We start from the raw sequence: 57,671 nt of genomic DNA, 5'->3' as shown, positions 1-57,671 counted from the left end.
GGAGATGGACGGCCGGGCCCGGCTCGTCGAGGCAGAGGGACGCCCCCCGATGCCGGGACCAGAACACCTGCTCACCCGCATCGTGACGATGAACGGCGCGCTGGTCTTCCCCGGCCTCGCCGAACCGCACGGCTGGAACGACCCGGCGCTGCTCGGCATGGAGCTGCCCGGAGCGGGCGCCACGGCCTCGGCGAGCGGCCTCGCCGGGCTGTACGCGGCGGCCGTGACCGGCATCGAGGGCCGGGAGCGGCTGCTCACCCCGGACACCGTGACGGACGCGGTCCGCGAGGTCTCCTCCGGCAGGGGATGGCTCGGCTTCGACGCCGGAGCACGCTGGGGCTCGGGCTTCCTGCTCGACTCGCCCTTCCGGCCGATGCTGGGGAAGCGCAGCTTCGGCAACGACGGGGCGGGCGGGCAGTTCGCCTTCGGCGACGACGAGTTCGGGGTGGGTTTCGCGTACGTCGCCAACCGCATGATCGGCCACGGCGACGCCCGCGCCAACCACCTGATCACGGCCGTACGCGAGTGCCTGGTCGGCGGCTGAGCCGCGCGGGGCCTCGCGGGTGAGGCGGGGCTCCGGGCCCGGCACGGGCCGCCCGCTCTTCCGGCTGTGTCGAGCGGGCCGGAACGCCCGGCACACCCGATGAGAGCGACCGCCGAGTCAGAGTCAACCGGCGGGCCGGGCCCGGTCCTCCAGCAGGGCGGCGAAACCGTCGAGATGGCGGGCGAGGCTGTACTCGAACAGCCCGTCCACGTCCGGCACCTCCTCCCCGGCGAGCGTGGCCAGCAGCGGGAAGCGTCCGGAGTGGAGGAGTTCGTCGGCCCGCTCCCGCTGGGCCAGCCACCACCGGTCGAGCGTCACCCCGGTCTCCTGTTCGGCCTCGACCTCGTCCGCCATGGACAGCGCGACGGAGAGGACCAGGGCGGGCAGCGTGAGCGCCTCGCGGATCCGTGTCGCCATGGGCAGCCCGAGCCCGTCGAGCGCGCGCAGGGTCCACTCGGTGTGCGCCATCACGTTGGGCACCAGCGACGGGCGGACGAACGAGATGGCCCTGGGCAGCCAGAGGTGCCGTCGGCACAGCTCCCACTGCAGGCGGGAGACCAGTTCGAGCTTGGCCCGCCAGCCGTCCGGCCCCGGGACGGGAAGCTCGGGCTCGCCGAAGACCTCGCCGGTCATCTGCGTCACCAGGTCGTCCTTGCTCGAAACGTGCCGGTACAGCGACATCGGGCCTACACCCAGCTCGGCCGCGAGCCGCCGCATGGACAGGGCGTCAAGCCCCTCGGTGTCGGCGATCGCGATCGCGGTGCGCAGCGTCCGCTCGCGGTCCAGCCCCCGCCGGGGGGCTCCGGCCCGCCGTGGCCCGGGGGGAGCGGCGAGGGGAGGGGTCACGCCGACCGGTTGCCTCCGGCCCGCGAGGGTGCCGACCACCGTACCCGCGCCGACCCTCGTCTCGACCAGCCCTTCGTCGCGGAGGGTGGCCGTCACCCTGGTCGCGGTCGCGGCCGCGACCCCCCACCGCCGGGCGATCTCCCGGACGGACGGCACCCGCTCCCCGGGCCGCAGGTCACCGGCGAGGATCCGGGCGCGGATCTCCGCGACGATCCGCAGGTACGGCGGTTCCGGTCGCCGTGGTGACGACGGCATGAGGCCCCCGATCGTTCGTTGAGGTCGCTGTCCGTCAAGAGTGTACTAGTTCAATCCTTCAGCACTAGTTCACTTTGTCGCGCTATATCCCTTTAAAACAGCCGCTTTCGCTCTCGCTTCAATACGCTGTACCCATGACAGTCAATACACCGTACGCGTCCGTGCTGCGGGCGGACGGGACAGACCGGCAGGCGGTGCTGGACGTCCTGACCGAGGCGTTCACGGACGACCCCCTGGTCCGCTGGCTCTTCCCCGAGGCGGGCCCGCGAGGCCGTTCGCAGGAGCACCACTACCGCGCCCTTCTCACCCATCCCGCCGCCGAGACGTACCTGACCGGTCGTCGCGAGGGCGCCTCGATATGGCTGGCGCTGGCCGCGGGCCAGACTCCCCACGAGGACGACGCGGGCCGGGAAACGGCCTTCGGGTCCGGTGAGGACGGCGCGCGGCTGCTGGCCCTGGGCGAGGCGCTGGCCCCACGGCACCCCGACCGCGAACCGCACCTCTACCTCTCCTGCATGGGAGTTGTCGGCGAGCGGCGGGGCGCGGGACTCGGCTCGGCGATGTTGCGGCACCGGCTGGAGCGGGCGGACGCCGACGGCCTCGCCGCGTACCTGGAGGCGAGTTCGCCCGGGAGCCGCGCCCTCTACCTGCGGCACGGATTCGAGGATCTCGGCGAGCCGGTCCGCGTGGCGGACAGCCCGCTCCTGTGGCCGATGTGGCGCCCGCCGCACCGCTGACCACCACCCCACCCGTCCAACGAACAGAAGAGAGAATCTCGATGACGACGGAAACGACGACGAACCGTGGCGCCGACCGGCGACCGCCGACCCTGGTGTTCGTCCACGGCACCAACTCCTCGTCGGCCTGGGCCTCCGGGCTCACCACCGAACTCACCCTGCGCGGGCACCGATGCGTGGCCGTCGACCTCCCGGGACACGGCGGCGAGGCGTTCTATCCCCGTTCGTACCAGGCCCCGCAGGACCTCGAAGCGCTGGCGACCGAGCCGTCGCCGCTCGCCAAGATCACTATCGACGACTACGTCGAGCACGTCGTGGGGGTGGTGCGCCGCGCCCGCCGCCACGGGCCCGTGATCCTCGCCGGTATGAGCCAGGGCGGCGTCACCGTGAGCAGGGTCGGCAACGCCGTCCCCGAACTGCTCGACCGGGTCGTCTACGTCGCGGCGTACTGCTGCGTGGACCTGCCGAACATGACCGCCTATCTTGAGACGCCGGAGAACGGCGAGAGCCTGCTCCCCCTGGTGACCGCGGCCGTGGTCGCCGATCCCGCGGTCCTGGGGGTGACCCGGCTCAACTGGCGCTCGGCCGACCCGGCGGTGTTCCAGGGCGTCAAGGACGCCCTCGCCGGGGACTTCACCGACGATGGGGTACGGCGGCTGCTCGCCATGCTGGAGCCGGACGAGAGTGCCGGAATTCCGCTGGCCGAGGCCCGGGGCGAGGCGCACACCTGGGGCCGGATCCCCCGGACCTACGTGCGCCTCACCCTCGACCGGCTGATCCCGCCCGCGCTGCAGGACCGGTTCATCGCGGAGGCCGACCGCCTCACCCCGGACAACCCGACCGACGTACGGAGTGTCGCGGCACCCCACGTCGGCCCGTTCGACCGGCCGGAACTGGTGGAGATCTTCTCGGAGCTCGCCACCGGTCGCTAATCCGGCACGCTCCGGGAGAGATCGCGTACGGCCGAAACGGGGCCCGGGGATGGTCAGCGCAGGCGCCAGACGCGGACGGTGTCGTCGCCGCCTCCGGTGACCGCGACGGGGCTCCCGTCGAGCTCGGCCACCGCCGCGGCGAACACGTTGTGGTCGTGGGCCTTGAACGGCCGCCCCGCCCGTTTCCCGGTGTCGAGGTCGTGGACCTGCGCGGTGGCGTCGTTGCTGCCGGAGACGACGACGGTGAGCGACCCCACCCGGCCGACGGCCAGGGAGTAGACCCAGCCGCTGTGGTCCCGGATGGGCGGGCGGGCCTCACCGGCGCCCGCGGCGTCGTCGATGTGGATGTCCTGCGCGCCCCCGGCGGACAGCACCACGAGCCTGCCGTCCAGCTCGGCCGTGGTGACGGCGGTGACCTGGCCTCGCTGGGTGAGGATCGTCTCGCCGGGCCCGGAGCGGAGCGGCCAGCGGCGCACCGTACCGTCGCCGCCGCCGGTGAACACGACGGGCTCGCCGTCGAGCTCGGCGGTGGCCAGGCCGAACACGGCGCCGTCGGCGGCACGGCGGGCCTTGCCGATCGCGGCGCCCGTCCTCAGGTTCCACAGGCGCAGGCTCCCGTCGCGGCCTCCGGTCACCACGACGGGCTCGCCGTCGAGGGTGGCGAGTGCGAGGGAGAAGACGGGTACGGCGGCGTCGATGGCCTTGCCGACCTGCTTGCGGGCGGCGAGGTCCCAGCGGCGTACGGTGCCGTCGTCGCCGCCCGACACCGCGATCGTCCTGCCGTCCAGCTCGGTGACCGCGACGGAGCGCACCCAGTTGGTGTGCCCGGTGAGCGTGGCCAGCGGCTTGCGGGTGGCCAGGTCCCACAGGCGGACGGTGCGGTCGCTGGCACCGGAGACGATCACGGACCTGCCGCCGACCCGGGCGATCGCCACCGTCTGGAGGTCGTCGCGGTGGCCGCGCAGCGGGCCGCCGACCGGCGCGCTCTTCCAGTCCCCGGTGACGGAGGTGGGGGTGGGCGCGGGAGACGGCGGGGCGGTGGGCGGTACGGACGATTCGCCGGGCGAGGGGGATCCGCTGGGGGCCGGAGGGGACCCGGTCAGCGCGACGGGGGTGGGGTCCGCGGGCTCCTCCCCCGTACCCGCCAGCAGCGGCGGGAGCACGAAGACGCCCGCGGAGACCGCGACGGCGGAGACGGCGACGGCGGCCCCGATCCACCACGGGCGCGATCGTCCGGACCGGCCAGGCACGGTCGCGTCGGCGGATCCGTTTCGCGCGTCACCGGGGAAGGCCGGTTCCCCGGGATCCTCCGGACGCCACCGCCCCTGGGTGGCGCCGGGACCGACCGGCGACCGCCCGGCGGAGGACGGCCGCGGGGGCGCGGTGCTCCGCCCGGGTGGCGACGACGGCTGGGACAACTGGGACAACGGCTGGGATGGCGACTCGATCGTCGACGAAGGAGGCGGCTGCCCGGACTCGCCGTCCCATCCGGGGGGCGGCTGGGGCGGCGGCCACTCGGCTCGTGAGGGCTGCCGGGACGGCGGCGGCTGGTCCCGTACCGGGTTCCCGGCCTGCGGCGATGCCGGGAACGAGGCTGGCGCCGGGGACGGGGCCGGGTTCGGATTCGGATTCGGTACCGGGGACGGCGGTGGGGTGGCGCCCGCCGACGGCTGGCGGATCAGCCGGAACAGCAGGTCGGGGGCGGTCGGACGGTCGGCGGGCGCCTTGGCCAGGCAGGCGCGCAGCAGCGGCCGCAGCCCTTCGGGCACCCCCGACAGGTCGGGCTCGGCGGTGAGGATGCGATGGAGCACGGCCGGGATGGTGTCCCGGCCGAACGCGGGGCTGCCGGTGGCGGCGAACACCATCGTCACCGCCCAGCTGAACACGTCCGAGGGGGCGGCGGCGGGGTCGCCGTGGATCTGCTCGGGGGACATGTAGGTCGGGGTCCCGAAGGCGCCGCTGGTCTGGGCGAGCCCGGCGTCGAGCGCCTTGGAGATGCCGAAGTCGATCACGCGCGGGCCGTCGAAGCCGAGGAGCACGTTGGCCGGTTTGAAGTCGCGGTGCGCGATCCCCGCCTGGTGGATGGCGACGAGCGCGGTGGCCGTGCTGATCGCGATGCGCTGCAGGGCGGCGCCGTCGCGCGGCCCCTCGCTCTCGACGGCCTGCTGCAGCGACGGCCCGTCGATGAACTCGCTCACCACGTAGAGGTGGTCGCCGCTCTCCCCCGCGTCGAGCACCCGGGCGGTACAGAACTCGGCGATCTGCCGGGCGACGGCGATCTCCCGCTCGAAGCGCGCCCTCGCGACCCGGTCGGCGGCGAACCTCGGGTGCAGTACCTTGACCGCGACGCGCTCACCGGCCGGGTCACGGCCGAGGTAGACCGTGCCCTGCCCGCCCTCACCGAGCCTGGCCTCGATCGTGTACGGGCCAAGGCTCGCGGGGTCGCCGGGCCTCGGCGCCGTGACAGCCATCGTGCTCCTCCCGGGGACGGCCCCGTCCTGACCCGCTCCCCGCCGTACGAGGGGCGAGGCAGGCGCCGGACCGTGGGAGGCCGAGTCTCGGGAAAGAGCATGCCACCACCGACAAATTAGACCAAACGCCCCCATGAGCCCCCGCCGCTCCGATGGTCGGCGCCCGGGGACAGCCGTACGAAATGCCCGCGACCCGGCACCCCGGGACCGGCCGTACGGGATGCCCGAGAGCCGGCCCCCGCCAGGCTCGCGGCCTTCCCGGCGGCCGGTGCGACACCCGCGAGAAGCGGCACCGGCGTCATCGAAGCGACGACGAGGACGGATCCAGCCTTTTCCCGCCCGCCCTCCGTGGATCGGTCAGGGCGGGTCTTTCCGAACGTTAGGCAGGGACGTGGCGGAAAGCATGAGTATCCCCTACTCATCCCACCGGATCCGCGGGCGTCAGACGTGCCGTAGCCGACGCGCGGCCTCCGCCAGCTCCGCGAGGTCACCGGCCGCCGCGAACCCGAGGCGCAGGAAGGCCCCGGGCGGCTCGGCGGCGAAGTACCGGCGACCGGCGCTGACGGCGACCTCGTGCCGACGGGCGGCCCCGGCGACCACGGTGTCGTCGGTACCGGCAGGCAGGCGGACCCACAGGTGCAGCCCGCCCGCGGGGAGCCGGGTGACGGTCCAGTCCGGACGCTCGCGCGAGACGGCCGCCGCCAGCTCCGCGCGGCGTTCCCGCAGCGCCACGGCCAGGGTACGGACGTGCCGATCCCACGCGGGCGAACCGAGCAGCTCCAGGGCGGTCTCCTGCAACGGGCGGGTGACGAAGAAGTCGTCGACCAGCCGCACCGCCCTCATCCGCTCCATCACCGGCCCGCGGGCCACCAGCGCCCCGATGCGCAGGCTGGGCGCCGCGGGCTTGGTGAGCGAGGTCAGGTAGACGACCGTGCCGTCACGGTCGTCGGCCGCCAGCGGCCTCGGCACCTGCCCGCCGTGGCCGAGGTGCCGCGCGAAGTCGTCCTCGACGACGAAGGCGCCCGCGGCCCGCGCCACGTCGACGACGTGCCTGCGGCGCTCGGGCGCCAGCACGATGCCGGTCGGGTTGTGGTAGGTCGACTGGCAGTAGAACAGCCGTGCGCCGGTCATGGCGAACGCCTCGGCCAGCAGATCGGGCCTGACCCCGTCGTCGTCCATGGGGACGGGCACCGGGCGCAACCCGGCGGCCCGCGCGGCGGCCAGCGCGCCGGGGTAGGTGGGCGACTCCACCAGGATCGGGCTGCCCGGTCCGGCGATGGCCCGGAACGCCATGGACAGGGCGCTCTGCCCGCCACCGGTGACCAGCACGTCGTCGGGTGTCATCCCGCCCCCGGCCATCCCGGCGAACACGGTCCGCAGCGCCGCCAGGCCGTTCGCCGGAGCCCGGTCCCAGGCGTCGGGACGACGCGCCGCGCGTGCCAGCGCCGCGCTCAGCGGCCGGGTGGGCCGCAGCGACCGGTGCAGGTAGCCGCCGTCCAACATGATCGTCCCAGCGGGGGGCGGCCCGAGCGCGTCGGTGAGCGGGCCGGTGTCGACGGTGCGGTCGGTGAGCGCGACCGTCTGCCAGACCGTGTCGGCGACCCCGGCGGCGGGCCGGCCGCGCGCCGCCACGAAAGTGCCGCTGCCCGGCCGGGTGACCACGGCGCCCTCGGCGGTCAGCACGGCGATCGCGCGCGAGACGGTCCCCGGCCCGACCCGGTAGCGCTGGGTCAGCTCCCGGCTGCTCGGCAGGCGGTCACCGGGCGACAGCCCGGCCAGCAGCGCGCGCAGACTGGTCACCAACGCCGCAGAAGTGCTACCGTCTTGCATGAGAGATGACAGTAGCACTTCTGTGGTTCGCGGAGAATCACTACTGGACCTCGCCGCCCTCAGGGCCGACACCCCCGGCTGCGAGCAGGTCGTCCACTTCAACAACGCGGGCTGCGGGCTGCTCGCCGCCCCCGTGCTGGCCGCGATGCTCGACCACCTGAACCTGGAGGCGCGGATCGGCGGTTACGAGGCGTCGGCCGCCCGGGAGGCCGAGGTCCGCGGGTTCTACACGGAGATCGCCGCCCTGATCAACTGCGAGCCCGGCAACGTCGCCTTCGCCGGCAGCGCCACGCACGCCTTCTCCACCGCCCTGTCGGCGATCCCGTTCCAGGACGGCGACGTCATCCTCACCACCCGCAACGACTTCATCTCCAACCAGATCGCCTTCCTGTCGCTGCGCAAGCGGTTCGGCGTGCGGATCGTGCACGCGCCCGACACTCCGGAGGGGGGAGTGGACGTGGCGGCGATGGCCGCCCTGATGCGCGCGCACCGCCCCCGGCTGGTGACCGCCACCCACATCCCCACCAACTCCGGCCTGGTCCAGCCCGTCGCCGAGATCGGCCGGCACTGCCGCGAGCTGGACCTGCTGTACATGGTCGACGCCTGCCAGTCGGTCGGCCAGTACCCGGTCGACGTGGCCGAGATCGGCTGCGACATGCTCACCGCCACCTGCCGCAAGTTCCTGCGCGGCCCCCGTGGCTCGGGCTTCCTCTACGTGTCCGACCGGGTGCTGCGCGCCGGGTACGAACCGCTGTTCATCGACATGCACGGCGCCCGCTGGATCGAGCCGGGCCGTTACCGGCCCGTCGAGTCCGCGGCCCGGTTCGAGGAGTGGGAGTTCCCCTACGCGGCCGTGCTCGGCTGTGCCGCCGCGGCACGCTACGCCCGCCAGGTCGGCGTCGACGCCATCGCGGACCGCTCCCCCGCGCTCGCCGCCCGGCTGCGCGACGGACTCGACGCGATTTCCGGGGTACGAACGCTCGACCAGGGCCCGCGGCTGGGCGCCATCGTCACCTTCGCCATCGAGGGCTGGCAGCCCCGGCCGTTCAAGGCGGCGATGGACGCGCGGCGCGTCAACTCGGCGCTCAGCTTCCGCGAGTTCGCGCAGTTCGACTTCGGCGACAAGGGCGTCGACTGGTGCCTGCGGCTGTCGCCGCACTACTACAACACCGAGGAGGAGGTGGACCAGGTCATCGCCGCGGTCGCGGACCTGAGCGGCACCGCCTGAGCGGCACCGGCGGCCACGGCCACCACTCCCCGGACACGGGCGGGCACCGGCGGCCACGGACCGCTCGTCGCGCGTCGGGCGTCGGGCGGCTCGGGGGTCGGTCGCGGTCGCGGGCGTCGACGGGATCGGGATCCCGAAGCACCACCGGGCACCGGTCGCCGTGTCGTACCGAACAGCCGGTCCACCCCCGAGGGCACGGTCCCGCTCTCAGCGCACCACGACGTTGGCGTCCCGGCTCACCACGGCGAGCACCCCGTCGATCTCGGAGAGCGCCGTGGTGAGCTCCGTTATCGAACCGGCGCCGTGCACGGTGAGCCAGAGCGAGACGGTCGCCGGGCCCTGTCCCTCGGAGGGCTGGCCGACGGACAGCTCGTCCACGCCGAATCCCCGGCGCGTGCACTCGGCCAGCACCAGCCGCAGCACGCCCCGCCCGTCGAGATAGGTCAGGTTGAGCCGCGAGGGCGCGTACTTGGACCGGGGAAGCAGGTCGGCCAGCGGGGTGAGGACGAACACCGTCGCGAAGTACCCCACGGTCACGATGATCGCCAGCAGCCACAGCCCGGCTCCCGCCGCCATGCCCACCCCGGCGGTGAGCCAGACCGCCGCGGCGGTGGTGAGGCCGCGGACCGCGTCACCCCGGACGAATATCAGGCCCGCGCCGAGGAAGCCGATGCCGGACACGATCTGGGCGGCCACCCGGGACGGGTCGAGGGTGACGTGCTCCCCCAGGACATCGTAGAAGCCGTACTTCGACACCAGCATGATCAGGGCGGCGGCGAAGCCGACCAGGGTGTGGGTGCGCAGGCCCGCGTTCTTCTGCCGGACCTCCCGCTCAAGGCCGATCCCGGCCGAGAGCACGAAGGCGAGGAGCAGTGTCCCCACCTGCGCCCAGCCCTGTCCGGCGAGTTCACCGAGAGGTGCCATCACCGTCACCCCCGGTCCTGGCTCCACTTCCGATCCCGGTCCCGGCCCGGGTCTTGGCCTCGGTTTCGGGCCCGGACTCGGCCCAGGTTCCGGGCTCGGACTCGGTTCCGGGCTCGGCCTCGATTCCGGAGCCGGTTTCGGCCTCAGCCCAGGTTCCGGACCCGGTTCCGGGCTCAGCCTCAGCCTCGGTTCCGGACCCGGTTCCAGGCTCGGTTTCTGGCTCGGCCTCGGTTCCGCGCCCGGTTTCCGGCCCGCTTCCGGTCCGGGTGGGGGCGTACCCGGCTACGCCGCCTCGGCGGCCTCTCCGGCCTGCCGCAGAACGGGGAACCGCCGCTGGTCCGACAGGTAGTGGCCGAGTCCGACGACGAGCGCGACGGGCCATTCGATGACTCCCAACGCGCCCAGCACGCCCAGCACCCCGTAGAAGACCAGCCGGTCCGGCGGCGGCAGGGGCAGCGTGCCGATCACCGGCACGGTGATGTGCGACGGCCGGTCCTCGTTCGCCGGGACAGCCGGGACAGCCGGGACACGCGTCCTGCCGTTCGAAGCGGTGGTGGTGGTCCTGGCCATGGCAGCCTCCGTGAATCACGACACACCCCGCCAATCCCCGGCTTCGTACGACCCGTAACGCCGTTTGACCAGGACTTTGCCCCTCCGTCCAGCCTGCGGAGCCCACCCGTCCGGCCCACGAAGTCCCTCCGGCCGCCCGCGGAGCCCGTCCGGTCGGCTGGGCTCCGCGGGCCATCCGGAGACGAGGACGGCCCGTCCCGCGAGGAGTGCGGGACGGGCCGTCGGGGGATTCAGGCCGCTACGGGGTGGCCTTGTCGGGGCGCTCGGAGACGCGGATGCTGTTGAGCACGGTGTCGCCGACCCGCTTGGCGAACCGCACGTTGAGCTGGCCGTCGGTGACCTTCACCGTGTACTGCCGGGTGGTGGCGGTGTACGCGCCGGTCTCCAGGGCCAGGTCCAGCGCGGGGATCGCGAGCTGGCCCTCGACGATGACGTCGAAGACGCGCTGGCCCTCGCGCTTGCCCCGGGTCTCGGCGAAGCCCAGCTCGACGGCGTAGGTGCCGTTGGGCACCTGGTCGAACCGGTACTCCAGCATCCCCTCGCGGACGCTCCTGAACAGCGCCTGCTCGGTGGTGCCGACGATCGTCCTGCTCGCCGTGTTCGTCTTGGTGGAGGTGCCGACGTAGCCGTGGCCGCCGGTGCTGTGCTTGCGGTCCGCGGTCCAGCGGTCACCGGCGGCGTCGACGACGTCCTTGGTGCCGCCCACCTCGACGGCGACCTGGTGCTTGGGCACCACGACCGTCACGGTGATCTCGATCAGCGGGTTGCGGCCGCTCGCCGAGCGCACCAGCAGCTTGCCGGTGCGTACGGTGCCCGGCTGGACACCCGCGCTGGAGGCGGTGACCTTCAGCGTCACCGACGCGCCCTTGGCGAGCTCGCCCGCGGCGGGCGTCACGCTCAGCCAGCCCTGGGCGGGGTCGGTCGTCACGGTGTAGGCCGTTCCGACGCCCAGGTTGGACAGGGAGACGGTGCCCGTCCTGGTGGTCTCCGCCGGTTGCACCAGGGTCAGCTCGGCGACCGAGGCCGTCACCTGGCCGGTGGCAAGCGCGGTGTCGGCCCTGGTCACGGCCCCGGCGGTGATGGTGACCTCCTGGGTGAAGGTCCCGTAGTTCTCCTTGGAGACCTCGACCCGGTAGTCGCCCAGCAGGATCTGCCCGAGGAACCTGCCGTCGGCCCCGGTGGTGAAGGTCGCCACGTCACCGACCTTGACCGTCGCGCCCGCCAGCGGGCCACCGTCGTTGGCGTCGGTGACAATGCCGGTGAGCAGCCCGTGCCGGCTCGCGGTGAAGGTCAGGCTCTGGCCGTCGCCGATCGCGGCGCTGTTGAAGGAGTACTGCAGCGCGTCGGTGCCGTCCGCGTTCTCGACGCCCACCGTGGCACCGATCCCGGCGTCGCGCTCGCTGTCGATGCTGTCGTAGCGGTATCCGACCGAGCCGTTCTCGCCGAGCAGTGCCGAGAACGAGACGCGCTGGGTGGCGTCGGCGTAGAAGCGGGCGTTGCGCCACTCGACGACGAAGGTCCGGTTCGGCGCGGTCCCGACGGTGGCGGTGTAGATCCCGGACTGGTCGTCCAGCACGAGGTCGTCCCAGAGGGGGTAGAGCGCCGCGTTGGGCGCGGCGGTGGCGGGCAGGGCCCCGTTGCTCGCCAGGGCGGCACTGTCCTTGAAGGCCAGGAACCCGTTGGTGCTGAGCCAGGCGCCGGTGTAGCCGGTGCCGTAGAACGGGAAGGTGAACGGCAGCGTGATCTGCTGGACCGCGTCGTCGCCGGTGAGCGTGCTCTTGGCGGTGCCCGCGACGTACGCCAGGGTGCCGCTGTCGCAGGTGTAGCCGAAGGAGTCGGTGCGGCGCGGCAGGTCGACGTCCTTGGCCAGGTCGCCGTTCACCGTGATCGGCGCGGTGAGTTCTCCCGCGCACCGGGAGCCCGGGGTGACCTTCAGCTGGTAGTCGCCGTTGGGCAGCGTGAGCCGGTACCGGCCCGCCGCGTCGGCGACCGCGCTGACCGGGGTGCCCACCGCGGTCAGCGTGGCCCCGGGCTCGGGGGCGCCCGCCGCGGTGACCGTGCCCGAGACCACGCCCGAGGCCCGCTGCGTCAGGGACACGTCCTGGGTGACCGTCTCGTCGGCCAGGACGGTGACGGTCACGGCGGTGGCGTCGTCGTACCCGAACTTCTTCACCGTGAGCTGGTACTCGCCCGCCAGCAGGCGGGGCAGCGCGTACGTGCCGTTCTGCGCGGTGGTGACCGTGCGGTTCAGTGGCCCGGTGACGGTGACGGCCGCCGCGGCCAGCGGCGTGCCACCGGCGGTGACGGTGCCGGTCAGCCCGCCGAGCTCACCGGCGGGGGTGGCCTGGACCGCCGCGAACGCGTCGAGCCTGCCCTCTCCCCAGACGTTGTTGTCGGCGGCGGTGCCGCCGCAGCGCGTGTCGTTGACGTCGATCGCGGTCCGGTCGAGCAGTTCCCGCGTGGTGGCGATGTCGCCCAGCAGGGCGGGAGAGGCCGACCACATCAGCGCGATGGTGGCCGCCAGGTGCGGCGCGGCCATCGAGGTGCCGGAGTTGGACCCGTAGCCGTTGTTGGGCAGGGAGGAGCGCACGTCGACACCGGGGGCCGCGAGGTTGGGCTTGATCTCGCCGTTCTCACCGGCACCTCGGGTGGAGAAGGTCGCGATCGCGTTGTTGACGTCGAACGCGCCGGCGCTGTAGCTGGCGACGTACTGGCCGGGCGAGCCGCTGGAGTTGCAGCCCGCGTTCGTGACGTTGCCGTTGGCGAAGACGGGGAAGATGCCCGCCGCGACCCACGCGTCGACGGTCGTCTTGTACCAGGGGTTGAAGCCGCCGCCGCCCCAGGAGTTGTTGACGATGTGCGGCGCCAGGTCGGGACGCGGGTTGTCGCCGTTCAGGTCGGTGGGCGCGAGCACCCACTGCCCGGCGGCGAGCAGCGAGGCGTCGGAGCAGGTGCTGGACTCGCAGCCCTTGACGGCGATCCACTTCGCGCCGGGGGCGACGCCGATCGTGTTGGTGCCGCCGTCGTCGCCCACCATGGTGCCCATGGTGTGGGTGCCGTGGCCGTTGTTGTCGCACGGCGCGGCGCCGGAGCAGATCCCGGCCGGGTCGAACCAGTTGTAGTCGTGGTCGACGCCGTCGGCACTCTTGCCCCGGTACTTGGCGGCCAGCGCGGGGTGGTCGAACTGCACGCCGGTGTCGATGTTGGCCACGACGATGCCCTCGCCGCGGACGCCGAGCTCACCCCAGACCCGGGCGGCGTTGACGCGGTCGATGTTCCACTCGATCGCGCTGGTCTTGGCCACCTCCTTGCCGGGCAGCGGCTCGGGCACCTTGGTGACCCGGCTGGGCTCGATCCGGTCCACCTCGGGCCGCTTGGCGATCTCCTCGGCCAGCTTGGCGTTGCCGGTCACCTGGATGGCGTTGACGATCCAGAAGGGGGTGAAGTCGGCGCGCTCGGCGGTCAGGAGCGCGCGCAGTCCCGCCTGCGACGAGGTGGCGACCTCGGTCTTGGCCCGGAAGACCTGCGCGGCCTTCTCGGTCTTGGTCTTCGCCCTGCGGGCCGCGCCGAGGTCGGCGGCGCTGTCCAGGTGTACCCAGAAAGTGGCCTTGTCGTCCGTGGCCAGATCCGCCAGAACGGTCTTGTCGATCTTTTCGGGAGCGGGTGCGGGGGCGGCCTGGGCCACACCCTGGGGAAGGACGAGCACGAGAGCGGTGGTGATCCCGGTCAGGACCGAGCGCCAGCGTCGAGGGGTGTTTGACACGCATTCTCCTTCACTCCGGGCGAGAGTTTCCCGCCGGGCAGAGCGACGCGGGCTGTACACGATCTTTACAACCCACGTGGAGAATCCTGAATAGATCTTGTGTAGTTTTCAAGCTTTCAGGTTACTAAAACGCCATATGTCATCAGAATTAACATGAATGGGCGGGCCAAAATAGAGGTCCACGCCCGCGACGAGTTCCCGCGCCTCCCTCCTCCCCGGGGCCGTTACGGCATGTGGGCTTCACGCGGTCGTGCTCAACGCGGGAGGATTGGCGGCGTGAACCGCACCGCTGTACGTCTGGGAGTCCTCCTGCTGGCCGCCGTCGCGGTCGCGGCGGTGCTGCTCGCACTGACGCCACCGTCCTCGACCGGCACGTACGGCGGGGAGGACGCGCGAGCCTCCGCCGTCGCGGTGAAGAAGCTGGGCGAGCGCGACCACGAGCTCACCGTCACCTCCACCGCGCTCGGCCGCGAGGGCAGGGTCAGGGTCCTGCTGCCCGAGGGGTGGTCGCCGGACTCGGGTCCGTGGCCGGTGCTGTATCTGCTGAACGGCTGCTGCCAGTCCGGCTACGACACCTGGATCACCAAGGGCGGCGCCGCGGAGCTCACCTCGGGATACCGCGCGCTCGTGGTCATCCCCGAGAGCGGCCCCGTCGGCTTCTACTCCGACTGGCGCGAGGGCCCCGGCTGGGAGACCTTCCACCTCACCGAGGTCAGGACCGTCCTTGAGCGCGACTACGGCGCCGGGGAGCGGCGGGCGGTGGCGGGGCTGTCCATGGGTGGTTTCGGGGCGATGTCGTACGCGGCCCGCCACCCCGGCATGTTCCAGGCGGCGGCGTCCTTCTCCGGGGTGCTGCACACCCGCGACGGCAACGGCGGCGTCGACTGGCTGCTCGGGCAGTACGGCGAGGAGTCCGTGAGGCTCTGGGGCTCCCCCGGGGATCCGGAGTGGGCCGCCCACAACCCGGCCGACCTCACCGGCGCGCTGCGCGGGGTGCGGCTCTTCGTCTCCAGCGGCGACGGCTCTCCCGGCCCGCTGGACGACGCCTCCGCGGCGCGGGACGAGGGTGAGGCCGCCCTGCTCCTCCAGGCCGTGACCTTCGTCGAGCGGGCGAGGGCGAACGGCGCCGACGTGGCGGTCGACTTCTACGGCCCCGGCACGCACTCCTGGCCCTACTGGCGCCGAGGCCTCGAACGCTCGCTCCCCATGCTCATGGGCTCCATCGGCGCGGCCGTCTAAGGACCCACCCGTCACCCCGCGCAACGCTGATGGGCGCCATCGGCGCGGCCGTCTGAGGACCCAGAACGCTCATGGACTCCATCGACACAGCCGTCTGAGGACCCACCCGTCACCCCGCGCAACGCTCATGGACTCCATCGGCGCGACCGTCTGAGGACCCACCCGTTGACCGGACCGCCCCCATACCCCGCCCGGTATGGAGGGGTATGGAAGGCTACGTACACGCCGTCCGGTGCCGTACGCGACACGCCCAGGCTGGAACTCCCGGCGGCGCGGAAAGTTAAGACGGGCGACTCTGGACGTTCAACTCAGACACCCCTTTCCGGTCACCCTCGTGGCTAGGTTCCTATGACACCCCAGCTCAGGGGCGTTCGCCGTATGTCTGAGGAGCCACCTTGCGAGTCCTGGCCGTTGTCCCCGCCCGTGGAGGTTCGGTGGGGGTTCCCCTGAAGAACCTGGCCTCGGTGGGCGGCAGTCCCCTGGTCGCCCGTGCGGTACGGGCCTGCGTGCGCGCCGAGCTGGTCGACGAGGTCGTGGTCAGCACCGACCACGAGGGCATCGCCGAGGTGGCCCGCGCCGCGGGCGCGACCGTGATCGACCGGCCGGGAGAGCTGAGCGACGCGACCGCCTCCAGCGAGTCCGCCGTGCTGCACGCGCTCGACCAGGTGTCCGAGGTCCCCGAGGTGGTCATCCTGGTGCAGTGCACCAGCGCGTTCATCGACCCCGCGGACCTGGACAGCGCGATCTCCAAGGTCCTCGACGGCAGCGCCGACGTGGTGTTCTCCGGGCTGGAGACGCACGAGTTCCTGTGGAGCGCCAGCGGCGCGGGCGTCAACCACGACCCGTCCTACCGCCCCCGCCGCCAGGACCGCGAGCCGAACTTCCGCGAGACCGGCGCGTTCTACGTGATGCGCACCGAGGGCCTGCGCGAGCACGGCCACCGCTTCTTCGGCACCGTCGCCGTGCAGCAGGTGCCCTCGCGCCACGCCATCGAGGTCGACACCCCCGAGGACCTGGAGATCGTCCGGGCGCTGGCGCCCTTCGTCGACGAGCCCGAGCCGATCGACGTGGACGCGGTGATCACCGACTTCGACGGCGTGCACACCGACGACCGCGCCTACGTCGACCAGGACGGCCGTGAGACGGTCGCGGTGAGCCGCTCCGACGGCATGGGCATCTCGCTGCTGCGCCGCGCCGGCGTCAAGCTGATGATCATGTCCACCGAGCACAACCCGGTGGTCGCGGCCCGCGCCCGCAAGCTCGGCGTGCCCGTCCTCCAGGGCCTGACCGACAAGCAGACCGTGCTGCGCGACTGGCTGGCCATCGAGGGCATCGACCCGGCCCGCGTCGCCTACGTCGGCAACGACGTCAACGACCTGGGCCCGATGAGCGACGTCGGCTGGCCCGTCACGGTCCCCGACGCCCACCCCAAGGTCCGCGCCGCCGCCAGGACCGTGCTGACCAGGGCCGGAGGCGCCGGAGCCGTACGGGAGCTGTGTGACCGCGTCCTCGCGGCCCGCCCGGCGGGCGAGGTCGCCGTCACCCCCGCGCCCCGCGCCGAGCTGCGGCTCACCCCGGTCGCCAAGCCCGTCCAGATCGGTGACGCGCTCGTCGGCGCCGGGCAGCCGGTCTACGTGATCGGCGAGATCGGCATCAACCACAACGGCGACCTCGACATCGCGCGCAAGCTCATCGACGTGGCGGCCGAGGCGGGCTGCCAGGCGGTCAAGTTCCAGAAGCGCACCCCGGAGATCTGCGTGCCGCTGGAGCAGCGCGACCAGATCCGGCAGACGCCCTGGGGCGAGATGACCTACATGGAGTACAAGATCAGGACCGAGTTCGGCCTGGACGAGTACACCCAGATCGCCAAGTACTGCGAGGAGCGCGGCCTGCACTGGTTCGCCTCGCCGTGGGACGTGCCGTCGGTGGAGTTCCTCGAGGCCATGAACGTGGTCACCCACAAGGTCGCCTCGGCGAGCGTGACCGACCTGGAGCTGCTCCGCGCGCTCGCCGCGACCGGCAAGCCGATCATCCTGTCCACCGGCATGTCCACGCTGGAGGAGATCGACCGGGCGGTGGAGCTCATCGGCACCTCCAAGCTGGTGCTGATGCACGCCACCTCCACCTACCCCCTGCCTCCCGAGGAGGCCAACCTCCGCACGATCGTCACCCTCCAGGAGCGGTACGGCGTGCCGGTCGGCTACTCGGGCCACGAGCGCGGCCTGCAGATCTCGCTCGCGGCGGTTACCCTGGGCGCGGTGACCGTGGAGCGGCACATCACGCTCGACCGCACCATGTGGGGCTCCGACCACGCCGCCTCGCTGGAGCCGGCCGGCCTGGAGCACCTGGTCCGCGACATCCGGATCATCGAGACCGCCCTGGGCGACGGTGTCAAGCGCGTCTTCCCCGGCGAGGAGGCTCCCAAGTCGCGCCTGCGCCGCGCCACCGTATGACCCTCTGACACGGGAATGGGAACAACAACTTGATCAAGCTGTCCGTCGTCGTCCCGGTGCGGGACGCGGAGGCCTACATCGGTGACGCGCTGACCTCGCTGGTCAGGAACGCGCGCCGAGACTTCGAGTTCATCGTGGTGGACGACGGATCGGCAGACCAGACCGGGCAGATCGTCGAGGACTTCCGCGACGACCTGCCCGGTCTGGTCGTGCTGCACAACGACGCACCGGTCGGGCTCGCCGACGCGCGCAACCTCGGGGTCTCCCTGGCCTCCGGCCGCTACCTGACCTTCATGGACGGCGACGACTGGCTCGCGCCCGGATACCTGGAGAACCTGGTCGGGGCGATCGAGCGGCTCGGCTGCGACTTCGTCCGGGTCGACCACGTCCAGGTGGAGGGCAGGAAGCGGGTGATCCACCGCGCGCCGCTCGCCACCCGGGGGGTCGTGCTGAAGCCGCGCGACCACATCCTGCCCGCCCGGTCGAAGACCATGGTCGACTACCCGTACGCGTGGGCGGGGGTCTACCGCCGCGACCTCGGCGAGCTGCTGACCTTCCCCGGGCACCTGCACACCGCCGAGGACAGGCCGTGGATCTGGCGGCTGCACCGTGGTGCGGGCTCGTTCGCGGTGGTGTCGCTGGCCGGGCTGTTCTACCGGCGGATGGTGTCGGGCTCGCTGACGCAGATCGGCGACGCCAGGCAGCTGCACTTCTTCGACGCCTTCGACCTGGTCTTCGAGGGCCTGGAGGAGGAGTTCATGCCGAAGGCGGTCCGCATGTTCCGCGCGCTCCTCGCCCACCACCTGGAGATGGGCGAGCGGTTCTCCCCCGAGCTTCGCGCCCGCTTCGAGGAGCGCGGCGCCGCGACCCTGAGGCGGTTCCCCACGGACCTGCTCGCCGAGACCCGTCTGGATCCGGAACGCGACCAGATCCTGCAGAGACTCCTGGAGGGCTGATGACGCAGCTGTTCTACGCCTCGACGCTGTTCGGCGCGATGACGCTGGCGGCGGCGATCGACGACGGCCGCTTCGGCCCGCGCGAGGGACGCCGGATCCTGCTGGTGTCCAACAACGCGGCGATCCCGGAGATCACCCCGTCCCTGGACGAGACCCCGGGCTTCGCCGCGCTGCGCCCGCGCTTCGACGAGCTCCACTCGTGGAACGAGATCGTGGCCCCGCTGCACCCCTCGGACTGGAAGGCGCGCGTCATCGAGGTGCCGATGCTGAGCCGCCTGGTCGGCTCGCACCTGTCCCTGGGCGACGGGCCCGCCGAGCTGATCCTGGAGTCCATCGCGGTCCCCCCGGGCAGGACCCTGGGCGGGCTGGTCAAGGACTGCCCGATCTCTGTCTACTCCGACGGCCTGATGAGCTACGGCCCGACGCGCGACCCGCTGCCGCTGGAGATCTCCGGCCGGATCACCCGCCTGCTCCACCTCGACCTGGTCCCGGGCCTGACGCCGCTGCTGCTGTCGGAGTACGGGGTTCCCGCCGAGACCCTCCCCGACCGGGCCTTCCTCGACGTGATCGGGAAGGTCGGCGGGGGGTCCGGGAACGCGCCCTCGGGCCGGGCGATGATCCTCGGGCAGTACCTGTCCGCCCTCGACATCGTCACCCCCGAGGAGGAGGCGGGGCTGCACGCCGACATGCTGCGCGGCCTCGTCGCCAGGGGGTTTCGCGGCGTGCTGTTCAAGCCCCACCCGGCGGCCGGGCGCAGGCACGCCCAGCAACTGCGCGAGACGGCCGCCGAGCTGGGCGTCGAGCTGGAGGTCGTGGCCGAGACCGTACCCGCCGAGTCGTGCTTCGCCGCGTTGCGGCCCGAGCTCGTGGTCGGCTGCTTCTCCACCGCCCTGATCACCGCGAGCCGCTACTTCGGGCTCCCGGTGGCGACGGTGGGCGGCGACCTGGTCCTGGAGCGGCTCGCCCCGTACGAGAACAGCAACCGGATCCCGGCCACCGTCACCGACGCCCTGCTGCCGCGCCTGTCGGCGGACGGCTCCCTGGAGGAACCGCCGCCGGTGGATCTTCCCGCCCTGGTGAGCGCGGTCGGCTACTGCATGCAGGCCGAGGTGTATCCGGAGCTGCGCGAGGGCGCCGCCGCCTACCTGGAGACGCACGGCCCGGCCCGCTACTTCAAGCGCCAGCGCCTCGGCGCCCTGGACCTGATCACCCCCCAGGCCGCCGCCCGGGAGCGGAGCCCCCTGGGCAGGCTCCGCAACCGCCTGTCGAGGGCGTTCCCCTAAAAAAACCCTCGCCGGGTCCCGCCCCGGCGTCCGCCGCGACCGCGCGGGGCCGCCTCTCCTTGAAGGAGACCGGCGGCGCCCGCGAGGATCGCTCCGGGGGTCCTAGCCGAGCGCCTTGAGGTAGCGGCGCATCCGGCGCTTGGCGCGGTAGCCGACGCGCAGCACGTTCGGCGGCACCTCCACGCGCATGCGGGCACGGCGGCGGGCGGCGGCGTACTCGGGACCTTCGAGCAGGGAGTTCGCCGGGACGAGGCGTCCGGAGCGGGCCTGCCCGACCAGGGAGACCATCCGCGACACCCAGTCGCTCTCGCCGCCGGGGTGGAAGTAGTTGACCTTGCACCAGCCGTCGTCGGGGTCCAGGAAGCGCCCGGCCGTGAGGTCGTCGAGGGTGCCGAGCAGGCCGCTGTCCTCGAAGACCAGGTTGATCATCTCGGCGCCCACCCCGAAGTCCGACAGCACCAGCAGCGGCACCTCCTGGGCGATCGCCTCCAGGGCCGCGGTCGAGCTGACGGTGACGAACCCGGCCGCGTGGGTCAGGTGCTCGTCCATGGGACCCACCGCGAAGCGCACGGCCTCGGCGCGCACCTGACCCGCCTCGACGAGCGACTGCCACAGGCGCTGGTAGTGGTAGCGCTCGTTGTGGGTCTGGCGCTCGGTGTCCAGGGCGCGGAGCTTGACGACGACGTCCAGGTCCGGGCGGCGTCCGGCCAGCTCGGCCAGGGAGAGCAGGACGCGCTCGCGCTCCTCCCTGCGCTTGGGCACCTTGGCCTGGGTGGCGAACACCACCCGGTCGCGCGGCCCGGTGGTGGAGATCTCCGCGTCACCGCGCAGGAACGGCAGCCGGGCCAGCCCGATCTGGCCGCCCCCGCCCAGCCGGGTGCCGATCTCCGAGAACTCCTCGACCTCCCGGCCGCTGTGCAGCACGAACAGGTCGCACCCGCTGCGGAACAGCCACGCCTTCTCGGTGGCGGGGACGGAGATGCCCGGCAGCCCCGAGACGAACACCGGCCGGGGCCGCAGCCCGGCCAGCACGTCACCGGTCAGCACGTCCACCACAGGTCCCGTACAGGCGACGAGCACCACGTCGGGCCTGAAACGCTCCGCGGACCGGCGCAGCGCGCGGGCCGACAGCACGGGCGGATCGGCCGCCGAACCCACGACGGCGGCGTGGATCTGCGCCGGCGACGGGGTGATGGGGGTACGGACGACCGCAAGCTCCGTCTCACAGCCCGAGGGCAGGTCCCTCAGCAGGCAGGCCGCCCACTTCAGGTAGGAGTCGGAGTCGGCCACGGCCAGGACCTTCAAAGAGAACCTCCGGCGGGGAATCCCCCGGTTTCGTGTGTGGAGAGGATTCGTGTGTGGGAAAGCGACACGGCGCGCGTCCCGCGGGCGGCGAGCCCGGCGGGTCCCGGCCGTGGGGTCATGGCCCTGCGACTCCCGTGTCGTGATGGGCGAACCTCGACAGGTGGGAGCGGAGGGACGGCGCGGCCTCGGCCGTCCACCACTCGTCGGGGACGTCCACCGTCTCCACGGCGACGCCCCGGGCCGAGAGCAGGACCCGCAGGGAGGTGACCGCGGTGGACGGCAGGCTCAGCACCCGCTGTTCGGCGGCCAGGCCGCGCAGGGTCATCTCGGCGGGGATCCCGCCGTCGTAGACGGTGATGCCAGGCTGCTCCCCGACCCGGGCGAGATCACCGGGATCCTCGCGGCGGTGCGGGAAGTAGGCCACCGGCTCGGCCGAGCCGAGCCCGGCCAGCCAGGTGAAGTAGCGGTCGCGGTGGATCAGGCCGTTGCGGACCAGCGAGGTGCCGAGGACGACGGTGCGCTCCTCGGGGCGGGGCCTGCGCAGCGGCTGGGACCGCAGCCAGGCGAAGTCGTGGGTGACCAGCTCGGCTCCCCTGGCGCGTACGGCCTTCGCCAGGTCGGGGGGGACGGGCAGCGCGGTGAAGATCGACAGACGGCCCGAGCGGGCGGCGGCGCGCAGCCTGAGCCCGGCCGCCGCGCCGAGGGCGGTCCTGAGCCTTCCCACCTTCGCCCTCGCCCTCAGCAGGGGCGTTCCGACCCTGTCGGTGAGCAGCTCCAGGAGCCTGATGGTGGCGAGCCCGTCGTCGACGATCACGATCCGGCCGGGGAGCGCGGTGAGCCAGCGGAACTGGACCTTGCCGGAGAAGGCGTCGCCCACCACCCAGGTCTCACCCCGGCGCGGCCGGGGCATGTCGGGCCGGGCCTCGGTGAGCTCCAGCCCCTCGGGCAGGGTGAGACGGCCGAGTTCGCGACCTGTCACGGCCAGCGGGCGGAGCTTCGCCCTGGGCACGAGATGACTGCGGGCGCCGAGCAGCCCGGCATGGTGGGCCTCCACCGCACAGAGCATCTGCAACGGGGATTCCACCCAGGCAACGGCCGAACCCTGCTCCCGCGCGTGGTCTCGACCGTCCTCCACGCCGGGCGATGACCCGTTCACGACTGCCACAACCTAACCCGGCGGCCTTAAGCGCTCGGGAACTGCGGGTGAACAGCCGACCACGTGCGCTTGCAGATGATCTTTTCTGTCTTTACCTTGGTGTACGGAACCGTTTCGTACACCTTATGATCCATCGTAGATCCGTCCGTCAATCCGGCACGAGGAGCGAGCGATGTGGACAGCTGACGAGATCCCCGACCTGACCGGCTCCGTCGCGGTGGTCACCGGTGCGAGCGGCGGCATCGGGGTGCCGACGGCGCTCGAACTGGCCAGGCACGGCGCCCGGGTCGTGCTGACCGCGCGCGACGCGGACAGGGGCCGGGCCGCGCTCGACGCGATCAGGGCGGCGGTGCCGGGGGCGGCGGCCGAGGTGCGGGCGCTCGACCTGGCCGACCTCGCGTCGGTGCGCGCGTTCGCCGAGACGGTCGACGGACCGCTCGACCTGCTGGTCAACAACGCCGGGGTGGGCCCGATGCCCCGTCAGACCACCGCCGACGGCTTCGAGACCCAGTTCGGCGTCAACCACCTGGGGCACTTCGCCCTGACCGGGCTGCTCCTGCCGCGCCTGCTGGCCGCCCCCGCCGCGCGGGTGGTCACGGTCTCCAGCGACGCCCACTCCGTCGGCGCGATCGACTTCGCCGACCTGGGGCTCGAACGCCGGTACGGCAGGTTCTCCGCCTACGGCCGTTCCAAGCTGGCCAACCTGCTGTTCACCCTGGAGCTGCAGCGCCGCGCCTCCGGGACGGCTTTGCTCAGCCTGGCGACCCACCCGGGCATGACGGCCACCGGCATCATGAAGCTGGGCGCCCTCACCCGCCCGGTCAACGCCCTGCTGCGCCTGGCCCTGCAGCCGCCCGCCAAGGGCGCCCTGCCCTCCCTGTACGCGGCGACTTCCCCCGGCGCGAGGGGCGGGCAGTACGTCGGGCCGGGGCCGAAGCCACTGCGCCCCTCGCCGAAGGCGCTGGACCCGGCCGTGGCGGCGAAGCTCTGGGAGAGGTCGGAGGAGCTGACGGGCGTACGATTCGGGGAGATCAAGCAGCACTCGTGAACCACCGGAGGCACCTTGCGTCTCGATCCCGCACGGGAACGGGCGATCCTCGACGCGACTCTGGACCTGCTGTCCGAGGTCGGATACGACCGGATGTCCGTCGACCAGATCGCCAGGCGGGCCAGCGCCAGCAAGGCCACGATCTACCGTCGCTGGCCGGGCAAGGAGGCGCTGGTCGTGGACCTGATCTGCAACCACCTCGGGATCGAGGTCGAGCCGCCGCCGGACACCGGGTCGATGCGCGGGGACCTGATCGAGGTCGTGGACGGGTTCTGCCGGATCCTGGAGCGGAAACACGCGATGATCTTCGGCCTGTTCCCCGCGCTCCTCACCTCACCCGACCTGGCCGCCGCCCTGCGCGACAACGTGCCCCGCGCCGACATCACGGGCACCACCCCGCTGCTCGACCGCGCCGGGGAGCGCGGCGAGCTGCCGGGGCCGGTGGACCCCGCGGAGCTGAGGAAGGTCACCGAGGCGCTGGTGTGGTACCGGCTGTTCTTCACCGGGAAGCCACTGGACCGGGAGTTCGTCGAGGAGACGGTCGACCGGTTCCTGCTCCCACTGTTCCGCGCGTGGTCCGGCGCGAACAGCTGAGGCCGTGAAGCCGGGCCCGTACCCCCAGGGCCGCGAAGCCGGGGCCTTGAGGCCAGGATCGCGAAGCCGGTGTCGTGTAACCCCGGGCCCGTAACCCCGGGCCCGTGAGGCCAACGCCACGAAACCGGAGCCGTGAAGCCGGGACCGCGAAGCCGAAGCCATTGAAACCGGGGCCATGAAACCAGCGCCGCGAAGCCAGCCCCGTAACCCCAAAGCCGTGAAACCCGGAGGCCGCCACCCCGTGCGCTTTTACCTCCATGAGCGGCGGGGCCTTTGGGAAAGCGTCTTCCTTTACCTCGCGCCTTTACCTCCGCGACCGCCGAGCCCCTCCGAGGGCGCGTTTCTTTACCCTCCGGGCGACAAGGCCCGCCAACGGGCCGATCGCACCTTCGCCTCATCGCTCTGAGCTGCGGAAACCCCTTCGGGCACGGGTCGCGAGCCGCCGGGTCCCGCGTGCCGTCTCCGGGTCTTCCATGGGAAAACCACTACCATCCGCATACTTTTTACTATCGAATACCTGTTCGAGAGTTCGAGGGCGCACCGCCTCCCACCAGGGGCTTCGTCCGCGCGTAATACCATCTCTCCGCGGACACCTCGCGGGCGGGTCCCGGAAAGCGGGATCGCCGTGGACACAGAGGATCCCGGACACCCTCCCACTCGACGGGAAGAGGCGCGACCGGGCGCGGCCCACCCCTCTCCCCGGGCCGGGCGACACCCCGCCGCACCCCCTCCGCTCGGACGTATTACCAAGTCAGAGCAATGTGTCCCACTTGTAATCGTCTGTCCTCTTGTCGTACGTTCGTCCTGTTCATGGCAATTGTCTAGGTCTATCCAGATCTGAGCATTGCCGTCACATTGCCCGACCGTGTTCCACCCGGTGGATCCCTCCGCCACGGTGAGCACGGCCGCCGAATCCGCGAGGTCTGCGGAACCGGGGAACCACGTTCCTGGGGTGAATCAGCGCACTGTGCGCCGTAGGGCACTTCCCAGCCCGAACCCGTCAGCTAACCCGGTAGGCGGAATGGAAGCGAAGCAAGGAGTCGAACCCCCGTATGGCCAAGCATCGCCTCATCTCCACCCCCCGTACAGCGTGCGCCGTCCTGGGCGCGTGTGTCGCCCTGGCGACCGGCGCCACCGGCACCGCCCTGGCCGACGGTCACGGTGTCGTGAACGCGCCGCCCGTTGACGCCAGGGCCCAGGATTCCAAGACCGCGAAGACCCCGCTCCAGATCGTGGCCGAGAGGCTCCCCAAGGTCTCCGCGGCGAAGGTCCTGGACCTCGCCTCCAAGCAGATCGGCGTCCGCGAGAACGCCCAGGGCGGCGGGACCAAGTTCCACTCCTGGTACATGTCCACCCCCCGCGCCAAGGAGACCCTCGCCCGCGACGGCGGCAACAGCGTGTACGACTACGCCAACGCCCCCTGGTGCGCGATGTTCGTCTCCTGGGTCGGCGAGATGGCCGGTATCCGCCCCACGATGGGCTGGGACGCCTACACCGTCGCCCACGCCAAGTGGTTCAGGAACAACGGGCACTGGGGCACCATCCCCACCCCCGGCGCCGTCGTCTATTTCGACTGGGCCGGTGGCAAGACCATCGACGGCATCGACCACGTCGGCTTCGTGAAGAAGGACAACGGAGACGGCACGATCACCACGATCGAGGGCAACACCGGCAACGGCGACGTCGAGCAGCGCGTCCGGCCGGTCTCCCAGGTCGTCGGCTACGGTTACCCCGTCTACTCCAACTGACACCCGCACCCGCCGCCCGTACCGCCATCCCTCATGGCGCGAACGGCGCGAACCGCGCGAATAGTGCGAACGGCGCGGGCACCCCGGCACCCCCGCCGGTGAGCGCGGGCCGGTCCACGACTCCCAGGGGCGCCGCTCGAACGAGCGGCGCCCCTGACGGCGTTCTCCGGCGTTCCCCGGCACCTCCCCGCTCGGCCCCCTCCCGCCAACGCCCCTCCTGCCGACGCCCAACTCCGGCCGACGCCCCCGATGACGGCCGCCCGCGCACCCCGCGCGGACACGAAATGCCCCGACTGTATGTCCATGAGATGGGAGCGCTCCCAATCACCCTTATGGGTGATATATCCCCACTTCATACCGAAAGTCCTACCTAAAACGGCCGGATGTAACGGTTGAGTTTCGGCATATTGACGTCCCGGTTGCCCATCGTCCACTCTTCGTGGGAGCGCTCCCAAAGCACATTGAGGAACGACCTCGTCGCGAGGACCGCGTTTGTCGGGGACCGGTCCGCGATGTCGCCTCCCAATGATTCGGGCGACCACCTGAGAGGGGTCCGGAATGTTGAACAACAAGCGGCACGGCAGGCTCGCCGCCGTCGCGGTCATGGCGGCCACCGCCCTGGCCATCACGTCGTGCAGTTCCAGCGAGCCCGCCGCGCCCGCCGCGGGCGGCAGCTCCGCCGCGGCGGCCGAGCCGGTGACCATCACCGTGCACACCTTCGGCGGCGGCGAGAACTTCGGCTACGACAAGGCCGTGGAGACGTGGAACGCGGCGCACCCGAACATCCAGGTCAAGTACCAGAACCTGACCGACCGTTTCGAGGACGTCTACCTCCCGCAGCTGCTCCAGCGCCTGCAGGCCAACAGCGGCGCGGCCGACATCATCGCCCTGGACGAGGGCGCGATGGGCCTAATGAAGGCCCGCCCGCAGTTCTTCACCGACCTGGCCGAGTACGGGCTGGACAGCCGCAAGGCCGACTTCCCCGCGGCGAAGTGGGAGAACGGCATCAACGCCGACAGCAAGCTCTTCGCCCTGGGCACCGACATCGGCGGCATGACCATGTGCTACCGCAAGGACCTGTTCGAGAAGGCGGGCCTGCCCACCGAGCGCGAGGAGGTCGGCAAGCTCTGGCCGGACTGGAACGCCTTCAAGGCGATCGGCGAGAAGTTCAAGGCCGCCAACCCCGGCAAGACCGATCCCAAGTTCCTCGACGGCCCCAACACGCTCTACAACGTGATCCTGTCGCAGGAGGCGCCGAAGAACGGCAACGTCAACTACTTCGACAAGAACAACCAGCTCATCATCGAGACCAACCCGGCCGTCAAGACCTCCTTCGACACGGTGAAGAGCTTCAGTGAGGCGGGCCTGACCGCCAAGCTCGCCTCGTTCAGCCCGCCGTGGAACGCCGCGATCAAGAAGGGTGCCTTCGCGACCCTGGGCTGCCCGGCCTGGATGCTCGGCGTGGTCTCCGGCGCGGCCGGTGACGACAACAAGGGCAAGTGGGACGTCGCGTCCGTGCCCGGCGGCGCGGGCAACTGGGGCGGCTCCTACCTCGCGATTCCCAAGCAGAGCAAGCACCCCAAGGAGGCCGCCGAGGTCCTGAACTACCTCACCGGCAAGGAGGGCCACATCATGGCCTTCCAGGAGGCCGCGGCCTTCCCGAGCTCGCTCGTCGCGCAGCAGGACCCGGCGGTCGCCGACCTGAAGAACCCGTTCTTCAACGACGCGCCGACCGGCCAGATCTTCGGCGCCTCGGTCAAGGACCTGCTGCCCGTCTTCCTCGGCGAGAAGCACGCCCAGGTCAAGGCCTCGGTGGAGAAGGTCCTTGAGGGCATGGACCAGGGCTCGGTCCCCTACGACCAGGCCTGGACCAGGTTCCTCGCGGCCGGCGTCAAGGCAGCGGGCTGATCCCCGTACCGACCCGCATCGGCCCGGCTGCGGTGATCCCGCGGCCGGGCCGGTCGCCTGCCCCCGCTGAAAGGCTCTGACCGATGACACTGCACGTCGACTCCCCGGCCGCCCCGCCGCGGCCCGGCCCCCGCCGGTCGCCGCGGCGCCGCGGACCGGAGCGGGGCAGTGGGTGGGCCCGGTTCGACCTCCGGGCGACCCCCTACTTCCTCGTCTCCCCGTACTTCCTGCTCTTCGCGATCTTCGGCGTCTTCCCGCTCGGCTACACCCTCTGGGTGTCGCTGCACGACTGGGAGCTCGCCGGGGACAAGACCCTCGTCGGCCTCGACAACTACATCGAGCTGATCACCGACGAGACCTTCTGGAACGCGGTGGTCAACACCCTCGGCATGTTCGTCATGTCGACGATCCCGCAGCTCATCCTGGCCCTCCTGCTGGCCAACGCGCTCAACAAGCGCATCCGGGGACGGCTCTTCTTCCGCCTCGGCGTGCTGCTGCCGCTGATCACCTCCGTCGTCGCCGTCGCGGTGGTCTTCACCCAGCTGTACGGGCGCGACTACGGCATGATCAACTGGTTCCTGAGCTTCTTCGGGGTCGACGCGATCAACTGGCAGAACGAGAAGTGGTCCTCGTGGATCGCGATCTCCACGATGATCGACTGGCGCTGGACCGGCTACAACGCGATCATCCTGCTCGCCGCCATGCAGACCATTCCCAAGGACCTCTACGAGGCCGCCGCCATCGACGGCGCCTCGCCCAGGCGGCAGTTCTGGCAGATCACCATCCCGATGCTCCGCCCGACGATCATCTTCACGGTGTTCATCTCCACCATCGGCGGCCTGACGCTGTTCACCGAGCCGGTCATGTTCGACGGCAACCCGACGATGAGCGGCGGCGCCACCGGCCAGTACCAGACCGTGGCGATGTTCATCGTCAAGGAGGCGTTCCGTGACTTCGACTTCGGCTACGCCGCGGCCGCGGCCTGGCTGCTGTTCGCGCTGATCCTCGTCGGGACGCTCGTCAACTACTCCTTCACCCGCCGTATCGGGGGTTCCAAGTGACGGTCACCCAGCTCCGGCGGCCCCCCGCGCAGCACTCCCGGCGGTCCTCCGGCCCGTCGGCCGCGCGGAACCGCATCTGGGACGCGGGCCCGATGACGAAGGTCGTGCTGGCCTTCGCCCTCGTGCTGTCGGCGTTCCCCATCTACTACATGTTCATCATGGCCACCCGGACCAACGAGGAGGCCATCGACGTACCCCCGCCGATGCTCCCCGGCGGCCACCTCGGGGAGAACGTCGCGCGGCTGCTGTCCACCGAGGACGCCTACTTCCTGACCGGCCTGACCAACTCGGCCATCGTCTCGGTCACCGTGACCGTCTCGGTCGTGCTGATCTCCACCCTGGCCGGTTTCGCCTTCTCCAAGCTGCGCTTCCGGGGCAGCAAGATCCTGCTGGGCATGATCCTGCTGACGATGATGGTCCCGCTCCAGCAGATGGGCGTCGTGCCGCTGTACGAGCTCATGGTCACCCTCGGCTGGACCGGCCAGCTGAAGGCGGTGATCCTGCCCTTCCTGGTCAACGGCTTCGGGGTCTTCATGATGACCCAGTACGCCACCCAGGCGGTGCCGGACGAGCTGGTCGAGGCGGCCCGCGTCGACGGCGCCTCGACCATGCGCATCTACACGAGCGTCATCCTCCCGGCGCTCCGGCCGGGAATGGCGGTGCTCGCCCTCCTGGTCTTCATGCAGACCTGGAACGAGTTCATGTGGCCGCTGATCGTGCTGAACCCCGACAACCCGGTGGTCCAGACGTCGATCGCGGCGCTCAACCAGGCCCACGGAACCGACTACGTGATGCTGTTCACCGGCACCGCGGCGTCGGTCCTGCCCCTGTTCATCGTTTTCATCGCGTTCGGCCGCCAGATCGTCGGCGGACTCATGGAAGGTGCGGTCAAGGCGTGACCACGCAAGAGACGCGGATTCAGACCCCGGATCTGGTGTTCCCGACGGACTTCGTCTGGGGCGCGGCCACCTCCGCATACCAGATCGAGGGCGCGGTCTCGGAGGACGGCCGAGGCCACTCCATCTGGGACACCTTCGTCAAGCAGCCGGGACGGGTGGTGAACGGCGAGCACGCCGACACCGCCATCGACCACTACAACCGCTACCGGGACGACGTGCGGATGATGGCCGAGCTCGGCCTCGGCGCGTACCGGTTCTCCATCTCCTGGCCCCGGATCCAGCCCGAGGGGCGCGGCGCCGTCAATCCCGGGGGCATCGGCTTCTACAGCCGCCTGGTCGACGAGCTCCTCTCCCGGGGCGTCGACCCGTGGGTGACGCTCTACCACTGGGACCTGCCCCAGCCGCTGGAAGACGCGGGCGGCTGGCCGTCGCGGGACACGTCGAAGCGCTTCGCCGACTACGCGGCGGCCGTGCACGACGCGCTGAGCGACCGGGTCCGCAACTGGAGCACGGTCAACGAGCCCTGGTGCTCGGCGTTCCTCGGGTACGCCTCGGGCGAGCACGCCCCCGGACGGCGCGAGCCCGACAGGGCCGTGCACGCCGCCCACCACCTCCTGCTCGCGCACGGCCTGGCCGCGCAGGCGATCCGGGCCCAGCGGCCGGAGACCCTCATCGGCGGCTGCGTCAACCTGTACGCGATCTCGCCCCAGACCTCCTCCGAGGCCGACCAGGACGCCGCCCGCCGCATCGACGGGCTGCAGAACCGCTTCTTCCTGGACGCCCTGCTCAAGGGCGAGTACCCGGACGACGTCATGGAGGACCTCGGCCGTCCGGCGGGGCTCGTCCACGACGGGGACCTGGAGCTCATCTCGGCGCCGCTGGACAAGCTGCTGATCAACTACTACAGCCGCTTCACCGTCTCCGGCACCCCCGGCGGCGCCGCGTCGGCCGCGGCGGCGCCCACCGACACCGGGTCGCCCTGGGTCGGCAGCGAGCACGTGTCGTTCGTCGGGGGCGGGCGGCCCGTGACGGCGATGGGCTGGGAGATCGACCACTCGGGGCTGCTGGAGGTCCTGCACCGGCTGGCCGCCGAGTACCCGCGCCTGCCGCTGGTCATCTCCGAGAACGGCGCGGCCTTCGACGACGTCGTGGGCCCCGACGGCGTCGTCCACGACCGCGACCGGGTGGGCTACCTCGACGCCCACCTGCGTACCTGCCACGCCGCGATCGAGGCCGGGATCCCGCTGGAGGGCTACTTCGCCTGGTCGCTGATGGACAACTTCGAGTGGGCGTGGGGGTACGGCAAGCGGTTCGGGCTGGTCCACGTCGACTACGAGACCCAGGTCAGAGTTCCCAAAGAAAGCGCTCTCTGGTATGCCGGGACCATCAGGCGTGGAGGCCTGAGCGGTCCGGCAGAATAGGGGCCGGGAAATTCACCACTGGGGGCGCAAACACATGAACGGCGACCGTCGTCCGACGCTTGAGGCGGTCGCGGCCCTGGCCGGTGTCGGCCGGGGCACGGTGTCGCGGGTCATCAACGGCTCTCCGAAGGTGAGCGAGAAGGCCCGCGACGCCGTGCTGCGGGCGATCCAGGAGCTGGGCTATGTGCCCAACAGGGCGGCTCGCGCGCTGGTCACCCGGCGTACCGACACCGTGGCTCTGGTCGTCTCCGAGTCGGAGCTGAGGGTCTTCGACGAGCCGTACTTCGCCGGGACCATCCGCGGCATCGGCTCGGCCCTGTCCGAGACCGGCCTGCAGCTGATCCTCGCGATGGCGCAGTCGGAGCAGGAGCACGAGCGGCTGGAGCACTACCTGACCGGGCAGCACGTCGACGGGGTGCTGCTGATCTCCCTGCACGGCGCCGACCCGCTGCCGGGGCGGCTGGAGGCGATGGGCGTGCCGACCGTCATCGGCGGCCGCCCGGTCGGCCTCACCCCCTACAGCTACGTCGACGTCGACAACCGGGCCGGGGCCAGGCAGGCGGTCAAGTACCTCCTGGGCAGGGGCCGCCGCCGGATCGCCACCATCGCGGGCCCCCAGGACATGGGCGTGGGCGTCGACCGGCTCGCGGGCTACCGCGACGCGCTGCTCGCGACCGGCGTGAGCGAGATCGTGGCGTACGGCGACTTCAGCGAGGAGAGCGGCATGGCGGGGATGCGCAAGCTCCTCACCGAGAACGACGACCTGGACGCCGTCTTCACCGCCTCCGACCCGATGGCGCTGGGCGCGATGCGGGTGCTGCGCGAGGAGGGCAGGTCGATCCCCGGCGACGTCGCGGTGATCGGCTTCGACGACTCCCCCGCCGGGGCGCACTCCTCCCCCGCCCTGACCAGCGTGCACCAGCCCACCGAGTCGATGGGACGGCAGATGGCCCACCTGCTCGTCGCGCGCATCAACGGCGAGCATCTGGAGCAGCCGGTGGTGATACTGGACACCCACCTGATCGAGCGCGCCTCCGCCTGACTTTCCCCCCGGCAGCACCAAGGCAGGACAAGGCAGGACAGGGCAGGAAATGGACAGCAGGACGAAACGCCCGCTCGCGCCCGCCGAGCTCGACGCGCTGGCGCGGCGGGCCCTGGGCGTCGGCCTCTCCTCCGCCACCGAGCTGACCGACGGCTTCGCCAACGCCGTGTGGCGGCTCGCCCTGCTGGACGGGCGGGAGGTGGTCCTGAAGCTGTCGCCGCCGCCCGAGCTGGAGCAGCTGCGCTACGAACGCGACCTGCTGCGCACCGAGGCCATGGTCTACGGCCTGGCGGGGCCGGCGGGGGTGCCGGTGCCCGAGATGCTGCGCGCCGGGTTCGACGATCCGGTGCTGGGTGGCGACTACCTGGTGCTGTCCGCCCTCGACGGGGTGCCGTGGAACCAGGCGAGACCGGCGGAGGCGGACCGGCTGGCCCTGCGCCGGGAGCTCGGCGGTCACCTGGCCCGGCTGAACGCGATCACCGGCGACGTCTACGGCTACCCGTACGCGGACCTGACCGGCGGCACCTGGCGGGAGGCGTTCCTGGCGATGACCGGCGCGGTGCTGGCCGACGCGGGCCGCTACGCCACGCCGCTGCCGAGGCCGGTGCCCGAGATCGCGGCGGCGATCGAGGCGGGCGCGGGCGCGCTGGACGAGGTCGCGACCCCCCGCCTGGTCCACTTCGACGTGTGGCCGGGCAACGTCTTCCTGACCCGCGACGAGAGACCGCGCATCCAGGCGGTCATCGACCACGAGCGGGCCTTCTGGGGCGACCCGCTGGCCGACTTCGTCACCCCGACGATCTTCGGTGAGCTGGAGGAGTCGGACCCGATCGTCGCCGGATACCGCGACGCGGGCGGCGTCGTGGAGTTCACCGGGTCCGCCCGCGCCCGGATGGCCCTCTACCGCCTCTATCTCTCCCTGATCCTCCTGGTCGAGAACGGCCCCCGCCAGTATCCGGAGAAGGAGTACGCCCCCCTTCGCGACCGTGCCGTCGTCGCCCTGCTCAGGGCCCTCGACGTGCTCTCGGCGACACCGTGACCGGGCACGCGTTCCCCGGCCTGCCGTCATGACCTGCCGAGCCGTTCGGTGAGGAAGTCGGACACGGCCCGGCGGACCTGGACGGCCTCCGGCAGGTCGGGTTCCCAGTGGAAGCCGTGCCCCAGCCCTTCCGAGACGAGAAGCTCGGCGTCGACCCCGGCGGCGTCGAGCCTCCAGTACTGGCGGACCGCGTTGCTGAGGAGGAGGTCCCGCGTACCGCTGACCAGGGTGGTCGGCGGGAAGTTCGCGGAGTATCCGGCGTAGACGGGCGACAGGTCCGGTGAACGGAGGTCCGCGCCCGGGGCGTAGTGGCTTCTGGCGATGCTCATCGCCGTGTTCCCCACGAGGCCGTCCCTGCCGTTGTTGGAGACCCCGCTGTCCCCGGCCCCGCTGATGTCGGTGGCGGGGGTGAAGAGTCCCAGCCCCGCGATCATGGGAAGTCCCTGTCTCTCCGCCTGGAGCAGCATGGCCAGCATGAGGTTGCCGCCCGCGGAACTGCCGAAGCCGACGATCCTGCGAGGGTCGAACCGCCCGACGAGGTCCCGGTAGACCCGGAGGCTCTCGTTGATCGCGACCGGGTAGGCCGCCTGGGGAGCGAGGGTGTAGTCGATCGAGTAGACCTTGATGCCCAGGTCGTGGGCCATGAGAAGTCCCACGCGGTCGCGCGCCGTGCCGTACACGAACCCCCCGCCGTGGATGTTGATCGCTATGGCGTCCTCGTTCCCCGGCCGGACGGCGGGCGGGGTCACGATCGTCACCGGCACCCCGGCGATCGTCGTGTTCTCCAGGCGGAGCCCGTAGCGCCGGATGATCGCGTCCTCGACCGGCCTCTCCGCCTCGGCGAACCGCCGCTGCCCGTCGAGGACGGCCCGCCTACCGGTGATCATCCCCGCGACGAGGTCCGGCACGATCAACGCCTCCCGGGAGGCGACGTACTCACCGGCCTGCTCGCTCATGGCCGCGCGCTGGGTCTCCCCCAGGCCGAGCGGCTGGAAGCCGTAGACCGACGTCCCGTACGCGACGAGCGCCAGCGGCAGCGCGACGGCCACGCCGACCCTCCACGGCCGTCTACGACGCCCGGCGCGCTCCGGCCGCTTCACGGCCTCTTCCGGCTCGGCCGGTACGTGAACATTTGTCATCGTGATTTTTCCTGCTTTCTAGCCATATGTCCCTCTTCGCGGAGGACTCGGGGGCCGGTGTCGTCGAAGTATCCAACCGGTTGGTTACTTCACCATAGAACGAGCCTGATTGCCCGTCAACCAACCGGTTGGATACGCTGGCGCATCATGTCTCGCAACTCAGAGGACACGCGCAGGCGAATACTGGAGGCCGGTACGGCCGAGTTCGCCGCCCACGGCATCGCCGGGGCCCGCGTCGCCCGGATCGCCGCCGCCGCCGGGTGCAACAAACAGCTGATCTACGCCTACTTCACCAACAAGGAGGGGCTCTACGACGCCGTCTACGACGCGATGGTGACGCGCACGGTCGAGAGCGTCCCGATGGACCCGTTCGACCTGCCCGGGTACGCCGGACTGCTGTTCGACCACCATCAACGCCACCCCGAGATCGCGAGACTGACGCTGTGGTCCCAGCTCGAACGCGACCCGCTCGCGGGGCCGACCCCGGCGGGCCTGCGATCGGTGGGCGCGAAGCTGGAGGCGATCCGCGGCGCGCAGGACGCCGGGGCCGTGAGCACGCGCTACGCGCCCGAGGAGCTCCTGCTCATGATCCTCAGACTCTCCTCGATGGCCGGCCCCGGATCCGGGGAGGCCGCCTACCCCGGCAGCTCCCCCGAGGACTTCCGGCGGCTCCTGGTCCGGGCGGTGAGCCGTCTCGCCGGTGAGTGAGCGGGACACCCCCCGAAGCCGTGACCAGGGCGTACCGGATCAGGTCGCGGGAAGGTCGGCGATCATGATGGGGGTCGTGGTGGGCTGGTCGGAGCCCCCGGCGGGCTCGACGGTCAGGCCGACCCGCTCGTCACCGCGCAGGGGGGTGGCCAGGACCGGGACAACGCCACCGTCCGCGGCCCGTTCCAGCAGCCCCGCCGGGCGGGCGCCGTCGTCGCCCATCATCCACAGCTCGTAGACCCGGGAGTCGGGCAGCGGCGGCAGGTCGCTGGCGGTGAAGAGCATCTTGCCCCGGGAGGGCGCCATCACGACGACGCCGGTGCCCCCGGAGGAGACCCGCTGCCTGACGGTCCGCGCGTCGGGGGCCGCGATCACGGCCACGACCTGCCGGAGCTCGTCGCGCTCCCTGGCGGCGTCGACCGCGGCGACGCCGACGACCACCGCCGCCGCGGTCGACACCGCGGCCAGACCGGCCAGGATCCGCCCGCGCCACGGGGAACGCGGGCGCAGCGGCACCACACCGCCCCGTTCGGACTTCCCGGACTTCCCGGGCGGCGCCGACTGCGCTGCCTGCGTGGGCGGCGCGGTCCGGCGGTCCAGGACCGGCGGCTCCTGCCGTACCTCGGCGATCCGCGTCATGACCCGGGCCCTCATCGCCGCGGGGGGAGGCTCGGCCGCGCCCATGGCGAGCCGGGCGGCGGTCTCGGACAGGCCGCGCACCTCGACGGCGCAGGACTCGCACCGGGACATGTGCGCCTCGAAGAGCGCCACGTCCTGTTCTGGCAGCGCGTGCAGCGCGTACGCGCCGGAGAGGGTGTGGAGGTCGTCGTTCACTTTTCCACCCCCATGCAGTCGCGGAGCCGCACCAGGCCGTCGCGCATCCTCGTTTTGATCGTACCCAGCGGCACCCTGAGCAGCCCGGCCACCTCCGGATAGCTGTAGCCGCCGTAGTAGGCCAGGGTGACGGCCTGTTTCTGCAGGTCCGTCAGGCCGCCGAGGCAGCGGCGCACCCGCTCCCCCTCCAGCCGGGTGGTCACCGTCTCGGAGACCTGGTCGTAGGGGATCTCCCCGGACATCCGGAAGACCCGTTCCTCCCTGTTGGTGGAGGCCTGGGCGGAACGGACCCGGTCGACGGCGCGACGGTGGGCCATCGTCATCACCCACGCCAGGGCGCTGCCACGGGCCCGGTCGTACCGGGAGGCGGTACGCCAGACCTCGACCAGGACCTCCTGTGCCACCTCCTCGGCCTGCGCGCGGTCGCGCACGACGCGCCGCGCGAGTCCGAAGATCGGGCCGGCCAGCAGGTCGTAGAGCCGCTCGAAGGCCGGTTCCTGCCCGAGGGCGACCTGGGCGAGCAGGTCCTCCAGGCCGGGGGGACCGTCGGGATCCGGCACTCCCGCGGGGTCGCGTTCTGTCCTCACAACCCGCAATTCGACACTGGATGGGGGGTGGATTGCCAGCGAACCTGTTTTCTTCCGCCGGATCCTGTGTCAGAATTTCACTAGGTGATGAATTATGAGACGAAACACATGCGTGATCGCCGGGGGTGGCCCGGCGGGGGTGATGCTCGCACTGCTGCTGGCCAGGGCCGGCGTCGAGGTGACGCTCCTGGAGAAGCACAACGACTTCCTGCGGGACTTCAGGGGCGACACCATCCATCCCTCGACCCTCCAGATCCTCGACGAGCTGGGGCTGGCCGAGGAGTTCCATCGGCTCCCGCACCGCAAGGCGTACGGGATGGAGATCCACACCGACGACGCCACGGTGCCGGTCGCCGACCTGAGGGGACTTAAAGGCAAATATCAGTACATTGCCTTCGTTCCGCAGTGGGAGTTCCTCGACCTGCTGACCACCGCCGCCAAGCGGTACCCGAACTTCCGCCTCGTCATGGAGGCCGAGGTGCACGGGGTGATCCGCGAGGGCGACGCGGTGCGCGGGGTGCGCTACCGGGACCCCTCGGGCGAGCACGAGCTGCGCGCGACGCTCACCGTGGCCGCCGACGGCCGCCACTCCGACGTACGCCGGGCCGCCGGGCTCGTCCCCGTGGAGCACAGCGCCCCGATGGACGTGCTCTGGTTCCGGCTGCCGCGCGAGCCCGCCGACCCCGGCGTGACGTTCCTGCGGGTGTCCAACGGCCACATGATGGTGGCGATCAACCGCGAGACCTACTGGCAGCTCGCCTACCTGATCCCCAAGGGCGGCTTCGAGGCCCTGCGCTCCCGGGGGATCGAGGCGGTCCGCGAGCCGGTCGCCAGGCTCCTGCCCTTCCTCGAAGGCCGGGTCGGGCAGCTGCGGGACTTCGGGGCGGTCAGCGTGCTGTCGGTCGCGCTCAACCGGCTGCGCCGCTGGCACCGCCCCGGCCTGCTGGTCATCGGCGACGCGGCGCACGCCATGTCACCGATCTTCGGCGTCGGCATCAACCTGGCCGTACAGGACGCGGTCGCCGCCGCGAACCTGCTGGCCGGGCCGCTCGCCGCCGGGGCCGAGATCCCCGAGTCGCTGCTGGCGAGGATCCAGCGGCGGCGCACCCCGCCCACCGTGATCACCCAGTTCGCCCAGCGGGTCGTCCAGAACCGGCTGATCCGGCCGGCACTGACCGAGCGCTCCCAGCCGGTGCGGCTGCCGCGCGACATCTCCCGTCTTCCGCTGATCGGCTCCCTGACCAGGCGTTTCGTAGGCTTCGGCATCCTTCCGGAGCATATTTCCAACCCGGTGGAATCTCACCAGGTATAAAGACCTTCTCACTCCGTGGACAATCGGGTCTGTTCGAACAGCCCCTTGCAATAGCCTGGTATGTCGTGAGCATCAACCTCGATTCCTGGCGGCAGCTGCCTGCGGCGCAGCAGCCCGAGTGGCCCGACCGCGGCGAGCTGGACAAGGTCGTCACCGAGCTGAAAGGACTCCCGCCCCTCGTCTTCGCGGGCGAGTGCGACAACCTCAAGGCCGATCTCGCGGCGGTGGCGCGGGGCGAGGCCTTCGTCCTCCAGGGCGGAGACTGCGCCGAGACCTTCGGCGGCGCCACCGCCGACGACGTGCGCAACAAGCTCAAGACGCTGCTCCAGATGGCCATCGTGCTGACCTACGCCGCGAAGGTCCCCGTGGTGAAGATCGGCCGGATGGCCGGGCAGTTCGCCAAGCCGCGCTCGAAGAACTCCGAGAGCCGCGACGGCGTCGAGCTGCCCGCCTACCGGGGCGACATGGTCAACGGCTTCGACTTCACCCCCGAGTCCCGCGTTCCCGACCCCTGGCGGCTGCTGCGGGCCTACCACTCCTCGGCGGTGACGCTCAACCTGGTCCGCGCCTTCACCAAGGGCGGCTACGCCGACCTGCGCCAGGTGCACGCCTGGAACCAGGACTTCGTGATCGAGTCCCCGGCCGGGAAGCGCTATGAGCAGCTCGCCCGCGAGATCGACCAGGCGCTGGCCTTCATGCGCGCCTGCGGGGCGGAGCCCGAGGAGTTCCACACCGTCGAGTTCTACTCCTCGCACGAGGCGCTGATCCTCGACTACGACCAGGCGCTCACCCGGATCGACTCGCGGACCGGCCGCCCGTACGACGTCTCGGCGCACATGGTCTGGATCGGCGAGCGCACCCGCCAGCTCGACGGCGCCCACGTGGAGTTCTTCGCCAGCATCCGCAACCCGATCGGCGTCAAGCTCGGCCCGACGACCAGCGCCGAGGACGCCCTCGCGCTGGTCGAGAAGCTCAACCCCGACAACGAGGCCGGGCGCCTGACCTTCATCACCCGGATGGGCGCGTCGAAGATCCGCGAGCACCTCCCCGAGCTGGTGGAGAAGGTGACCGCGAGCGGCGCCCAGGTGGCGTGGATCTGCGACCCCATGCACGGCAACACCTTCGAGGCGCCCAGCGGCCACAAGACCCGCCGTCTGGACGACGTCCTGAACGAGGTGGCGGGCTTCTTCGAGGTGCACCGCGCGCTGGGCACCCACCCGGGCGGCGTCCACATCGAGTTCACCGGCGACGACGTCACCGAGTGCGTGGGCGGCGGCGCCGAGATCGTCGAGGACGACCTGTCCAGGCGCTACGAGACGGCCTGCGACCCGCGCCTCAACCGAGGCCAGTCGCTTGACCTGGCCTTCCGGGTGGCCGAGCTCTACCGCTCGGTCTGACCGGCCCTGCGGGCCCGCGCTGACGGGCCCCGGGGGTTTCGGGGTCTCCGGGCATGCGAAAGCCCCGTGCCGCCGGTTTGTCTCCCTCCGGTGGCGCGGGGCTCTCGCGATCCGGGCATCAGCCCTTCTGGGCACCCAGCTCGTTGGCGAGCTCGGCGCGGATCGCGTCCATGTCGAGCGCGCGGACCTGGCCGATGAGGTCCTCGAGGGCGGGCGCGGGCAGCGCGCCCGGCTGGGCGAAGACGACGATGCCGTCGCGGATGGCCATGATCGTCGGAATCGAGGTGATCTCGAATCCCTGCGCGAGCGCCTGCTCGGCCTCAGTGTCGATCTTGCCGAACTTGATGTCGGCGTGCTTCGCCGACGACTTCTCGAAAATCGGCCCGAAGGTGCGGCACGGTCCGCACCAGGCCGCCCAGAAGTCCAGCAGGACGATCCCCTCGTCGGCGATGTCGTTGAAGTTCTTCTCGGTTACCTCGATGGTGGCCACCGGTGGCTCCTCCTGTCGTTCACGTCTGTATGGCTGGCATAACCATTTCCCCTCTCCGAGCATTCCATCCCGCCATCCCGCCGATCACGGGGGCCCGCCTGTCCCGGGGTGAGACGGATGGGGCTCATGGGGCCCGGCGTAGGGTCAGCCCTCCGCGAGGGCGAGCAGCCTGGTGACCGTGTTCCAGTTACGCATCGTGGCGGGCACCTTCGACCGCTTCTCCAGCAGGGGCGGCAGCTTGGGACGTCCCAGGCCGTCGGGGAAGTGGACGTACAGCTCGCGCCTGCCGACACGCATCTCCTCGGGCGCGTAGGCCGCCGGGTCGATGCCTTCGAGCGCCTCCCTGTCCGGAGCCTCCGCCAGGAAGACCACCGCGAACTTGGCCGGGTCGCGCACCTCCAGCGGGTTCTCCCGCACCACGTCGCGCATCTCCCCTGCCGTTCGCAGGATGACCGCCACCGACAGGCCCAGCTCGTCCGCGATCCGCCGTTCGATGGCCTCGGCCCGCGGCTCCTCCTCGGCGGTGAACAGGGCGTTCCCGCTCCGCAGGTGCGTCCGCACATCGGTGTGACCGAGCCCGGTCAGCAGCGCCCGCAGGTCGGACATCGCCAGCTGGCTGCGCGGATTGACATTGATACCGCGCAACAGCGCCACGTATCGCATCGGACGTGTCCTCTCACCGGTCGTCGAGAGCCGACCCTACGTCCCCCACCTGTCGTTTCCTGTCAGGTATATGCGGGTTCAGCCGTGAGGTCCGGGGGCTTTCGAAGCTGCGCTTGAAGTCGGGGCACGCCACGAGCGGTTCGTGCGTGCACGTCGAGGCGTGGCGGAGACCGTTGCGCATCCGGGTGAGCCGGGCGATGTCCTCCTCCAGCTCCCGCGCCTTGTCCGCCATCCGCGTACGCAACTCGGTGTCGTCGGGCGTGGCCCGCAGCAGCCTGGCGATCTCGGCGATCGTGAACCCGGCGCCACGGGCGCAGGCGATGAGGGCGAGGCGCTCGAGCACGTCGGGCCGGTAGGTGCGGCGCAGGCCGTTGCGGCCCGACGAGACGATGAGGCCCCTGTTCTCGTAGAACCGCAGCGCCGAGGGCGCCAGCCGGGAACGCTCGGCCACCTCGGCGATGTCCAGCGACGTCTCCACCACCACACCCCTTGACTTGAAGCACGCTTCAAGTCACATGCTATCCGCATGAACATCCACCACCTCAACTGCGGGTCCGTACGGCGGATCGAGGCCACCTACGACGGCCCGCCTCCCGCGCACGCCGTCAACCACTGCCTGCTGGTCGAGACCGACTCCGACGGGCTGGTCCTCGTCGAGACCGGCCTGGGCCTCGGCGACGTCCGCGATCCGGGCGGCACCCTCGACGCCGACTGGGTGGAGATGGTCCAGCCCGTACTGGCCGAGGAGGAGACCGCCGTGCGCCAGATCGCCCTGCTGGGACACTCGCCCGGCGACGTGCGCCACGTCATCGTGACCCACCTCGACGTCGACCACTGCGGTGGCCTGCCCGACTTCCCCGACGCCCAGGTCCATGTCCTCGCCGCCGAGCTCGAAGCCGCGACCGCCGGGACGGCCGGCTCCCGCTACCGCCCGGCCCACTGGGCACACGGCCCGAAGTGGGTTCCCTACACCCCCGAACCCGGCGAGGAGTGGTTCGGGTTCACCTCCGTCCAGCCGAAGGGCCTGCCGCCGGAGATCCGGCTGGTCCCGCTCGGCGGTCACACCGCCGGTCACACCGGAGTCGCCGTACGCGAGGGCGATCGCTGGCTCCTGCACTGCGGTGACGCCTACTACTACCACCGGGAACTGGAGGACGATCCGCACCCGCACCCCCTGCTCGACATCGTGCAGACCCGTTCGGAGGTCCACCGCGACCTGCGGCTCGGCACCCAGGCCCGGCTACGCGAGCTCGTCCGCGACCACGGCGACACGGTTTCGGTCTTCAGCGCCCACGACCCGTGGGAGCTGGAGCGCTACCGCTGACCAAGGACTGGCCGCCCTGGACCCGGCGGAGGACCGGGCCGGTGGAGGACCGGGCGGCCCCCACCGGCTGGACCCTGCCCGGCTCGCAGATGACGGTCACGTGGATCAGGCCGGTGGAGGGGTGGGGGTGGGTGATCGCCGCGTAGGTGCTCGCGTATTGCAGAACACTCACATATACGCAGACAGCGGGTGAAATCGTAAATGCTGACACTTCGCGGCTATTCGCCCCGGCCAGATATGGCTTTCCTTGACCTGGAAGTCGCTTGCCCCGCCGTCTGCGGGTATCACTGGAATATGAGAACTCTGGACGTGGGTTGGGTCACCTGCGCCGCCTCCCCGGAGTGTGCCGGATCCGCGCGGCACCCGTACGGACGATGCCTGGCCCATCTGGACACCGCCGAGCTCGACGAGGTCGTCCACGGCCTTTCTCCCGGTTCCGCCGTCGACCTGCGGGCCACCGTCGTCGACAGGAACCTGCTGGAGCGGATCCTCACCGCCACCCGGGGACGCCTGGGCCGGGCCCGGTTCGACTGGGCGACCTTCCCGGAGAGCGTCCGGTTCGGCGACATCACCTTCGGCGGGGACGTCTCGTTCGACCACGCGCGTTTCCGGCACCTCGCCTCGTTCTTCAACGCCCGTTTCGCACGCAACGCCTCTTTCAGGGAGGCCAAGTTCGACCGGGGGCTGTCCCTGCACGGTGTCGCCATCGCCGGGCACGCGGCCTTCGACCGGGTCTCCATCGACGGTGACGCCCTGTTCGGGGGGGCGCTCTTCGACCGGACCGCCTCCTTCGAGTGCGCTGACTTCCATGGCTTCGTCACCTTCGACGGCACCGGCTTCGCGGGCGACGCGACCCTGAGAGGGTGCAGGTTCCGCCGTACGGTGTCCTTCCGCAAGACGAGCTTCGGCGGGCTGGCCGGGTTCGACGGGGCGCGTTTCTCCTCGGGCGGCTACCTCGCCCCCATCTCGGTCGGCCGCCACCTCACCCTCGCCGGGGCGTGGGCGGGCAAGGGCCTCGACGTGACCACCGGCGGGTGCTCGGTGGACCTGCGGCGCCTGGAGGTGGGCGGGCGGCTCACCGTCCGGCTCGACGACGCCGAGGCCGACCTGGAGGGGGCGACCCTGCACGGCCCCGCCACGGTACGGGGCCGGGACGGCGCCCGGGTGACCTCGCTGCACGAGGTGGACGCCGAGGAGCTGGAGCTCGCCGACCTGGACCTCAGCACCTGCCTCTTCACCGGCATCCGCCATCCCGAGGGGATCCGGATGAGCGGCTGCGCGCTCGCCGTCGTCCCGCGCGGGACGCGCCTGGGGTCGCGCTGGTGGTCCCTGTGGCGCACCCCCGACCACGGGTGAGACCGTTCGGGGAGCCGCGTACGGCTTCAGGGGGTGCCGCACGCCGCGGGGCAGAACGTGACCTCGGGGTGGCGTGACGACGGCCCCTCCAGCAGGGGTTGCCGTCGCGACCTCAGGTGCCGGTCGAGGAAGGCCGCCACGTAGGCGCGGGTGAGCTCGGCGCCACGGGCCGCGGGCAGGACACCGGGAGCGGGCCTGATGCCGAGGGCGCCCGCCAGCAGCGGCAGGTCGGTGAAGGACTGGTGTTCGGCGTCCGACAGCACGAGCCAGCGCTTCCACCCGGCCAGCAGCTTCCAGTCGCGGTCCCACGAATGGTCGCGGCCCCCGGGGACGTGCTGCGGCGAACCGATGAACATGAACGGCCGGGCGAGGCCGCCCCGGGGAATCCTGGCGTAGGTGGTGCCGTCCATGTCGATCCCGGCGCGTACGCGGGAGTCCTTCACCATGGCCGCCACGGCTCCGGCCCCGCCGATCGACTGGCCCGCCATCGCGATCCTCTCGCGGTCGATCAGGTCGGCGTGCTTCCACCTGGAGGTCAGCTCGTCCAGGACGAAGGAGACGTCGGCGGCCCGGCCCTGGACCACTCTCGGGCCGAAGCCCGGGTCGGTGTCGCTGTCGCAGGCGAGGCACTCGGCGACCCTCCCGTCGGACAGGGTGGTGGCGTGGCTCTCGTAGGTGTGGTCGATCCCGGCCACGACATACCCCCGGCTGGCCAGGTCCTCGGCCAGGGACGTGAGGGTGCTCACCGGTTTGGTGAAGCCGGGAGAGAGCACCACCAGCGGAAGCCCGCGCCCGGTGGGGTCGGCGTCCTCGACGGCGTTGGTGCGCGTCGTGCTCAGCGTGTCGTACGGCGCGCTCGCGATCCCGGAGCCTTTCAGGAGCAGCTCCGACTCCTTCGGTGTCATGTACGGCGCCCGCCGCCCGTCGCGCCGCCCGGCCGGGTACCACAGGGTGACCTTGAGCTCCCTGGCCTCGACGTCGGGGTCCCAGGGGTCGGGGCGGGAGGTGTCGGTCAGGTGCAGAGTGGTGGTGCCGACCGGGTGGGGGCCGGTGGGGGCGGGCAGCGTGGCGGGGCCGGACGGCGTGACCGGCGGGGCCTCGGCCCTGGGCGGGATGGGGGCGGAGCAGGCGGACGCGGCCAGGACGACCAGTCCCGCGGCCACCGCCAGGATCTGTCTCACGGGGAGTCCGTTCACTTGCGCAGCAGGGCCAGGGCCTTGGCCAGGGCGGGGTCGCGTCCGGCGGCCGCGTCCCGGGGGGTCAGGGGCACGTGGTGGTCGGGCGGCACGCCGATCCGGTCGATCACCTCCCGGCCGGGCCCCAGGTGGTGCCTGTCGGGGAAGCTCAGGAGGGTGTTGTCGCTCAGCAGGTACGACTGCGCCGGGCCGGAGACCAGCCCGGCGGTCCTGGTGCCGACCAGCTGTCCGGCGCGCAGGTCCTTGACCGCGGCGCTGACGTGCTCGCACGCCGAGGCGCAGCCCCGGTCGGTGAGCACCACCAGCGGCAGGCCGAGCAGCTCGACGGTGTTGTCGGTCGACGACGCCTCGCACCTGGCGTCCACGGTGCACTGGTAGGCGGTGACCTCGCCGTGGACGAAGGCGCTCAGCAGCCGGATCGCCTCCACGGGGCTGCCGCCGCCGTTGCCGCGCAGGTCCAGCACGACACCGGACAGCGTCCGGCCGGTACGCAGCCTGGAGACGGCCCTGAAGAACCGGTTCGCGGAGTCGGGGGCGAACCCGGCCAGCCGCACGTAGGCGATGTCGTCGTCCAGCAGCTCCGACCGCACCACCTGCAAGGTGGCCGGATCCCGCTGGTAGAGGCCGGGCTTGAGCGTGACGCTCCAGCGGCGGCCGGTGGCCTGCCGCAGCAGCCGCAGCCGCACCGGCCGCGCGTCGGGGTACTGCGGGTAGAGGGCGGCGATCGCGGGGGTCGCCCTGCCGTCGACGAAGGGCGCCGAGTCGTTGACCGCCTCGATGATGTCCCCCGGGCGCAGGCGGGCGGCCTGTGCGGCGCCGCCCTGCACGGCGGTGACGAACAGCGGCGGGAGGGCGACCGCGAGGTTGGCGTCCGCCTGCGGGCCGGTGACGTTCGCGGTCAGGCCCAGGCCGTAGCCGTCGCCGTCGTAGTAGTCGGGCGGTCGCCTGACGTCGTGCGCCCAGCGGGCGTGGTTGTCGCCGAGGGCGGCCACGAGGGCCTCGAGGGTGACGACGGCCAGCCGCTCGCGCAGGTCGGGGACCCGGTCGGTGATCTTGCGGTGGGCGGCCTCGAAGGCGGCCCAGTCGGCTTCGCGGTCACCGGTCAGCGCGGGCATGGTCGCCTCGGGCACGTCGTGCCCGAGGCGGTTGAGCTCCTGGGTCAGGGCGACGAACCCGGCCAGCAGCAGCGAGCGGGCGTCCAGCGTGGCACCGCTGTAGTAGTTGCCCAGGACGCAGAAGTACGCCTGCTCGACGACGTCGATCGTGGTGGCCGTCTCCACCCCGGGCGGTCCCTGGGGTCGCGCGCAGACCGTACCGGCCGCCGTTGTGCCCGCCTGGACGCGCGGCGGCACCGGCGCGCCGCAGGCCGCCGCCAGCAGCAGGGCGAGCCCGGCGGCCACGGCCCTGACGGCGGTCACGACAGGCGCCTTCGGACCCACCAGAAGCAGAACCCGGTGAGACCGGCGGTGAGCAGGGCGTAGATCCCGGTCTCGATCCACTGGAAGGGCCAGAAGCGCTCCAGGGGCTGGTAGGTCGCCTGCTGCCGGTAACCGAGCCGGTTGAACTCGGCCACGCACCCGTCCATGCCCTGTCCCGCTCCCGCCCCCGGCGGTGCGCAGGGCCCCGACGTGGTGGAGGTCTTGATGGCGCCTTCCGTTCCGCTGCCGGCGATCATGCGCCCGGACGGATCGACGAGGTCGCTGGACAGGACCCAGGCTCCGGCGTGACCGGGAACGGCCGCCTCCAGCACGACGTGCACGACCTGGGTTTCGTCACGGTCTATACCGATGCCGTCCACGTTCGTCTTGCCGAGTTCGAAGGTCGCGGTGACCGGGGGTATCAGGTGGGGCCGGACCAGCAGCGGCACGGCGATCTGGATCACGGCGAAGACGGCCAGGGTGAGGGCCATCGCGGCCGGCGTGCGGCGGACGAGCATGCCCACGGCCACGCCCAGGACGAAGGCGAAGGCCGCGTACCCCATCGGGGCGATGCCGCGGGCGCCGAACACCAGGGGGGCCATCAGGGCCAGCTCCGGGACGGCCGATCTGTCCAGGGGGTCGGACCACCAGGTCACCGCGAGGCCGCACAGCCCGGCGACGGCGACGGCGACCAGGCCGACGAGGCAGAGCTTGACCGCCAGCCAGCGGCCTCGGGTGATGGTCTGGTTCCAGACCATCAGGTGCGTGCCCGCCTCCAACTCCCGGGTGATCAGCGGTGCTCCCCAGAAGAGCCCGATGAGGGCGGGCAGGAGCAGCACGACGAGGCTGACGGCCATGAAGGGCAGCTGGTACTCGTCGAAGAAGCGGTCGAAGAAACGGTCGCAGGAGCTGTCCCGCGTACAGGCGGCGATCCCGGTGGAGTAGCGGGAGGCCAGGTCCGGGCCGGTCAGGGCGAGGGTGGCGACAAGTGTGACGAGCAGGGCGGCCATCATCGCGGCCGAGCCGCGGAACTGGCGCCAGGTCAGCCAGATCATCGCCGCACCTCCAGGGCGGCTCGCCGGTTCTCGGCGACGCGCTTCTCCATGTAGGCCAGGACGAGGTCCTCCAGGCCGAGCCGGGTGACCGTCCAGGCGGGGTCGAGGATCGGGGCGTCGGTACGGACCACGTAGGTGCTCTGCCGGTCGGTGTGGCGGGCGGAGACCACGTACTGGTCGGCGGGCAGGCGGTCGGGGTCGCGGCGCGGGCCGGTGAGCCGGTGGTGGGTGGCCAGCAACCTGTCGGTCTCCCCGGCGACCTGGACGCGGGAGTCGACCAGCACGATCAGGAAGTCGCAGATCCTCTCCAGGTCGGAGACCAGGTGGGAGGAGAGCACCACGCTGAACTCGTGCTCGACGGTGGCCTCCATCAGTCCCTGGAGGAACTCGCGGCGGGCCAGCGGGTCCAGCGAGGCGACCGGCTCGTCCAGGATCAGCAGCTCGGGCCGTTTGGCCAGGCCCAGGGTGAGGGCGAGCTGGGCGCGCTGGCCGCCGGAGAGCCTGCCCGCCCGCTGGGCGGGGGCGAGACCGAGCCGCGCGACACGCTCACGGGCCATGGCGTCGTCCCAGCGGGGGTTGAGCCGCGCCCCGAGCCGCAGGTGTTCGGCGACGGTCAGCCCCGCGTAGACGGGGGTGTCCTGGGCGACGAAACCGACCCTGGCCAGCTGCGCGGGCGTGCCCGCCGGACGGCCGCCCAGCACCGCGATGCCGCCCGACGACGGTTCGAGCAGGCCGCTGGCCAGCTTCAGCAACGTGGTCTTACCCGCCCCGTTGGGGCCCACCAGCCCGACGACGTGGCCCGCCGGGATGTCGATGGTGCACTCGCGCAGCGCCCAGCGCCTGCCGTACTTCTTCCCCAGTGCCTGGGCTTCCAGGACAGCGGTCACGCTATCTCCTCCTGAGCGGTGGTCCGAAAGGTGGTCGTGAAGAGGGCCTCGATGCTCTCGTCGTCGAGGCCGGCCCGGCGGGCCTTGGCCAGCCAGCGCCGCAGCTCCAGCCGCAGCGGGCCGTGCGCGGCCAGCGAGGTGTCGGTGAGGGTCGCCGTCACGAACGTCCCCACCCCCGGCCTGGGGGCGACCAGGCCCTCGTGTTCGAGTTCCCGGTAGGCCTTGAGGACGGTGTTGGGGTTGATCGCCAACCGCGCCACGACCTCCTTGACGGTCGGCAGCTGGTCACCCTGGTGCAGCAGGCCGAGCCGCAGCGCGTGCCGCACCTGCTGGACCAGCTGCATGTACGGCGAGACACCGGACTTCGCATCCAGATGGAACTCGATCACGGTTCCTCCATTTATCTACTGTCCTAGTACTTTAGATTAATACATGTATGGAACTTGTTAGAAAAGTATCGGACGGGGAGCTCGGCCCGGTCATCGGCCGGAGGGTGCGGGAGGGACGGCACCGTCTTCGGCGCGCGCTCGGCCCGTCCCGGGGGGCACAACCTGGCCGAGGGGTGTTCCGGCGGGACTCAGGCTGTGGCGAGGTCAGGCGGTGACGGGGTCAGGCTGTGGCAGGGTCAGGCGGTGGCGAAGTCAGGCGGTGACGGGCTCAGGCCGTTACGGAACCAGGCCGTGGCGGGGCCAGGCCGTGGCAGGGTCGCGGTCATCCGTTTCGGCGAACCTGCCCGCTGTCATCGCGTCCCTGATGCTCCGGCCCCGCCGGACCGGGTTGCCGGACGGTCGGACGGGCTTCAGGAGATCTTGCGGGTGATCTCTTCCGGGCCGATCTCCGCCAGGAAGGCCGCGACGTCCGCGGCGAACCGCCCGCTGCGGAAGGTCCCCAGGTGACCGAGGCCGGGATAGGTGATCAGGCGGCCGTCACGGACCCCCTCGGCGGTCTCCCTGAAGAGCTCGACCGGGTAGTCCAGGTCCTTCTCGCCGCCGACGACCAGGGTGGGGGCGACGACGTCGGCGAGGCGGCCGGTCAGGTCGAACCCGTCCTCGGCGCGGGCGAAGGAGAGCATGTCGCGGGGGTCGTCGGGACGCGCCAGCGGATCCAGCAGCCACAGCAGCGCCCCGGCCAGGGCCCGCCCGGCGGGCGAGGCGGCGGCCGTGACCGCCTGGTGCTGCAGGCCGCGCCGCCCGGTGGCGACCGCCTCGGTGTAGCGGCGCTGGAGCCGCCTGACGTTCGGCGTGAGCCTGCACGCCGCCCCCGCGACGACCAGCGCGCGGACCACGTCGGGATGGTCGGCCGCCACCTGCAGCGCCACCGAGCCTCCCGACGACAGGCCCATCACGTCGACGGGCCCGCCGAACTCCGTACGGAGGGCCTCGGCGTGATGGGCGGCGATGTCGGCCATGGTGGTTCCGGGGACCATGCCGGGAGCGCGGCCGACGGCGTACAACCGGAAGCGACGGGCCAGCGGGGCCAGCACCCGCAGTTCCATGCCGCGCGCCAGCCCGGCCGGGTTGGCGTGGACGGGGGTGAACCAGCGCAGCACGACGAGCGGCGCGCCGTCGCCGAAGGCGTAGTACGGCAGGCCGTTGGCCAGCGCGCCCTCCCGCACCTCAAGATCCCTGATCCCCACGACAGAACCCTCCCCGCCGGTGTCGCTGGGTTCGAGCGTATTCGCAGGTGGGCGCAGGTCGACTCGGGGTGTTCTCAGGGTGGTCCCCGATGCGCGGGTCCCGGCCGGGAGACCAGGATGGGAAACGCATACCCTGGACGGGAATCGGGCGACTGGAGAGCACATGGCAGGCACCGGGGTCATCGAGGAATACGTGACCGGGCTCAGCCGTACTCTCCGGGGTCCTCGGAGACCGAAACTCGACCTGATCACCGAGGCGCGCGACAGCCTGCTCGACACCGCCGAGGCGCTGGAGGGCGACGGCCTGGGGCGCGACGAGGCCGAGCGGGCCGCGGTCGAGGAGTTCGGGACGATCCGCGAGATCGCGCCCGGCTACCAGGAGGAGCTGTCCAAATCGGCGGGCCGGAGGCTCGCCGCCCTGCTGTTCGTCACCGTGCCGCTCACCGCGATCATGTGGAACGTCATCTGGAAGATCTTTCCCAGCGCCCCGACGGTGGCCGAGACCACGCCGGACTGGTTCGTCCCGGTCGCCCGTGGTGTGGACATGCTCCAGATGTTCATCGGCCTGGTCGGCGGGCTCACGTTGCTCGCGCTGGGCCGTGGCCTGCGCAGGATCAGGCGGCCCCGGCTCGTCACCCGGGCCCTGGGCGTGTTCGTCTGGGCCATGCTGCCGGTCATGCTCGTGTTGTGCGGGGCACTGATGCTCGGCTCGCGGGATTACGCCGATTTCAGCGACTTCACGCCGGGAACCGTCGCGTCGCTGGTGAGCTACGCGGTCTGGCTCGTGCAGTTGTACGGCGCCTTCCGCTGCCTGAGGATCACCCGGCGCGAGCCCGTCCCGGCCTGAACCCGTCCCCGTCCCCGTCCGGGCCGTGACGTCCGACCCGTGACCGTCTGGCTCGTGACCGCTTGAAGTTTCGCCACGCGCGTGCTCCTCGGCGGCCGGGGTGTCAGCGGGTGGGGCGCGGTTCCAGGACGCTGCCGATGGCTCCGGCGAACTCCCGCCAGGCGGAGCGCTCGCGGGCGAGGGCCGTGCGTCCCGAGGGGGTCAGCCGGTAGGTGCGCCGCCTGCGCCCGCCCACCGTGGCCCACTCGCTGGCCAGGTATCCCGCCTGCTCCAGCCTGCGCAGCGCCGGGTAGACCGTGCCCGTCGGCACGCTCAGCGCGCCGCCGCTGCGCGCCTGGAGCGCCTCGATGATCGCGTAGCCGTGCAGCGGCTCGTGCTCCAGCACGGAGAGCAGCAGGGCGTCCATGTGACCGCGGAGCGCGTCGGTGTTCATCCGGTCACTCCCGCCCGCCGGTCGGATCCCGTGTCACCGCACCCGGCGGCCCGTTCACTTCGCTCGCTCACGTCGTCAGCCTACCTCTCGTATAGGCATGCTACATGTAGGCGTACTACATGTAGAGTGCCTATAGGTAGACAGACATAACAACGGAGGTGAGACCGTGGACGTGCTCGACCTGGCCCGGACGCAGTTCGCCGTGACAGGAAGCCTCCACTTCCTGTTCGTCGTGCTGACCCTGGGCCTGGCCCCCCTGATCGCGATCATGCACACCCGCTACGCCGTCACCGGCAGGCCGGTCCACGAACGGGTGACCCGCTTCTGGGGCCAGATCTACGTGATCAACTACGCGCTCGGCATCCTCACCGGGCTGGTGATGGAGTTCCAGTTCGGTATGAACTGGAGCGGCCTCTCGCACTACGCCGGGGACATCTTCGGCGCGCCGCTCGCGATCGAGACACTCGGCGCGTTCTTCCTGGAGTCCACCTTCCTGGGGCTGTGGATCTTCGGCTGGCACCGGCTGCCCAAGTGGCTCCACGTGGCGTGCATCTGGGTGGTGGCGCTGACCGCCTACGCCTCCGCCTTCTGGATCATGGCGGCCAACTCGTTCCTGCAGAACCCGGCCGGAGCCGTGGAGCGGGACGGCCACCTGGTCCTGACCGACTTCGGCGCGCTGCTCACCAACCCGGCACTGTCCATGGCACTGCCGCACGTCATCGGCGCGGGCCTGTGGACCGGCGGTTTCGTGGTGATGGGGGCCAGCGCGTACCAGCTGTTCCGGCGCACCGACGAGCGGGAGTTCTTCACGAGCTCGCTCCGCACGGGAGTGATCACCTCGCTGGTCGGCTCGCTGATCACGGTCGGCTTCGGCTACGCCCAGTTCGGCGTGATCGGCCAGTTCCAGCCGGGCAAGTTCGACGGCGGCGGCCTCCCCGGGCTGGGACTCGGCTTCATGATCCTGATCGGCCAGCCGCTCCAGTTCCTCATCCTGCTCGTGCTGGCGCCGACCGTGTACTGGCTGCCGCGCTGGCGCTGGACGCATCCCGTGCTGATGGCGATCACCCCGCTGCCGTTCGTGGCGGCGATCCTCGGCTGGCTGGCCAGGGAGTCCGGCCGGCAACCCTGGCTGATCAACGGAAAACTGACCGTCGCCGACGCCATGTCCCCCGGCCTCACCTCCGGGATGGTCACCGTCTCGCTCATCGCCTTCGGCGGCGTGCTCGCCCTGCTCGCGGTGATCGACTACGTGCTGATCGCCCGCACCGTACGGCGCGGACCCGCCGCCGTCACCCTCGGCGCGGACGCACCGGCCGACCCCAACGAGCGCGCGCACGCGCTCAGCTACTAGAGCTTCCAGGGAGAGACCGTGGACATCCTCTGGCTAGGCGTGTTCGCACTCCTGCTGATCGGCTACTTCGCCCTGGAGGGCTTCGACATCGGCCTGGGCATGCTGCTGCCCGTACTCGGCAGGACACAGAGGGATCGGGACGGGATCGTCGCCGCCATGGCGCCGTTCGTCCTGGCCAACGAGGTGTGGCTGGTGGCCGTGGCGGGCGTGCTGTTCGGCGTCTTCCCCTCGATCGAGGGGGACGTGCTGTTCGGCCTCTACCCGCTGGTGGTCTCCCTGCTGGTGTCGTGGATCGTGCGCGACGCCGGGCTCTGGTTCCGCCGCCGCGCCGACGGGAGCGCGTGGCGGGCGACCTGGGACTGGGCGATCACCATCGGCTCGTACGGCCTGGCGCTGAGCTGGGGCATGGCCCTGGTCGCGGTGGCGGGCGGCCTGACGGGGTCCGCGATCAGCCTCCCGGGGCTGCTGGGCGGGCTGGTGGTGGCCGCGCTGCTCGCCTTCCACGGCTGGACGTTCGCCTCGTGGCGGCTGCCGGGGCGGGTGACCGGCGCGCGCCGCACCGGGTGGGCGTTCCTGCTCTCCGCGTGCGCCGCCGCCGCGCCCGTCGCGGTGCTGCTCGCCGTGCTCGCCCCCTGGCTGCTCGACCGTACGGCGCCCGCCGGGACGCTAAGTGTGCTGAGTGTCATGATTCTGCCCTTCGCGCCGGTCATGGTGGGTGGGCAAGTATGGGTATGGCGGACGTTCGGTCCCGGACGCGCCGCCTCCGACCGGGTTCCGTCGTTCTTCTGAGCTCTCTAGGGTGGGCATGCACAAGGATCTTGTACGGCTGGCACTGGGCGAGCGGGCCGTCCGCCGCCACCTGGCCGTGTGCCTGGCCGCCGCCGTCCTGACCGGGCTGCTCGTCCTCGTCCAGGCGGAGCTGCTCGCCGGGGTGCTGTCCGGGCGGTTCGCGGCCCCGGCCCTGATCCTGCTGGCGCTGGTCGTCGGCGTCCGGGCGCTGCTCACCCTGGCGCAGGGGACCGCCGCCGGGCGGATGACCACCGGGGTGAAGTCCGCCCTGCGGCACCGCCTGCTGACGCGGCTGCGGGACCTGGGCCCCGTCAGACCGGCCTCCCAGCGCTCGGGCGAGCTGGTGACCCTGACCGGCCGGGGCCTGGACGCCCTCGACCCCTACCTGTCGGGCTACCTGCCCGCGGTGGCGGTCGCGGGCGTCGTGCCGATCGCGGTGCTCGTCCGGCTGTTCGCCGCCGACCTGGCCAGCGCGGTGATCGTGCTGGTCACGCTGCCGCTCATCCCGATCTTCGGGGCGCTGGTCGGCATGCACACCAAGGCCGTGACCGAACGCCAGTGGAAGGCCCTGTCCCGCCTCGGCGGGCACTTCCTGGACGTGGTCAGGGGCCTTCCCACGCTGCGCGCCTTCGGCAGGGCCCGCTACCAGGCCGAGGTGATCGGGCGGGTGGCCGACGCCCACCGGGCCGCGACGATGCGCACGCTGCGGGTGGCGTTCCTGTCCTCGCTGGTACTGGAGCTGGCCGCGTCCCTGTCGCTGGCCCTGGTCGCCGTCCCGGTGGGCCTGCGGCTGCTGTCCGGCTCCCTGGACCTGTCGACCGCGCTGCTGGTCCTGCTCCTGGCACCGGAGGCGTACCTGCCGCTACGCAACATGGGCGGCAGGTTCCACGCGGCGATGGAGGGCGTCGCCGCCGCCGACGAGGCGTTCGCCGTACTCGACGGCGAGCCGGGGGCGGGGAAGGTGACAAATGCCCCGGAGCCCTCGGCGTCTTTGGAGTCCACGGAGCGCGACGGGCACCCGGGCGCGCGTACCGCGACGGAAATTCCGCGAAAACCGGGACACGGACCGGAGGCGGGATCCGGGTCGGGGCGGGCGCCGGAGATACGGCTGGAGCACGTCACGGTGCGCTACCCGGACCGGGAGGAGGCCGCGCTGGAGGACGTGTCGCTGGTGATCGCGCCCGGTGAGCGGGTGGCGCTGGTCGGCGAGAGCGGGGCGGGCAAGAGCACCCTGCTCCACCTGCTGCTCGGCTTCGTCACCCCCTCGGAGGGCAGGGTGCTGGTCGACGGCGCCGAGATCGGCGACCACGACTCCTGGCGCGCGCGGCTGGCGTTCGTACCGCAGCGCCCGCACCTCTTCGCCACCTCGGTGGCCGACAACATCGGGCTCGGCGCCCCCGGGGCGACGATCGGCGAGATCAGGGCCGCGGCGCGGGCCGCGCAGGCGGACGAGTTCGTCACGGCACTGCCGGAGGGGTACGACACCGTGCTCGGCGAGCGGGGGACGAACCTGTCGGCCGGGCAGCGGCAGCGGGTCGCGCTGGCCCGCGCGTTCTGTCGGCCGGACGCCGGGCTGCTCCTGCTGGACGAGCCGACCGCGCGGCTCGACGGCCGCAGCGAGAGCGCGGTCGTGAGCGCGACCCGCGACCTCGCCGAGGGCCGCACCGCCGTGATCGTCGCCCACCGGCCCGCGATGATCGACCTGGCCGACCGGGTGATCCGGATCGCCGACGGCCGCGTGGTGGCCGGGGAGAGACCCCCGGCGGGGACACGAGAGGAGATCTCCTCGTGACCGACGGAATCCCCACGAACCGAACAGCCGAACGACCGGCGGACCGAACAGCCGAACGACCGGCGGACCGGACCGGTGAGCGACCGGCGGGCCGGGGAGCCGAGCGGCCGATGGACCAGAGCGGCGAGCGACCGGTGGACCAGAGCGGCGAACGGGCGACGAGCCGGACCGACGGCCAACCGGCGGACCGGACGGGCGAGCGACCGGTGGACCGAACCGGCGAGCGGGCGACGAGCCGAGCGGACGGCCAACCGGTGGAGCGGACGGGTAAGCGGACGACGGGCCGGACCGGCGGGCGGCTGGTTCTCGCGGCGGCGGCGGGGGCGGCGGCCGAGCTGGCCGGGCTCGGGCTGATCGGGTCCGCCGCGTGGCTCATCACCAGGGCCGCCGAACAGCCTCCGCTGGCCGCGCTGAGCGTGGCGATCGTCGGGGTGAGGGCTTTCGCGACGACCAAGGGCGTCTTCCGCTACGGGGAACGCCTGGCCGGTCACGACGTGGCGCTGCGGGCCCAGGCGACGACCAGGGAGCGGCTCTACCGGGCGCTCATCCCCGCGGGACCGCTGAACCAGCGGGGGGCCGACCTGCTCAGCCGCATGGTCGACGACACCGACGCGGTACAGGACCTCCTCGTACGCTGCCTGCTCCCGGCGGTCGCCGCGCTGGTCACCGGGGTGGCCGCGGTGGTGATCGGGCTGTTCCTGCTCCCGGCGGCGGCGTTGGCGCTCCTGGCCGGGCTGCTGGTGGCCGGGGTGTTGATCCCGGCGGGCACGGCCGCCGCCGCACGACGCTGGTCGGCGCGGATCGCCCCCGCGCGGGCGGACCTGGCGGCCCGGGTCGCCGACCTGGTACACGGGGCCGCCGACCTGGCCGCCTACGGGGCGGACGGGCGGGCGCTGGCCGCAGCCGCCGAGACCGGCGCCCGGCTGGCGGCGCTGGAGCGCAGGCAGGCGCGGGCGAACGCGGTGGCCTCGGCCCTGGGCCTGCTCACCCAGGGACTGACCGTGACGGCCGTCGTCCTGCTCGCGATGAACTCCGGGGCGGGTGCCGTGACCACCGCGGTACTCGCGCTGGTCTCGCTGATCTCCTTCGAGCCGGTGCTGCCGATGGCCGCCGCCGGGGAGCGGCTGACCGGGGTGCTCGCCGCCCTGCGCCGCCTGCGGGAGGTCGGCGCGACCCCACCGGCGGTGGCCGAGCCGTCCGCTCCCCTCGCGGTCCCCGGCGGGCCGCCGACCGTCGAGATCGAGGACCTGGTGGTCCGGCACGGCCCCGGCCTCGCCCCCGCGCTGGACGGCGTCAGCCTGACCCTCACCCCCGGCAGGCGCGTCGCGCTGGTCGGCCCCAGCGGCGCGGGGAAGAGCACCCTGCTGTCGGCCCTGATGCGCCTCGTCGAACCCGAGTCGGGGACGATCCGGATCAGCGGGGTGGACGTCCGGGAGCTGGCCTCCGACGACACCCGGCGGGTGATGACCGGGCTGACGCAGGATCCGTACGTGTTCCAGACATCCGTACGGGACAACCTGCGGCTGGCGGGCCCGGAGGCCGGTGACGAGGAGCTGGCGGAGGCGGTGCGGCGGGCACGCCTGGACCGGTGGGTGGAGCGGACCGGCTGGGACGCGGTGCTCGGCGAGGACGGGCGCACGGTGTCCGGGGGCCAGCTGCAGCGGCTGGCGCTGGCGCGGGCGCTGCTGCACGACCCGCCGGTGCTGCTGCTGGACGAGCCCGCCGAGGCCCTGGACGAGACGACGGCGGACGCGCTCATGGCCGACCTGCTGGACGCCACCCACGGCCACACGACACTGCTCGTCACGCACCGCCTGCGCGGGCTGGAGCGGATGGACGAGATCGTCGTACTGGAGAACGGTTCGGTGACTCAGCGGGGCACCCACCGGGAGCTGGTGTCCTCTCCCGGCTACTATCGCGACCTGTGGCGCTCGGAGGCGCTGACCGCAGGACGGTGAGCGCCTCCGAGGCGCTTCCCGTCCGCGTGCGAAGCCACCCGGGCGGGAACGCGACCGTGGACGACAACCTGGTATTACGGCCCACGGTGATCCACCGTCGTCCGACCTCGTCCAGGATCGTCGCCGCCGGTGACGCGCGCTCTCGGAAGTGTTGAGGCGACGTGACCGGGTCAGGACCGAACGGCGGCACAACCGCCGTGACAATCCGTCTCCATTTGCGGGACAGGGGGCGCGTTTTCCAGAAAATCCCTGGTCGATGTGATGTAGGCGGAGCAGAGAAGCCTGCCGAGGCGTGCCGCTTCGCCATCGCCCAGTCGCCGGGTGGGAACACCCATCGCGTTCACGCCGCGCTCCAGGGCCACGTCGGAAACCGCCACCACCGCCTCGCCGTGCCGATCGACCCAGCGGAACGCCTTCCAGAGCAGCGCACGAGCGAGGGGGCCGAAACCTGCCGCCATGGTACGAAACCCACCCTGGCCGGTGGCCAGGCGGCTCAGTTCCCAGATGGCCGGATCACGAGGAGCCGCACCACCGCGCAACGTCTCGGGAAAGACCTCGGGGAGCATGTAACGGCCGTCGGTGGGCAGCAGTCGGCAGCACCCCGTGACCTCCTGGCAGTCCACCCGATAGCTGATCACGTAGACCGGATCGCAGTCGTCGTAGAAATCGCGTTCCATGCCGTGAACGCTGTCGACGTCCCAGCGCAGGCGCTCGTAGAACACCTCGTGACGCAGGCGGAACATGCCGTCGAGCAGCCACGCCGGCAGTTCGCCCGCGCGGCCGACGACAATTCGCTGGGCGCACAACCTCGGTGGCGGATCGTCCACGAGAACCCCTGAGAAATGACCGGCTTTCCCGCTGATTGCTGTTCTTCTTGTTCGTGGCATCCCGCCGTTCGGGTAACCGGGCTGTCGCTCACCGGTCTCGCCCGACACCACCGCACGACGGAAGCCGGAAGCGCCATCACGCCGGCCGGGTCCGGTTGGGAGGAGCCCGGCAGTCGTTCGTACCGTTTCAGGGCCGCCGCGTACCCGGTGAGATGACCGGAGTTCCCGCGTACGAATCGAAGGCCGTTCCGCGATCATATGGGCTTCGTCCGGCCCCGGGACACCGCGGATCCGGCCGCGTCCACATCGTCGTACACGCCCGGCTCGGCCGCCGAATCAGGAGATCGGGAATTCCCGGACGACGGGGCCCGGACATGAAAGCGCCGCCGGGGCCGGGGACATGTCCCCGGCCCCGGCGGC

The 57,671-nt window shown here is 71.7% G+C and carries 49 protein-coding genes and 1 riboswitch (1 of these 50 running past the window's edge); of the genes, 27 read left to right on the top strand and 22 right to left on the bottom strand.

Translation table 11 applies throughout. The annotated features are described in order from the left end of the window. On the top strand, positions 1-544 hold the 3' portion of the coding sequence (locus ACW9TB_RS30930; protein WP_472751622.1) for a serine hydrolase domain-containing protein. The gene continues 599 nt to the left of window position 1, outside the view; 544 of the gene's 1,143 nt are visible here — the last part of the coding sequence; the start codon falls outside the window, past its left edge; its stop codon occupies positions 542-544. Positions 545-667: 123 nt separating this feature from the next. Here ACW9TB_RS30930 and ACW9TB_RS30925 read toward each other — a convergent pair whose 3' ends face one another. Next, on the bottom strand, positions 668-1,645 hold the full coding sequence (locus ACW9TB_RS30925; protein ID WP_472751621.1) for a GntR family transcriptional regulator: 978 nt from the start codon (positions 1,643-1,645) through the stop codon (positions 668-670). Positions 1,646-1,779: 134 nt separating this feature from the next. Between ACW9TB_RS30925 and ACW9TB_RS30920 the strand changes: the two genes are divergently transcribed. Then, positions 1,780-2,382, top strand: a complete 603-nt coding sequence (locus ACW9TB_RS30920; protein WP_472751620.1) for a GNAT family N-acetyltransferase — start codon at positions 1,780-1,782, stop codon at positions 2,380-2,382. Between the two features lie 41 nt (positions 2,383-2,423). Beyond that, positions 2,424-3,314 (top strand): alpha/beta hydrolase, encoded by an 891-nt coding sequence (locus ACW9TB_RS30915; protein ID WP_472751619.1) that lies wholly within the window; start codon positions 2,424-2,426, stop codon positions 3,312-3,314. 53 nt (positions 3,315-3,367) lie between these two features. On the opposite strand, the gene ACW9TB_RS30910 is transcribed toward ACW9TB_RS30915, so the two are convergent. Then, a complete protein-coding gene (locus ACW9TB_RS30910; RefSeq protein ID WP_472751618.1) occupies positions 3,368-5,785 on the bottom strand; it encodes a WD40 repeat domain-containing serine/threonine protein kinase in 2,418 nt (805 codons plus the stop codon). Positions 5,786-6,226: 441 nt separating this feature from the next. Then, entirely contained in the window at positions 6,227-7,615 is a 1,389-nt protein-coding gene (locus ACW9TB_RS30905) for an aminotransferase-like domain-containing protein (RefSeq protein WP_472751617.1), read from the bottom strand. A 22-nt stretch (positions 7,616-7,637) separates the two neighbouring features. Between ACW9TB_RS30905 and ACW9TB_RS30900 the strand changes: the two genes are divergently transcribed. Further along, on the top strand, positions 7,638-8,843 hold the full coding sequence (locus ACW9TB_RS30900) for an aminotransferase class V-fold PLP-dependent enzyme (RefSeq protein WP_472751616.1): 1,206 nt from the start codon (positions 7,638-7,640) through the stop codon (positions 8,841-8,843). A 207-nt stretch (positions 8,844-9,050) separates the two neighbouring features. On the opposite strand, the gene ACW9TB_RS30895 is transcribed toward ACW9TB_RS30900, so the two are convergent. The 3 genes from ACW9TB_RS30895 to ACW9TB_RS30885 form a co-directional block, all read right to left on the bottom strand. Next, positions 9,051-9,767 (bottom strand): MgtC/SapB family protein, encoded by a 717-nt coding sequence (locus ACW9TB_RS30895; protein WP_472751615.1) that lies wholly within the window; start codon positions 9,765-9,767, stop codon positions 9,051-9,053. Positions 9,768-10,049: 282 nt separating this feature from the next. Beyond that, the gene (locus tag ACW9TB_RS30890; RefSeq protein WP_472751614.1) at positions 10,050-10,337 is read right to left on the bottom strand and encodes a hypothetical protein; all 288 of its coding nucleotides are present in this window, start codon (positions 10,335-10,337) and stop codon (positions 10,050-10,052) included. A 238-nt stretch (positions 10,338-10,575) separates the two neighbouring features. Continuing rightward, entirely contained in the window at positions 10,576-14,100 is a 3,525-nt protein-coding gene (locus ACW9TB_RS30885) for a S8 family serine peptidase (protein ID WP_472751613.1), read from the bottom strand. A gap of 276 nt (positions 14,101-14,376) precedes the next feature. Between ACW9TB_RS30885 and ACW9TB_RS30880 the strand changes: the two genes are divergently transcribed. The 4 genes from ACW9TB_RS30880 to ACW9TB_RS30865 all read left to right on the top strand — a co-directional run bounded on the left by ACW9TB_RS30880 (position 14,377) and on the right by ACW9TB_RS30865 (position 20,031). Then, the gene (locus ACW9TB_RS30880; protein ID WP_472751612.1) at positions 14,377-15,339 is read left to right on the top strand and encodes an alpha/beta hydrolase; all 963 of its coding nucleotides are present in this window, start codon (positions 14,377-14,379) and stop codon (positions 15,337-15,339) included. A gap of 395 nt (positions 15,340-15,734) precedes the next feature. Then, positions 15,735-17,792 carry an N-acetylneuraminate synthase family protein gene (locus ACW9TB_RS30875; protein ID WP_472751611.1) on the top strand — a complete coding sequence of 686 codons (2,058 nt, stop codon included), beginning with the start codon at positions 15,735-15,737 and terminating at the stop codon, positions 17,790-17,792. Positions 17,793-17,821: 29 nt separating this feature from the next. Then, positions 17,822-18,748 (top strand): glycosyltransferase family 2 protein, encoded by a 927-nt coding sequence (locus ACW9TB_RS30870; RefSeq protein WP_472751610.1) that lies wholly within the window; start codon positions 17,822-17,824, stop codon positions 18,746-18,748. Continuing rightward, positions 18,748-20,031 (top strand): polysialyltransferase family glycosyltransferase, encoded by a 1,284-nt coding sequence (locus tag ACW9TB_RS30865; protein ID WP_472751609.1) that lies wholly within the window; start codon positions 18,748-18,750, stop codon positions 20,029-20,031. The genes ACW9TB_RS30870 and ACW9TB_RS30865 overlap by 1 nt, the downstream gene beginning before the upstream one ends. 102 nt (positions 20,032-20,133) lie before the next feature. Here ACW9TB_RS30865 and ACW9TB_RS30860 read toward each other — a convergent pair whose 3' ends face one another. Both ACW9TB_RS30860 and ACW9TB_RS30855 read right to left on the bottom strand, forming a co-directional pair. Next, positions 20,134-21,336 carry a DUF6716 putative glycosyltransferase gene (locus ACW9TB_RS30860; protein ID WP_472751608.1) on the bottom strand — a complete coding sequence of 401 codons (1,203 nt, stop codon included), beginning with the start codon at positions 21,334-21,336 and terminating at the stop codon, positions 20,134-20,136. 115 nt (positions 21,337-21,451) lie between these two features. Beyond that, on the bottom strand, positions 21,452-22,390 hold the full coding sequence (locus ACW9TB_RS30855) for a hypothetical protein (RefSeq protein WP_472751607.1): 939 nt from the start codon (positions 22,388-22,390) through the stop codon (positions 21,452-21,454). 274 nt (positions 22,391-22,664) lie between these two features. Between ACW9TB_RS30855 and ACW9TB_RS30850 the strand changes: the two genes are divergently transcribed. The 9 genes from ACW9TB_RS30850 (at position 22,665) to ACW9TB_RS30810 (ending at position 33,252) form a co-directional block, all read left to right on the top strand. Further along, positions 22,665-23,540: an oxidoreductase gene (locus ACW9TB_RS30850; RefSeq protein WP_472751606.1), complete on the top strand. Its 876-nt coding sequence runs from the start codon at positions 22,665-22,667 to the stop codon at positions 23,538-23,540. Positions 23,541-23,555: 15 nt separating this feature from the next. Continuing rightward, positions 23,556-24,134 (top strand): TetR/AcrR family transcriptional regulator, encoded by a 579-nt coding sequence (locus ACW9TB_RS30845; RefSeq protein WP_472751605.1) that lies wholly within the window; start codon positions 23,556-23,558, stop codon positions 24,132-24,134. 896 nt (positions 24,135-25,030) lie between these two features. Beyond that, positions 25,031-25,168, top strand: a riboswitch (cyclic di-AMP (ydaO/yuaA leader). A gap of 18 nt (positions 25,169-25,186) precedes the next feature. Continuing rightward, positions 25,187-25,882 (top strand): CHAP domain-containing protein, encoded by a 696-nt coding sequence (locus tag ACW9TB_RS30840; protein WP_472751604.1) that lies wholly within the window; start codon positions 25,187-25,189, stop codon positions 25,880-25,882. A 558-nt stretch (positions 25,883-26,440) separates the two neighbouring features. Then, on the top strand, positions 26,441-27,790 hold the full coding sequence (locus ACW9TB_RS30835) for an ABC transporter substrate-binding protein (protein WP_472751603.1): 1,350 nt from the start codon (positions 26,441-26,443) through the stop codon (positions 27,788-27,790). 83 nt (positions 27,791-27,873) lie between these two features. Continuing rightward, the gene (locus tag ACW9TB_RS30830; RefSeq protein WP_472751602.1) at positions 27,874-28,851 is read left to right on the top strand and encodes a carbohydrate ABC transporter permease; all 978 of its coding nucleotides are present in this window, start codon (positions 27,874-27,876) and stop codon (positions 28,849-28,851) included. Positions 28,852-28,943: 92 nt separating this feature from the next. Beyond that, positions 28,944-29,750 carry a carbohydrate ABC transporter permease gene (locus ACW9TB_RS30825; protein ID WP_472751649.1) on the top strand — a complete coding sequence of 269 codons (807 nt, stop codon included), beginning with the start codon at positions 28,944-28,946 and terminating at the stop codon, positions 29,748-29,750. Then, on the top strand, positions 29,747-31,171 hold the full coding sequence (locus tag ACW9TB_RS30820) for a GH1 family beta-glucosidase (protein WP_472751601.1): 1,425 nt from the start codon (positions 29,747-29,749) through the stop codon (positions 31,169-31,171). Before ACW9TB_RS30825 ends, ACW9TB_RS30820 begins: the two co-directional genes overlap by 4 nt. 34 nt (positions 31,172-31,205) lie before the next feature. Next, positions 31,206-32,213 carry a LacI family DNA-binding transcriptional regulator gene (locus ACW9TB_RS30815; protein WP_472751600.1) on the top strand — a complete coding sequence of 336 codons (1,008 nt, stop codon included), beginning with the start codon at positions 31,206-31,208 and terminating at the stop codon, positions 32,211-32,213. Between the two features lie 49 nt (positions 32,214-32,262). Beyond that, positions 32,263-33,252 carry a phosphotransferase family protein gene (locus ACW9TB_RS30810; RefSeq protein ID WP_472751599.1) on the top strand — a complete coding sequence of 330 codons (990 nt, stop codon included), beginning with the start codon at positions 32,263-32,265 and terminating at the stop codon, positions 33,250-33,252. 26 nt (positions 33,253-33,278) lie between these two features. On the opposite strand, the gene ACW9TB_RS30805 is transcribed toward ACW9TB_RS30810, so the two are convergent. Further along, positions 33,279-34,391, bottom strand: coding sequence for an alpha/beta hydrolase (locus tag ACW9TB_RS30805; RefSeq protein WP_472751598.1), 1,113 nt, complete (start codon positions 34,389-34,391; stop codon positions 33,279-33,281). A 147-nt stretch (positions 34,392-34,538) separates the two neighbouring features. Between ACW9TB_RS30805 and ACW9TB_RS30800 the strand changes: the two genes are divergently transcribed. Beyond that, complete coding sequence (locus ACW9TB_RS30800) at positions 34,539-35,099, top strand: TetR/AcrR family transcriptional regulator (RefSeq protein ID WP_472751597.1); 561 nt, start codon at positions 34,539-34,541, stop codon at positions 35,097-35,099. A gap of 39 nt (positions 35,100-35,138) precedes the next feature. On the opposite strand, the gene ACW9TB_RS30795 is transcribed toward ACW9TB_RS30800, so the two are convergent. Continuing rightward, positions 35,139-35,933, bottom strand: coding sequence for an anti-sigma factor (locus ACW9TB_RS30795; protein WP_472751596.1), 795 nt, complete (start codon positions 35,931-35,933; stop codon positions 35,139-35,141). Then, entirely contained in the window at positions 35,930-36,520 is a 591-nt protein-coding gene (sigK, locus tag ACW9TB_RS30790) for an ECF RNA polymerase sigma factor SigK (protein WP_472751595.1), read from the bottom strand. The genes ACW9TB_RS30795 and sigK overlap by 4 nt, the downstream gene beginning before the upstream one ends. A gap of 94 nt (positions 36,521-36,614) precedes the next feature. Between sigK and ACW9TB_RS30785 the strand changes: the two genes are divergently transcribed. Next, positions 36,615-37,832 (top strand): FAD-dependent oxidoreductase, encoded by a 1,218-nt coding sequence (locus ACW9TB_RS30785; RefSeq protein ID WP_472751594.1) that lies wholly within the window; start codon positions 36,615-36,617, stop codon positions 37,830-37,832. 65 nt (positions 37,833-37,897) lie between these two features. Next, positions 37,898-39,229 carry a class II 3-deoxy-7-phosphoheptulonate synthase gene (locus tag ACW9TB_RS30780; RefSeq protein ID WP_472751593.1) on the top strand — a complete coding sequence of 444 codons (1,332 nt, stop codon included), beginning with the start codon at positions 37,898-37,900 and terminating at the stop codon, positions 39,227-39,229. A gap of 118 nt (positions 39,230-39,347) precedes the next feature. Here the strand turns inward: ACW9TB_RS30780 and ACW9TB_RS30775 are convergent, their stop codons facing one another. The 3 genes from ACW9TB_RS30775 to ACW9TB_RS30765 all read right to left on the bottom strand — a co-directional run bounded on the left by ACW9TB_RS30775 (position 39,348) and on the right by ACW9TB_RS30765 (position 40,860). Further along, complete coding sequence (locus ACW9TB_RS30775; RefSeq protein WP_472751592.1) at positions 39,348-39,719, bottom strand: thioredoxin family protein; 372 nt, start codon at positions 39,717-39,719, stop codon at positions 39,348-39,350. A gap of 144 nt (positions 39,720-39,863) precedes the next feature. After that, a complete protein-coding gene (locus ACW9TB_RS30770) occupies positions 39,864-40,382 on the bottom strand; it encodes a DUF1697 domain-containing protein (protein WP_472751591.1) in 519 nt (172 codons plus the stop codon). A 13-nt stretch (positions 40,383-40,395) separates the two neighbouring features. Then, entirely contained in the window at positions 40,396-40,860 is a 465-nt protein-coding gene (locus ACW9TB_RS30765; RefSeq protein ID WP_472751590.1) for a MerR family transcriptional regulator, read from the bottom strand. Positions 40,861-40,908: 48 nt separating this feature from the next. On the opposite strand from ACW9TB_RS30765, the gene ACW9TB_RS30760 reads away from it, so the two are divergent. After that, positions 40,909-41,706 (top strand): MBL fold metallo-hydrolase, encoded by a 798-nt coding sequence (locus ACW9TB_RS30760; RefSeq protein WP_472751589.1) that lies wholly within the window; start codon positions 40,909-40,911, stop codon positions 41,704-41,706. Positions 41,707-42,000: 294 nt separating this feature from the next. Then, positions 42,001-43,062 carry a pentapeptide repeat-containing protein gene (locus ACW9TB_RS30755; protein WP_472751588.1) on the top strand — a complete coding sequence of 354 codons (1,062 nt, stop codon included), beginning with the start codon at positions 42,001-42,003 and terminating at the stop codon, positions 43,060-43,062. 26 nt (positions 43,063-43,088) lie between these two features. Here ACW9TB_RS30755 and ACW9TB_RS30750 read toward each other — a convergent pair whose 3' ends face one another. The 6 genes from ACW9TB_RS30750 to ACW9TB_RS30725 all read right to left on the bottom strand — a co-directional run bounded on the left by ACW9TB_RS30750 (position 43,089) and on the right by ACW9TB_RS30725 (position 49,254). Further along, the gene (locus ACW9TB_RS30750; RefSeq protein ID WP_472751587.1) at positions 43,089-44,243 is read right to left on the bottom strand and encodes an alpha/beta hydrolase family protein; all 1,155 of its coding nucleotides are present in this window, start codon (positions 44,241-44,243) and stop codon (positions 43,089-43,091) included. Positions 44,244-44,254: 11 nt separating this feature from the next. Continuing rightward, complete coding sequence (locus ACW9TB_RS30745; RefSeq protein ID WP_472751586.1) at positions 44,255-45,676, bottom strand: S41 family peptidase; 1,422 nt, start codon at positions 45,674-45,676, stop codon at positions 44,255-44,257. Beyond that, entirely contained in the window at positions 45,673-46,731 is a 1,059-nt protein-coding gene (locus ACW9TB_RS30740) for an ABC-2 transporter permease (protein WP_472751585.1), read from the bottom strand. Before ACW9TB_RS30740 ends, ACW9TB_RS30745 begins: the two co-directional genes overlap by 4 nt. Beyond that, positions 46,728-47,618 (bottom strand): ABC transporter ATP-binding protein, encoded by an 891-nt coding sequence (locus tag ACW9TB_RS30735; protein WP_472751584.1) that lies wholly within the window; start codon positions 47,616-47,618, stop codon positions 46,728-46,730. Before ACW9TB_RS30735 ends, ACW9TB_RS30740 begins: the two co-directional genes overlap by 4 nt. Beyond that, a complete protein-coding gene (locus ACW9TB_RS30730) occupies positions 47,615-48,007 on the bottom strand; it encodes a GntR family transcriptional regulator (RefSeq protein WP_472751583.1) in 393 nt (130 codons plus the stop codon). Before ACW9TB_RS30730 ends, ACW9TB_RS30735 begins: the two co-directional genes overlap by 4 nt. A 410-nt stretch (positions 48,008-48,417) precedes the next feature. Continuing rightward, a complete protein-coding gene (locus ACW9TB_RS30725) occupies positions 48,418-49,254 on the bottom strand; it encodes an alpha/beta fold hydrolase (protein ID WP_472751582.1) in 837 nt (278 codons plus the stop codon). A gap of 163 nt (positions 49,255-49,417) precedes the next feature. Here ACW9TB_RS30725 and ACW9TB_RS30720 point away from each other — a divergent pair, with 163 nt between their 5' ends. After that, positions 49,418-50,101 (top strand): permease prefix domain 1-containing protein, encoded by a 684-nt coding sequence (locus ACW9TB_RS30720; RefSeq protein ID WP_472751581.1) that lies wholly within the window; start codon positions 49,418-49,420, stop codon positions 50,099-50,101. A 103-nt stretch (positions 50,102-50,204) separates the two neighbouring features. Here ACW9TB_RS30720 and ACW9TB_RS30715 read toward each other — a convergent pair whose 3' ends face one another. Then, positions 50,205-50,534: a PadR family transcriptional regulator gene (locus ACW9TB_RS30715; RefSeq protein WP_472751580.1), complete on the bottom strand. Its 330-nt coding sequence runs from the start codon at positions 50,532-50,534 to the stop codon at positions 50,205-50,207. Between the two features lie 166 nt (positions 50,535-50,700). Here ACW9TB_RS30715 and ACW9TB_RS30710 point away from each other — a divergent pair, with 166 nt between their 5' ends. The 4 genes from ACW9TB_RS30710 (at position 50,701) to cydC (ending at position 56,424) form a co-directional block, all read left to right on the top strand. Beyond that, positions 50,701-51,885: a cytochrome ubiquinol oxidase subunit I gene (locus ACW9TB_RS30710; protein ID WP_472751579.1), complete on the top strand. Its 1,185-nt coding sequence runs from the start codon at positions 50,701-50,703 to the stop codon at positions 51,883-51,885. Between the two features lie 18 nt (positions 51,886-51,903). Further along, positions 51,904-52,674, top strand: coding sequence for a cytochrome d ubiquinol oxidase subunit II (locus ACW9TB_RS30705; protein ID WP_472751578.1), 771 nt, complete (start codon positions 51,904-51,906; stop codon positions 52,672-52,674). A gap of 16 nt (positions 52,675-52,690) precedes the next feature. Beyond that, positions 52,691-54,466 (top strand): thiol reductant ABC exporter subunit CydD, encoded by a 1,776-nt coding sequence (gene cydD / locus ACW9TB_RS30700; protein WP_472751577.1) that lies wholly within the window; start codon positions 52,691-52,693, stop codon positions 54,464-54,466. A 110-nt stretch (positions 54,467-54,576) separates the two neighbouring features. Next, entirely contained in the window at positions 54,577-56,424 is a 1,848-nt protein-coding gene (gene cydC / locus ACW9TB_RS30695) for a thiol reductant ABC exporter subunit CydC (protein WP_472751576.1), read from the top strand. 170 nt (positions 56,425-56,594) lie between these two features. Here cydC and ACW9TB_RS30690 read toward each other — a convergent pair whose 3' ends face one another. Then, positions 56,595-57,251 (bottom strand): acyl-homoserine-lactone synthase, encoded by a 657-nt coding sequence (locus tag ACW9TB_RS30690; RefSeq protein ID WP_472751575.1) that lies wholly within the window; start codon positions 57,249-57,251, stop codon positions 56,595-56,597. Between the last annotated feature and the right edge of the window lie 420 nt (positions 57,252-57,671).

The organism is Streptosporangium sp. H13245 (genome assembly GCF_055690525.1).
This window is presented reverse-complemented; position numbering and strand designations above follow the sequence as displayed.

What these genes read in the sequence shown, in the direction of transcription:
- ACW9TB_RS30915 (WP_472751619.1), top strand. Translation starts at nt 2,424, where the DNA reads ATGACGACGGAAACGACGACGAACCGTGGCGCCGACCGGCGACCGCCG.
- ACW9TB_RS30865 (WP_472751609.1), top strand. Translation starts at nt 18,748, where the DNA reads ATGACGCAGCTGTTCTACGCCTCGACGCTGTTCGGCGCGATGACGCTG.
- ACW9TB_RS30770 (WP_472751591.1), bottom strand. Translation starts at nt 40,382, where the DNA reads ATGCGATACGTGGCGCTGTTGCGCGGTATCAATGTCAATCCGCGCAGC.
- ACW9TB_RS30895 (WP_472751615.1), bottom strand. Translation starts at nt 9,767, where the DNA reads ATGGCACCTCTCGGTGAACTCGCCGGACAGGGCTGGGCGCAGGTGGGG.
- ACW9TB_RS30830 (WP_472751602.1), top strand. Translation starts at nt 27,874, where the DNA reads ATGACACTGCACGTCGACTCCCCGGCCGCCCCGCCGCGGCCCGGCCCC.
- ACW9TB_RS30800 (WP_472751597.1), top strand. Translation starts at nt 34,539, where the DNA reads ATGTCTCGCAACTCAGAGGACACGCGCAGGCGAATACTGGAGGCCGGT.
- ACW9TB_RS30835 (WP_472751603.1), top strand. Translation starts at nt 26,441, where the DNA reads ATGTTGAACAACAAGCGGCACGGCAGGCTCGCCGCCGTCGCGGTCATG.
- ACW9TB_RS30825 (WP_472751649.1), top strand. Translation starts at nt 28,944, where the DNA reads ATGACGAAGGTCGTGCTGGCCTTCGCCCTCGTGCTGTCGGCGTTCCCC.
- ACW9TB_RS30850 (WP_472751606.1), top strand. Translation starts at nt 22,665, where the DNA reads ATGTGGACAGCTGACGAGATCCCCGACCTGACCGGCTCCGTCGCGGTG.
- ACW9TB_RS30760 (WP_472751589.1), top strand. Translation starts at nt 40,909, where the DNA reads ATGAACATCCACCACCTCAACTGCGGGTCCGTACGGCGGATCGAGGCC.
- ACW9TB_RS30905 (WP_472751617.1), bottom strand. Translation starts at nt 7,615, where the DNA reads ATGCAAGACGGTAGCACTTCTGCGGCGTTGGTGACCAGTCTGCGCGCG.
- ACW9TB_RS30785 (WP_472751594.1), top strand. Translation starts at nt 36,615, where the DNA reads ATGAGACGAAACACATGCGTGATCGCCGGGGGTGGCCCGGCGGGGGTG.
- cydD (WP_472751577.1), top strand. Translation starts at nt 52,691, where the DNA reads ATGCACAAGGATCTTGTACGGCTGGCACTGGGCGAGCGGGCCGTCCGC.
- ACW9TB_RS30715 (WP_472751580.1), bottom strand. Translation starts at nt 50,534, where the DNA reads ATGAACACCGACGCGCTCCGCGGTCACATGGACGCCCTGCTGCTCTCC.
- ACW9TB_RS30815 (WP_472751600.1), top strand. Translation starts at nt 31,206, where the DNA reads ATGAACGGCGACCGTCGTCCGACGCTTGAGGCGGTCGCGGCCCTGGCC.
- ACW9TB_RS30910 (WP_472751618.1), bottom strand. Translation starts at nt 5,785, where the DNA reads ATGGCTGTCACGGCGCCGAGGCCCGGCGACCCCGCGAGCCTTGGCCCG.
- ACW9TB_RS30920 (WP_472751620.1), top strand. Translation starts at nt 1,780, where the DNA reads ATGACAGTCAATACACCGTACGCGTCCGTGCTGCGGGCGGACGGGACA.
- ACW9TB_RS30720 (WP_472751581.1), top strand. Translation starts at nt 49,418, where the DNA reads ATGGCAGGCACCGGGGTCATCGAGGAATACGTGACCGGGCTCAGCCGT.
- cydC (WP_472751576.1), top strand. Translation starts at nt 54,577, where the DNA reads ATGGACCAGAGCGGCGAGCGACCGGTGGACCAGAGCGGCGAACGGGCG.
- ACW9TB_RS30810 (WP_472751599.1), top strand. Translation starts at nt 32,263, where the DNA reads ATGGACAGCAGGACGAAACGCCCGCTCGCGCCCGCCGAGCTCGACGCG.
- ACW9TB_RS30890 (WP_472751614.1), bottom strand. Translation starts at nt 10,337, where the DNA reads ATGGCCAGGACCACCACCACCGCTTCGAACGGCAGGACGCGTGTCCCG.
- ACW9TB_RS30740 (WP_472751585.1), bottom strand. Translation starts at nt 46,731, where the DNA reads ATGATCTGGCTGACCTGGCGCCAGTTCCGCGGCTCGGCCGCGATGATG.
- ACW9TB_RS30805 (WP_472751598.1), bottom strand. Translation starts at nt 34,391, where the DNA reads ATGACAAATGTTCACGTACCGGCCGAGCCGGAAGAGGCCGTGAAGCGG.
- ACW9TB_RS30755 (WP_472751588.1), top strand. Translation starts at nt 42,001, where the DNA reads ATGAGAACTCTGGACGTGGGTTGGGTCACCTGCGCCGCCTCCCCGGAG.
- ACW9TB_RS30840 (WP_472751604.1), top strand. Translation starts at nt 25,187, where the DNA reads ATGGCCAAGCATCGCCTCATCTCCACCCCCCGTACAGCGTGCGCCGTC.
- ACW9TB_RS30925 (WP_472751621.1), bottom strand. Translation starts at nt 1,645, where the DNA reads ATGCCGTCGTCACCACGGCGACCGGAACCGCCGTACCTGCGGATCGTC.